General features: G+C 33.1%; 52 protein-coding genes (2 of these 52 running past the window's edge). 18 read left to right on the forward strand and 34 right to left on the reverse strand.

Annotated features, from left to right (window positions below; genetic code table 11):
• The 3 genes from ABD940_RS08175 to ABD940_RS08185 form a co-directional block, all read right to left on the reverse strand.
• Positions 1-174, reverse strand: partial view of a DEAD/DEAH box helicase gene (locus ABD940_RS08175; RefSeq protein WP_345202160.1) — the 5' end (the start) only. 1,179 nt of this gene lie to the left of the window's left edge; only the first 174 of its 1,353 coding nucleotides appear in the window; its start codon is at positions 172-174; the stop codon falls past the left edge of the window.
• A 209-nt stretch (positions 175-383) separates the two neighbouring features.
• A complete protein-coding gene (locus ABD940_RS08180; RefSeq protein ID WP_345202162.1) occupies positions 384-893 on the reverse strand; it encodes a hypothetical protein in 510 nt (169 codons plus the stop codon).
• A gap of 138 nt (positions 894-1,031) precedes the next feature.
• Positions 1,032-2,681: an ABC1 kinase family protein gene (locus tag ABD940_RS08185; protein WP_345202165.1), complete on the reverse strand. Its 1,650-nt coding sequence runs from the start codon at positions 2,679-2,681 to the stop codon at positions 1,032-1,034.
• Positions 2,682-2,836: 155 nt separating this feature from the next.
• Here ABD940_RS08185 and ABD940_RS08190 point away from each other — a divergent pair, with 155 nt between their 5' ends.
• Positions 2,837-2,992: a bacteriocin-like protein gene (locus ABD940_RS08190; RefSeq protein WP_345202168.1), complete on the forward strand. Its 156-nt coding sequence runs from the start codon at positions 2,837-2,839 to the stop codon at positions 2,990-2,992.
• Positions 2,993-3,044: 52 nt separating this feature from the next.
• Here the strand turns inward: ABD940_RS08190 and ABD940_RS08195 are convergent, their stop codons facing one another.
• Positions 3,045-4,547 carry a carbon-nitrogen hydrolase family protein gene (locus ABD940_RS08195; protein ID WP_345202171.1) on the reverse strand — a complete coding sequence of 501 codons (1,503 nt, stop codon included), beginning with the start codon at positions 4,545-4,547 and terminating at the stop codon, positions 3,045-3,047.
• A 405-nt stretch (positions 4,548-4,952) separates the two neighbouring features.
• Here ABD940_RS08195 and ABD940_RS08200 point away from each other — a divergent pair, with 405 nt between their 5' ends.
• The gene (locus ABD940_RS08200) at positions 4,953-5,327 is read left to right on the forward strand and encodes a hypothetical protein (RefSeq protein WP_345202174.1); all 375 of its coding nucleotides are present in this window, start codon (positions 4,953-4,955) and stop codon (positions 5,325-5,327) included.
• Between the two features lie 42 nt (positions 5,328-5,369).
• Here ABD940_RS08200 and ABD940_RS08205 read toward each other — a convergent pair whose 3' ends face one another.
• From ABD940_RS08205 to ABD940_RS08300, 20 genes are all read right to left on the reverse strand, one after another.
• Positions 5,370-5,888, reverse strand: coding sequence for a hypothetical protein (locus ABD940_RS08205; protein ID WP_345202178.1), 519 nt, complete (start codon positions 5,886-5,888; stop codon positions 5,370-5,372).
• Positions 5,889-5,978: 90 nt separating this feature from the next.
• Positions 5,979-7,508 carry a glutamine-hydrolyzing GMP synthase gene (gene guaA, locus ABD940_RS08210; protein ID WP_345202182.1) on the reverse strand — a complete coding sequence of 510 codons (1,530 nt, stop codon included), beginning with the start codon at positions 7,506-7,508 and terminating at the stop codon, positions 5,979-5,981.
• Between the two features lie 155 nt (positions 7,509-7,663).
• The gene (purD, locus tag ABD940_RS08215) at positions 7,664-8,902 is read right to left on the reverse strand and encodes a phosphoribosylamine--glycine ligase (protein WP_345202185.1); all 1,239 of its coding nucleotides are present in this window, start codon (positions 8,900-8,902) and stop codon (positions 7,664-7,666) included.
• Between the two features lie 127 nt (positions 8,903-9,029).
• Positions 9,030-10,547, reverse strand: a complete 1,518-nt coding sequence (gene purH, locus ABD940_RS08220) for a bifunctional phosphoribosylaminoimidazolecarboxamide formyltransferase/IMP cyclohydrolase (RefSeq protein ID WP_345202633.1) — start codon at positions 10,545-10,547, stop codon at positions 9,030-9,032.
• A 295-nt stretch (positions 10,548-10,842) separates the two neighbouring features.
• A complete protein-coding gene (purN, locus tag ABD940_RS08225; protein WP_345202190.1) occupies positions 10,843-11,406 on the reverse strand; it encodes a phosphoribosylglycinamide formyltransferase in 564 nt (187 codons plus the stop codon).
• 77 nt (positions 11,407-11,483) lie between these two features.
• The gene (purM, locus tag ABD940_RS08230) at positions 11,484-12,476 is read right to left on the reverse strand and encodes a phosphoribosylformylglycinamidine cyclo-ligase (RefSeq protein ID WP_345202193.1); all 993 of its coding nucleotides are present in this window, start codon (positions 12,474-12,476) and stop codon (positions 11,484-11,486) included.
• A gap of 208 nt (positions 12,477-12,684) precedes the next feature.
• Entirely contained in the window at positions 12,685-13,236 is a 552-nt protein-coding gene (locus ABD940_RS08235; protein WP_345202196.1) for an NADPH-dependent FMN reductase, read from the reverse strand.
• A 258-nt stretch (positions 13,237-13,494) separates the two neighbouring features.
• On the reverse strand, positions 13,495-14,223 hold the full coding sequence (locus tag ABD940_RS08240; RefSeq protein ID WP_345202199.1) for a pirin family protein: 729 nt from the start codon (positions 14,221-14,223) through the stop codon (positions 13,495-13,497).
• 84 nt (positions 14,224-14,307) lie between these two features.
• Positions 14,308-15,474: an MFS transporter gene (locus ABD940_RS08245; protein ID WP_345202203.1), complete on the reverse strand. Its 1,167-nt coding sequence runs from the start codon at positions 15,472-15,474 to the stop codon at positions 14,308-14,310.
• Positions 15,471-17,003, reverse strand: coding sequence for a GMC oxidoreductase (locus tag ABD940_RS08250; RefSeq protein ID WP_345202207.1), 1,533 nt, complete (start codon positions 17,001-17,003; stop codon positions 15,471-15,473). The genes ABD940_RS08245 and ABD940_RS08250 overlap by 4 nt, the downstream gene beginning before the upstream one ends.
• Positions 17,004-17,249: 246 nt before the next feature.
• On the reverse strand, positions 17,250-17,720 hold the full coding sequence (locus ABD940_RS08255; protein WP_345202210.1) for a hypothetical protein: 471 nt from the start codon (positions 17,718-17,720) through the stop codon (positions 17,250-17,252).
• 16 nt (positions 17,721-17,736) lie between these two features.
• Positions 17,737-18,303 (reverse strand): GNAT family N-acetyltransferase, encoded by a 567-nt coding sequence (locus tag ABD940_RS08260; RefSeq protein WP_345202213.1) that lies wholly within the window; start codon positions 18,301-18,303, stop codon positions 17,737-17,739.
• Positions 18,304-18,344: 41 nt separating this feature from the next.
• Positions 18,345-18,812: a hypothetical protein gene (locus ABD940_RS08265; protein ID WP_345202216.1), complete on the reverse strand. Its 468-nt coding sequence runs from the start codon at positions 18,810-18,812 to the stop codon at positions 18,345-18,347.
• A gap of 166 nt (positions 18,813-18,978) precedes the next feature.
• Entirely contained in the window at positions 18,979-20,397 is a 1,419-nt protein-coding gene (locus ABD940_RS08270; protein ID WP_345202218.1) for an MFS transporter, read from the reverse strand.
• Positions 20,397-20,909: a nuclear transport factor 2 family protein gene (locus tag ABD940_RS08275; protein ID WP_345202221.1), complete on the reverse strand. Its 513-nt coding sequence runs from the start codon at positions 20,907-20,909 to the stop codon at positions 20,397-20,399. Before ABD940_RS08275 ends, ABD940_RS08270 begins: the two co-directional genes overlap by 1 nt.
• 18 nt (positions 20,910-20,927) lie before the next feature.
• On the reverse strand, positions 20,928-22,787 hold the full coding sequence (locus ABD940_RS08280; RefSeq protein WP_345202223.1) for a glycoside hydrolase family 13 protein: 1,860 nt from the start codon (positions 22,785-22,787) through the stop codon (positions 20,928-20,930).
• Positions 22,788-22,860: 73 nt separating this feature from the next.
• Positions 22,861-25,020, reverse strand: a complete 2,160-nt coding sequence (locus ABD940_RS08285) for a glycoside hydrolase family 97 protein (protein WP_345202226.1) — start codon at positions 25,018-25,020, stop codon at positions 22,861-22,863.
• 104 nt (positions 25,021-25,124) lie between these two features.
• Complete coding sequence (locus tag ABD940_RS08290; RefSeq protein WP_345202231.1) at positions 25,125-26,201, reverse strand: SusE domain-containing protein; 1,077 nt, start codon at positions 26,199-26,201, stop codon at positions 25,125-25,127.
• Positions 26,202-26,219: 18 nt separating this feature from the next.
• Entirely contained in the window at positions 26,220-27,818 is a 1,599-nt protein-coding gene (locus ABD940_RS08295; protein WP_345202234.1) for a RagB/SusD family nutrient uptake outer membrane protein, read from the reverse strand.
• 5 nt (positions 27,819-27,823) lie between these two features.
• On the reverse strand, positions 27,824-30,562 hold the full coding sequence (locus tag ABD940_RS08300; RefSeq protein ID WP_345202237.1) for a SusC/RagA family TonB-linked outer membrane protein: 2,739 nt from the start codon (positions 30,560-30,562) through the stop codon (positions 27,824-27,826).
• 335 nt (positions 30,563-30,897) lie between these two features.
• Between ABD940_RS08300 and metG the strand changes: the two genes are divergently transcribed.
• Positions 30,898-32,934 carry a methionine--tRNA ligase gene (gene metG / locus ABD940_RS08305; RefSeq protein ID WP_345202240.1) on the forward strand — a complete coding sequence of 679 codons (2,037 nt, stop codon included), beginning with the start codon at positions 30,898-30,900 and terminating at the stop codon, positions 32,932-32,934.
• A gap of 161 nt (positions 32,935-33,095) precedes the next feature.
• Here metG and ABD940_RS08310 read toward each other — a convergent pair whose 3' ends face one another.
• Entirely contained in the window at positions 33,096-33,800 is a 705-nt protein-coding gene (locus tag ABD940_RS08310; protein ID WP_345202243.1) for a class I SAM-dependent methyltransferase, read from the reverse strand.
• 230 nt (positions 33,801-34,030) lie between these two features.
• Between ABD940_RS08310 and ABD940_RS08315 the strand changes: the two genes are divergently transcribed.
• On the forward strand, positions 34,031-35,098 hold the full coding sequence (locus tag ABD940_RS08315; protein ID WP_345202247.1) for a DUF2891 domain-containing protein: 1,068 nt from the start codon (positions 34,031-34,033) through the stop codon (positions 35,096-35,098).
• A 1-nt stretch (position 35,099) separates the two neighbouring features.
• On the opposite strand, the gene ABD940_RS08320 is transcribed toward ABD940_RS08315, so the two are convergent.
• Positions 35,100-35,573, reverse strand: a complete 474-nt coding sequence (locus ABD940_RS08320; RefSeq protein ID WP_345202251.1) for an Mpo1 family 2-hydroxy fatty acid dioxygenase — start codon at positions 35,571-35,573, stop codon at positions 35,100-35,102.
• Between the two features lie 70 nt (positions 35,574-35,643).
• Here ABD940_RS08320 and ABD940_RS08325 point away from each other — a divergent pair, with 70 nt between their 5' ends.
• From ABD940_RS08325 to ABD940_RS08340, 4 genes are all read left to right on the forward strand, one after another.
• The gene (locus ABD940_RS08325; protein WP_345202254.1) at positions 35,644-36,489 is read left to right on the forward strand and encodes a helix-turn-helix domain-containing protein; all 846 of its coding nucleotides are present in this window, start codon (positions 35,644-35,646) and stop codon (positions 36,487-36,489) included.
• Between the two features lie 89 nt (positions 36,490-36,578).
• Positions 36,579-37,889, forward strand: coding sequence for a TolC family protein (locus ABD940_RS08330; RefSeq protein WP_345202259.1), 1,311 nt, complete (start codon positions 36,579-36,581; stop codon positions 37,887-37,889).
• Between the two features lie 20 nt (positions 37,890-37,909).
• On the forward strand, positions 37,910-39,016 hold the full coding sequence (locus ABD940_RS08335) for an HlyD family secretion protein (RefSeq protein WP_345202264.1): 1,107 nt from the start codon (positions 37,910-37,912) through the stop codon (positions 39,014-39,016).
• A 42-nt stretch (positions 39,017-39,058) separates the two neighbouring features.
• Positions 39,059-40,651: an MFS transporter gene (locus ABD940_RS08340; RefSeq protein WP_345202266.1), complete on the forward strand. Its 1,593-nt coding sequence runs from the start codon at positions 39,059-39,061 to the stop codon at positions 40,649-40,651.
• 231 nt (positions 40,652-40,882) lie between these two features.
• Here the strand turns inward: ABD940_RS08340 and ABD940_RS08345 are convergent, their stop codons facing one another.
• From ABD940_RS08345 to dnaA, 4 genes are all read right to left on the reverse strand, one after another.
• Positions 40,883-41,581, reverse strand: coding sequence for an SAM-dependent methyltransferase (locus ABD940_RS08345; RefSeq protein ID WP_345202270.1), 699 nt, complete (start codon positions 41,579-41,581; stop codon positions 40,883-40,885).
• Positions 41,582-41,585: 4 nt separating this feature from the next.
• Positions 41,586-42,086: a Cif family virulence factor gene (locus ABD940_RS08350; RefSeq protein WP_345202273.1), complete on the reverse strand. Its 501-nt coding sequence runs from the start codon at positions 42,084-42,086 to the stop codon at positions 41,586-41,588.
• A 1-nt stretch (position 42,087) separates the two neighbouring features.
• The gene (locus tag ABD940_RS08355) at positions 42,088-42,537 is read right to left on the reverse strand and encodes a low molecular weight protein-tyrosine-phosphatase (protein ID WP_345202276.1); all 450 of its coding nucleotides are present in this window, start codon (positions 42,535-42,537) and stop codon (positions 42,088-42,090) included.
• 119 nt (positions 42,538-42,656) lie between these two features.
• Positions 42,657-44,111: a chromosomal replication initiator protein DnaA gene (gene dnaA / locus ABD940_RS08360; protein WP_345202279.1), complete on the reverse strand. Its 1,455-nt coding sequence runs from the start codon at positions 44,109-44,111 to the stop codon at positions 42,657-42,659.
• 137 nt (positions 44,112-44,248) lie between these two features.
• Here dnaA and ABD940_RS08365 point away from each other — a divergent pair, with 137 nt between their 5' ends.
• The 5 genes from ABD940_RS08365 to ABD940_RS08385 all read left to right on the forward strand — a co-directional run bounded on the left by ABD940_RS08365 (position 44,249) and on the right by ABD940_RS08385 (position 49,677).
• Positions 44,249-44,659 (forward strand): acyl-CoA thioesterase, encoded by a 411-nt coding sequence (locus tag ABD940_RS08365; RefSeq protein ID WP_345202281.1) that lies wholly within the window; start codon positions 44,249-44,251, stop codon positions 44,657-44,659.
• Positions 44,660-44,833: 174 nt separating this feature from the next.
• Positions 44,834-45,682 carry a prephenate dehydratase gene (gene pheA, locus ABD940_RS08370; protein WP_345202284.1) on the forward strand — a complete coding sequence of 283 codons (849 nt, stop codon included), beginning with the start codon at positions 44,834-44,836 and terminating at the stop codon, positions 45,680-45,682.
• 360 nt (positions 45,683-46,042) lie between these two features.
• Positions 46,043-46,792, forward strand: a complete 750-nt coding sequence (locus ABD940_RS08375) for a hypothetical protein (protein ID WP_345202289.1) — start codon at positions 46,043-46,045, stop codon at positions 46,790-46,792.
• A gap of 119 nt (positions 46,793-46,911) precedes the next feature.
• Positions 46,912-49,128: a DUF2339 domain-containing protein gene (locus ABD940_RS08380; RefSeq protein ID WP_345202292.1), complete on the forward strand. Its 2,217-nt coding sequence runs from the start codon at positions 46,912-46,914 to the stop codon at positions 49,126-49,128.
• 117 nt (positions 49,129-49,245) lie between these two features.
• A complete protein-coding gene (locus ABD940_RS08385) occupies positions 49,246-49,677 on the forward strand; it encodes a hypothetical protein (RefSeq protein ID WP_345202295.1) in 432 nt (143 codons plus the stop codon).
• Between the two features lie 58 nt (positions 49,678-49,735).
• Here the strand turns inward: ABD940_RS08385 and ABD940_RS08390 are convergent, their stop codons facing one another.
• Positions 49,736-51,013 carry a replication-associated recombination protein A gene (locus ABD940_RS08390; protein WP_345202298.1) on the reverse strand — a complete coding sequence of 426 codons (1,278 nt, stop codon included), beginning with the start codon at positions 51,011-51,013 and terminating at the stop codon, positions 49,736-49,738.
• Between the two features lie 217 nt (positions 51,014-51,230).
• Between ABD940_RS08390 and yidD the strand changes: the two genes are divergently transcribed.
• Positions 51,231-51,437 (forward strand): membrane protein insertion efficiency factor YidD, encoded by a 207-nt coding sequence (yidD, locus tag ABD940_RS08395; RefSeq protein ID WP_425550357.1) that lies wholly within the window; start codon positions 51,231-51,233, stop codon positions 51,435-51,437.
• 436 nt (positions 51,438-51,873) lie between these two features.
• Positions 51,874-52,740 carry a prolipoprotein diacylglyceryl transferase gene (lgt, locus tag ABD940_RS08400; RefSeq protein ID WP_425550360.1) on the forward strand — a complete coding sequence of 289 codons (867 nt, stop codon included), beginning with the start codon at positions 51,874-51,876 and terminating at the stop codon, positions 52,738-52,740.
• A gap of 147 nt (positions 52,741-52,887) precedes the next feature.
• Here lgt and ABD940_RS08405 read toward each other — a convergent pair whose 3' ends face one another.
• Positions 52,888-54,399 carry an NAD(P)H-hydrate dehydratase gene (locus ABD940_RS08405; protein ID WP_345202306.1) on the reverse strand — a complete coding sequence of 504 codons (1,512 nt, stop codon included), beginning with the start codon at positions 54,397-54,399 and terminating at the stop codon, positions 52,888-52,890.
• 208 nt (positions 54,400-54,607) lie between these two features.
• Here ABD940_RS08405 and mscL point away from each other — a divergent pair, with 208 nt between their 5' ends.
• Positions 54,608-55,045, forward strand: a complete 438-nt coding sequence (gene mscL / locus ABD940_RS08410) for a large conductance mechanosensitive channel protein MscL (RefSeq protein ID WP_345202308.1) — start codon at positions 54,608-54,610, stop codon at positions 55,043-55,045.
• Positions 55,046-55,114: 69 nt separating this feature from the next.
• Here the strand turns inward: mscL and ABD940_RS08415 are convergent, their stop codons facing one another.
• Together ABD940_RS08415 and ABD940_RS08420 are read right to left on the reverse strand one after the other, a co-directional pair.
• Positions 55,115-56,074: a D-2-hydroxyacid dehydrogenase gene (locus tag ABD940_RS08415; protein ID WP_345202311.1), complete on the reverse strand. Its 960-nt coding sequence runs from the start codon at positions 56,072-56,074 to the stop codon at positions 55,115-55,117.
• Between the two features lie 92 nt (positions 56,075-56,166).
• Positions 56,167-56,574 carry an LNS2 domain-containing protein gene (locus ABD940_RS08420; RefSeq protein ID WP_345202638.1) on the reverse strand — a complete coding sequence of 136 codons (408 nt, stop codon included), beginning with the start codon at positions 56,572-56,574 and terminating at the stop codon, positions 56,167-56,169.
• A 255-nt stretch (positions 56,575-56,829) separates the two neighbouring features.
• Here ABD940_RS08420 and ABD940_RS08425 point away from each other — a divergent pair, with 255 nt between their 5' ends.
• Positions 56,830-57,429, forward strand: coding sequence for a Pr6Pr family membrane protein (locus ABD940_RS08425; RefSeq protein WP_345202313.1), 600 nt, complete (start codon positions 56,830-56,832; stop codon positions 57,427-57,429).
• Between the two features lie 107 nt (positions 57,430-57,536).
• Positions 57,537-57,671 carry the 5' end (the start) of an isopentenyl-diphosphate Delta-isomerase gene (idi, locus tag ABD940_RS08430; RefSeq protein ID WP_345202316.1) on the forward strand. Its footprint extends 375 nt past the window's final position, so the window shows 135 of its 510 coding nt (coding positions 1-135); the start codon lies at positions 57,537-57,539; the stop codon falls past the right edge of the window.

The raw sequence follows: 57,671 nt of genomic DNA on the forward strand, positions 1-57,671 counted from the left end.
ATAAGCTAATGTTTTCCCAGTTCCGGTCTGTGCAATTCCCATTACATCTCTTCCAGAAAGAATCGGTCCAATACTCTTTTCCTGAATCGGTGTAGGTTCGAACAATTCCAAATCCGCTAAAACATCAAGAACTTTAACCGGAAGGTCAAAATCTGCAAAAGTGAGTTTTTCCATTTTGCAAAGATAGGCATTAATTTATTTATAAAATTTATGTTAAAAACACATTGGAATGAATGTTTTTTAGGTTCAAACTTTATAAAGAATGCTTCGACAGGCTCAGAATGACACCGCTACAAATAAGCTGGTATAATTAGCAAGTTAGTATTAGAAATGTTATGCTGAGCCTGTCGAAGCATCTTAACTTTATACAAATTATATTTAAGTTAATTGACTTTCAAACTTTTACTGATAATTTTAATATCATCATCTTTCCAGACACTTGTTGTGATAATAACGTAGCCTTTCTTTTTCGGATCTTTTTTAATCGGAAATTTTTCATCTTCCCATTGTGTACAATGCGTAGAAATCGGCGAAACCAATGGTTCCCAACTGTTCTTTTTATAAGTATAAACGTAAAGCGGATGCCAACAACTTGTACACCAATTTGGATAAAAACCGATATCGTCTTTTCTGTCGTTGTTTAGATCTTTCAGATTGTATAAGGTTCCGTTATTTGCTGGAGAAATCGTAAATGACTTGATGTTTTTGTCACTAAAATAAATGACAGATTCACACTTCCCGTCACAATCATCGCTACAATCGTTGACTTTTACGTAAGCATATTCTTTTTTTCCGTCACCGTTGAAATCTCCTAAAATTCCTCCTTCTTTTTCAGTTTGAGCAGATAATAATGAACTGCAAAACGTTAACAATGACAAGATTAATATTTTCATTAGGTTATTTTTTTATTAGTATTTTTTTGTTCAGTTTTTAATTCCATAAAATCCAAACAAAGGTTCTAAAATAATCATATTTAGATTCCTACAGAATGACAGCCAGGTATTTTTATTTTTAATTTTAATTTTAACGAATTATTTCCTCGTAATTCTTAACAAGATAATAATCATCAACAAAATCGAAAAAATAAAACCTAACACGGCAATCAAAGACATTTCTCCAATTCTTGGTCCTGATTCTGAAACAAAAACAATTGCCGTCGCAATAATATTAGCTCCTAAAATCATTGCTAAAATCAAATTAATAATACTCGATTTTATCAATTGATTGGTCTTATCAATATTTTTAATTTCGCTGGAAACAGTGAATTTATTTTCATCTAATTTTTGTAAAACAGAACGCAATTCTTTGGGAATTTCATCGACATTATCTGTGAAAGTCAACATTCTGTCCATTCCTGTTTTTAAAAGATTTTTCGGGTTGATCTTTCTAGTGAAAATCTTTTTTGTGTATGGATTAAGACTTTTTACAATATCCAAATCCGGGTTTATAGTTCGTCCAACTCCTTCTATCAAACCGATTCCTTTAAATAAAAGATAAAAATAATCCGGCATATAGAGACGGTTATCCTTCAAAACATCTTTCATTTTATTGATAATCATATGAGGATCAATATTTTTCAGAGAAGAACTGTGCACGAAATTCAGGATATCTTCTACATCATTTTCAAATCTTCTTTCATCCGGAATTTGATAGCTAATTGCCATTTTCTTCAAATATCTTACAATCTTATGAGGATTTTTAGCAACAAAACTTATAATTAAATTTTCAAGGATTTCCTTATCATTCGGCGGAATTTTTCCTACCGCTCCAAAGTCAATAAAAACAACTTTTCCGTCTTTTTTAACCAAAATATTTCCCGCATGAGGATCTGCATGAAAAAAACCATAATCTAAGATCTGAGAAACGAAAAGTCGTAAACCTTCTTCCGAAATCTTTACAGGATCAATATCATAAGCTAAAAGACTAGTCTTATCAGTAACCTTTATCCCGTCAATAAATTCCATACAAAGAACATTATTGTTGGAAAACTCTTCATAGATTTTCGGCACATATGTTTCTTTGTTATTTTTAAAATTTCTTCTGAATTGCAGAATATTTTCCTTTTCATTAATCAATGAAACTTCCTCCAGTAAAGATTTTTCAAAAGTAGAAATTGCTTGTTTCAGATTCAACTTTTCTCCTATTTCAGAATAAGAGGAAACTAATTTTTCCAAGTCTTTAATTAACAACAAATCATCCTCAATAACCGTCTGAACATCGGCTTTTTTTATTTTTAAAATAACTTCTGATCCATCAATTAAAGTTGCTTTATAAACCTGTGCGATCGAAGCTGTTGCCAATGGATCTTTCTGAATATCAGTAAAATGATCTTTAATCGAAATATTGAATTCATTTTCAAGAATTTCCTCAACATTCATTTCAACCATATCTACTTTATCCTGAAGCTTTTGCAGCTCCTGAATAAGTTCCGGCGGAAGAAGATCTTCCCTGCTGCTGAATGTCTGACCAAGCTTTACAAAAGTAGGTCCCAATTCTTCCAAAACCAAACGGATTCTTTCATAAACTGTTCCTTTTGAAACAATTTCATCAGAATTTTGAGGAATTTCTATTGGTTTATTTCCGCTGTTCATTCTTGCCAGCATGTCTTTAAAACCGTATTTGCTCAACACGGAAATCAGTTTGGCGGATCTTTTCAGTTTTCTCTGCTGTTTGTCAAACATATCTTGAAATGTAAGTGCAATTTAATTCAAAAATTATTCCTATTAATGTTGAAATTAATTTATCTCAAAACTTTTTAAGGTCAAATTTTATTATCAGGATTTTTTTAACTTTACAATTACTAAACATCAAAACTAACCTCTAAAAAATTATTAAAATGAAAAATTTAAAAAAAATCTCAAGAGAGCAGATGAAAACTATTTCAGGAGCAGGAATTATCAGAAATTGTTCAAACAAATGCTGTCCGGATGACGGAAGACCAAGATGTCCGGGATTAATCTGTCCTGCTGTTGTTTGCCCACAATTAGCTTAATATTTTAAGTTAAAACAAAATAAAACGGAATGCAAAAATGCATTCCGTTTTTCTATTTTAAATAAGTTTCATACAAATCTTTTCTTCGGTCTTTCATCACCTGAACCGAGCCGTTGTGATGGAGATCTTTCAATAAATTTAAATCTACATCGACAATTAAAGTCATTTCTGTGTTTGGTGTAGCTTCACCCTTCACGGCATTTGATGGAAAGGCAAAATCCGAAGGTGTGAAAACCGCAGCCTGACCAAATTGGATATCCATATTATTAACTCCCGGAAGATTCCCCACACAACCTGCAATAGCAACATAACATTCGTTTTCAATCGCTCTTGCAGCCGCACAATGACGAACACGCATGTAAGCATTTTGAGTATCTGTAAGATATGGCACAAAAAGAATTTTCATTCCCTGATCTGCCAAGATTCTTGGAAGTTCCGGAAATTCTACGTCATAGCAAATCACCAATCCTATTTTTCCGCAATCTGTATCGAAAGCTTTAATTTCGCTTCCACCTTTCATACCGTAGTATTTTTTCTCGTTGGGAGTGATATGGATTTTTCTGTATTCATCGACTCTTCCGTCTCTGTGAAGAAGATAACTCGCGTTATATAAATCATTATTCTCAAAAACAGGCATACTTCCGGAAATGATATTGACATTATAACTGATCGCCAAATCGGAAATTTTCATTTTAATTTCTTCCGTTAATTTTGCCAATTCTATCATGCTGTCTCTTTCGGAAAGTTTATTGAAAGGCGCTAATAAAGGTGTATTAAATAATTCCGGAAACAGTACAAAATCTGCCTTATAATCTCCCATTACGTCCACAAAGAACTCAACCTGTTCATAGAAAGCATCAATATTTTTGAAATGTCGCATCTGCCATTGAACCAATCCCAAACGGATAATGCTGTCTTGCATCGTATTTGGCTTGCTGCTATAATAAATATTGTTCCATTGCAGTAGAACAGCGTTTTCTCTTGAAGATTCGTCTTCGGGAAGATATTTTTTAAGAACTCTTATCGGCAAAAAGTTATTAGAAAGCTGAAACGATAAAACCGGATCATAAATTTCCTTATCACGCACTCTTCGAATATATTCTCGCGCAGAAAATTCGTGGCTGTGTTTATGATAATTCGGGATTCTTCCACCCAAAACGATAGATCTTAAGTTTAATAATTCACACAGTTCTTTTCTAGCATCGTATAATCTTCGTCCCAATCTCAGTTCACGAAATTCGGGATCAACAAAAACTTCGATGCCGTAAAGAACATTTCCTGTGGAAATATGTGTATTGAAGGTATAATTTCCTGTTATATCACTGTATGTGTGTTCATCTCCAAACTCGTCATAATTAACAATAATGGAAAGCGCAACCGCAGCCAATTTTCCGTCAACCGTGATGCAGATCTGTCCTTTTGGAAATATCGTCGTTAATTTTTCGATACTTTTTTTAGACCATATTGATTCTGACATTTGAGGATAGGCACGCTTCATTGTGATTACCAATTCATCATAATCCTGAACGGTCAGTGGTCTTGTTTCTATTTGCATTTGATGTAATTTGACTTAAATTTAGGGAAAAATTAAATAAATAGAATTAAAAATCCTAGTAAAAACTTCTTAAGACAAATGAAAATATATGCATTAACTCTGACTCTAAGCACTCTAATTATTTTTCTTTTAAGAATTTTTTATATTGATTCATCAAATAATATTTCTCATAATCTAAATTTGCTATTTGACTCTAATATTAATGGTCGTGATGCAAAAAGTTTTATTTATTTTTATTTAATGTTATCAATGATATTAAACTATCTTGTTTTTCATAAGCTTTGGATGTTTAAAGCTATTTATTGTTTATTAATTTGTATAAATATTTTATTGATTGTATTTTCACTAAATCAATTTTAATTTTTTTAAGGACAAAATTGATAATTTAAATATAATTAATAACGCATGAAATTTAATTTGCCTTTTATTATAATTCTATTTAGTCTAAGTTGTAACAATCCCAATCAACAAAAAATAAAAATATCAAATGATAATTCAGCTTGGATTCAGGATTCTTTGGGATGCCTGAATAAAAGAAATATGGATCTTGCTGAAAAGATGATTCATGAAGGTAGCTTAGAAAACTCTTCTATTTCAGAATTTAAAAAGCTTTTCGGAAAATCAAATGAAACAAAATACGATGGGAGTCTTGTTACTTTTATTTATTATTGGGGTTCTGTTTGTCATAATAATTCTATTCAAAAAAATTCGGATAAATGTTATGCAAAATTTGTTTTTGATAAAGGGAGATTAATAGACCGAGGTTATCCCTGCGAATAGAATTCAATAAAAAAATCCCACCAAAAAAGCAGGATTTATATTTTATCTTGAATAATCAGGCAAAGATAACTCAGAAATATTACTCAATTCAATAGAATCTTTTGCCTCATTATATCTTACATACATCGTTCGCCACTTTTTTTTCATCGCTTCCTCTTTTGTAAAAGAATGTTCTCTTACAGTAAAATGTTCTTTCATATGGTCAAAATCTTCATATTTAAGTTTAAAAATACTTTCAAGCTTCTGACTTACAAGAAACTCGTAATCTTTATATTTAAAATAACCATATTTCTGACTTTTAATTTCATCATTTACTCTGGGTGAATTATCATTAATGATGGTAGGCTTTTGATTCGTGAACAGTAAATCCAAATGCTTTTTTTCCGAATTTTCAAATCCTGACACAATTATAAATTTCACTTTTTTCTTGGCATTGGAATCTTCAATAAATTTATCAATCTCAGTAATTATTTTCTTCTGGCTAATAACTTCACTGATTTCGGGATTCTTACTACAGGCAGACAATATCAGTAAAACAGCTGCAATTAAAATATTTTTCATGATAACACTTTAAAAATTTAAATGACAAAAATACTAAAACAAAAAATCCCGCCTACAAAAGACAGGATTATATTTTAAATTAAATCAAGATTATTCCCACTCAATCGTTGCAGGTGGTTTGCTTGAAATATCATACGCTACTCTATTAATTCCTCTTACCTCGTTGATGATTCTGCTGGAAACAGTATCTAAAAACTCGTAAGGAAGTCTGCTCCAAGTTGCTGTCATAAAGTCAATTGTATTTGCAGAACGAACTACTGCAGTATATTCGTAAGTTCTTTCGTCACCCATCACTCCCACAGATTTTACCGGAAGAAGAACAACGAAAGCCTGAGAAACTTTCTCATACAAATCATTTTTATACAATTCTTCGATGAAAATATCATCAGCTTCCTGTAAGATTCTCACTTTATCAGCATCAACAGCTCCTAAAATTCTGATTCCCAAACCTGGACCTGGGAAAGGATGTCTGTGTACCAAATGATGAGGAATTCCCAATTCTTCTCCAACTTTTCTTACCTCGTCTTTGAATAATTCTCTTAAAGGTTCCAACAATTCAAATTCCATTTCTTCAGGAAGTCCGCCAACATTGTGGTGAGATTTGATTACCGCAGAAGGTCCGTTTACTGACTGACTTTCAATCACATCAGGATAAATTGTTCCTTGTGCTAAGAATTTTGCCCCTTCAATTTTATGTGATTCTTCATCAAAAACGTGAATAAACTCGTTTCCGATGATTTTTCTTTTGGCTTCGGGATCGTCAACTCCTGCTAATTTTGATAAAAATCTTTCAGAAGCATCAACCAATTTAATGTTCATATGAAAATGCTCTCCATAATTGTCCATTACTTTTTTGCCCTCTTCTTTTCTCAACAAACCTGTGTCTACAAAAATACAAGTCAATTGATCACCGATTGCTCTGTGAATCAAAACCGCTGCTACAGAAGAATCTACTCCTCCTGAAAGTCCAAGGATCACTTTTTGGTCACCTACCTTTTCACGGATTTCTGCAATTGTTTTATCGATATAGTTCGTTAGTTTCCAGTTTTTCTCAGCGTCACAAATTCCAAAAACGAAATTCTCCAGCATTTTTCCACCTTCTTCCGTATGTGAAACCTCCGGGTGAAACTGTACGCAATAGATTTTTTTATCTTCATTTGAAATCGATGCAATTACACCCGATTTTGCATTTAGTTCAAAACCTGCAGGCAACTCTCCAACTTCATCAAAATGGCTCATCCAAACAATAGAATTGTCTGTAACCCCTTTTAATAAAGAACTTTCTTTTACAATTTCCAAGTGAGCTTTTCCGTACTCTCCTTTCACTCCTTTATGAACTTTTCCGCCTAAAAGGTGTGCTGTCAATTGCATTCCGTAGCAAATTCCTAAAACCGGAATTCCTTGTTCATATAATTCTTTTTCAACTAAGTGAGCATTTTCTGCATTTACAGAGCTTGGTCCACCTGAAAGGATAATTCCTCTCGGCTGCTTTTCTAAAATAGTTTCTAATGGTGTATTGAAAGGTAAAATTTCAGAATATACACCCATCTCACGGATTCTTCTTCCGATAAGCTGGTTGTACTGTGATCCGAAATCTAATATGATAATACCGTTGTTCATTTTTAAATTTTATTAATGCTTTAGGCTATAGGCAATATGCAGTAGGCTATTTTATGAATGTTAAAGCTTATTGCCTATAGCTTAAAGCTTACTGCTAATTAATTCCTTTACAAAAAAAGACCTGGATTTCTCCAAATCTTTTTTCGTGATTTATTTTAAAACTTTCCGATGTCTTCTCTGTAGAAGCCGTAATCGAAATGTACATGACTTGCATCTTCGTAAACTTTCTTGCGGGCATCTTCGTAAGTTGCTCCCGTAGCTACGATGTTCAAAACTCTACCACCGTTGGAAACTACTTTATCTCCTTTTGAAATTGCACCTGCGTATAAAAGTTTGCTATGTTTTACTTTATCTTCACCAACGATTTCAAAACCAGTTTCGATGTTTCTTGGATAACCTCCCGAACACATTACAAGACAAACTGCTTTTTCATCTTTAAACTTAAGTTCGATTTCTTTTCCTTCCATACAATCGTTGATTACGTCAAGAAGGTTATTTTCCATTAAAGCCATCAATACCTGAGTTTCAGGATCTCCGAATCTCATGTTGTATTCAAGAAGGTAAGTTCCGTTTTTAGTTACCATTAATCCGAAGAAAATGATTCCTTTAAAACTAAAACCTTCACCTTTAAGACCTGCAACAGTAGGTTCTAAGATATGCTTTTCGAAATCTGCGTAATGCTCTGAAGTAAATTCCGGACTTGGAGCAACTGAACCCATACCTCCTGTATTTGGTCCTGTATCACCGTTTCCAGCTTTTTTATAATCTTTCGCTGCAACACATGGGAACAGTTTTTCACCGTTTGAGAAAGCAATGATTGAAGCCTCAAAACCTTGTAAAAATTCTTCGATAACTAAACGAATTCCGGCATCTCCATAAATTCTTCTGATCATGAAATCATGGATCGTAGCTTCAGCCTCTTCCAAAGTATCGCAGATAACAACACCTTTTCCACCAGCCAAACCACTAGCTTTCACCACTAAAGGAAACTGCTGTGTTTTAACATATTCCTTAGCTTCGTTATATGAATCAAATACCACAGCTTTTGCTGTTTTGATATCATAGGTCTGCATAAATTTCTTAGAGAAAGCCTTGCTTCCTTCCAAGCTGGCTACTTTTTGATTAGGACCAAAAACTTTAAGGTCGTGCTTCTTAAATTCATCCTTCAAACCAGCTACAAGCGGTGCTTCAGGACCTACGATAGTTAAATCTACCTTTTCTTTGATAGCAAAATCTCTAAGTTCTTTAATCTCTGATAAATGAACATTTTTTCCTATTACATCAGTAGTAGCGTTTCCATTAGCGAAAAACATTTTAGAAATTCTTGGGTCATTCTGAAGTTTTGCTGCCAAAGCGGATTCTCTTCCACCTTCACCTATGATTAATATTCTCATATTTTATTTAATTAACAAGTCTATTTTACAAATATATAATTTAAAATTAAAAAATTGAGAGATTAAGGAATTAAGAAATTTGCATCTGCAGTCTCTTAATCACTAAGTTTCTGAATCTCTTAATCTTTTAGTGGAAAAAATGTCTGATTCCAGTAAACATCATCGGAATTTTGTGCTCATTAGCTGCCTCGATGCTGTCCTGATCTTTTACACTTCCTCCCGGCTGAATAATAGCCGTAATTCCTTCCTGAGCGCAGAAATCTACCACGTCACGGAAAGGGAAAAATGCGTCAGAAGCCAATACTAAGTCTCCTGTGAATTTTTCTTTTGCTCTTTCGATTGCCTGTTGAGTCGCCCAGATTCTGTTTACCTGACCGCCACCGATTCCGAAAGCCTGAATACCGTTTGAAACAACAATAGCGTTAGATTTTACATATTTTACCACTCTCTGAGAGAATAATAATGCTTTTTTCTGCTCTTCTGTCGGTTGAGTTTCTGTTACAACTTTGATATCATCTGAGAAGATACTGTCGTTGTCCTGAACTAAAATTCCGCCATCAACCTTCACCCAAGTCTGTTTGTCAGAAACAGGGTTTACGATTTTTATAATTCTTAAATTTTTCTTTTTTCTTAAAACTTCCAAAGCTTCTTCATCAAATTCAGGAGCCATTACGATTTCAAGGAAAGTTTTGTTTAATTCTTCTGCTGTTGCTGCGTCGATTTTGTAGTTCATTGCAACAATTCCGCCAAAGATTGATACAGGATCACACTCGAAAGTTTTTTGGTAAGTTTCCAACGCTGAAGTTCCGATCGCAACTCCACAAGGTGTAGAGTGCTTTACAGCACAACAAGCCATTTCTTCTTTGAATTCAGTAACTACTTTCCAGCAAAGATCCATATCACGAAGGTTATTGAATGACAACTCTTTACCTCCTAACTGTTCGAAATCTTTCATTGCTCCGTTTTCGAAAGTAGAAACGTAGTAAGCTGCTGTTTGATGTGGATTTTCACCATATCTCAAATCAGAAACTTTTTTGTAAGATGCATTCAAATAAGTTGGATAATCTTCTTCCAAAAGCATTCTTGAGATAGCTGCATCATAAGCAGAAGTAAGGTTGAATACTTTTCCTGCCAGTTTTTTACGGGTTTCGATGTACGTGTCACCGTTTTGTTCCATTTCGATTTTCACTGTTGTGTAATCTTCAACATCAGTAATTACCGTTACAGAATCAAAGTTTTTAGCTGCAGAACGAAGCATTGAAGGACCTCCGATGTCGATGAATTCTACCTTTTCGTGAAGAGAAATGTCTTTGTTCACATTCTCAAAGAAAGGATAAAGATTTACAATCACCATGTCAATCAGACCAATTCCATGCTCCTGAACCGTTTTCATGTGTTCTTCGTTTGAACGAACCGCCAACAATCCACCGTGAACTTTAGGGTGCAAAGTTTTCACTCTTCCGTCCAACATCTCAGGGAAATTGGTAACCTCATCAATCTGAATTGGATTTAAACCAGCGTCTTTCAAATGTTTGAATGTCCCTCCCGTAGAAATCAATTCATAGTTCTGGGCTTCCAAAAACTGTGCGAATTCGATCAATCCGCTCTTGTCAGAAACACTGATTAAAACTCTTTTTTTGCTCATTTTACTTTCGATTTTTTCCATAGGATTTTTCCTATGCCTGTTTAAATCCCCATTAGGACTTTTCACTTTCAATTTTAACTTTTTACAGCTATTTCAAACTGTTAACCGGTTCTTTCACCTCCGATTATTTTATTTTACTTAGATTTTTCCTTGGTTTTCGAAATATTTTTGATCAATCTAAGTGTGTCTTTTTTATTAAGGTCAATTTTAAACCACCCCGTCAAAAATTCTTTCCGAATTTTTGCCACCCCTCCAAAGGAGGGGAATTTTAGGATTTCTAATAAAATAACTTTTATTAGTTTCCTAATATTTTGTTTATAGCTATTGGGAAAATTTCATATTCAACTAAATGAACTTTTTCTGCTATAGTTTCGGGAGTATCATCTTCTGTAACTTCGAACGATTTTTGAAGAATGGATTCTCCTTCGTCTATTCCTGAGGTTACGAAATGTACTGTCGCTCCACTTTCTTTTTCTTTCGCTTCAATAACAGCATTGTGAACATGATGTCCCCACATTCCTTTTCCTCCATATTTTGGAAGTAAAGCGGGATGGATATTGATTATTTTCCCGTTCCAATTTTCACAAAACTCAGGTTTTAGAATGGATAAAAATCCTGCCAATACGATTAAATCTGTATTTTCAGGGATTATTTTACTCAATTCGCTGCTGAAATTTTTTCCTCTCGGAATCAGAACGTTGTTTATGTTATGATTTTTTGCTCTTTCAAGTCCGAAACATTCTCTGTCGGCAACAACTAAAGATACTTTTGCATTCTGGATTTCTCCGTTATCAATGGTATCAATAATTCTCTGAAGATTGGTTCCTGAACCTGAAACGAGTACAACGATGTTTTTCATTAATTTAGATGTTAGATATCAGATACTAGATTTTAGACTAAAAGTCTTGCGTCTGATATCTTAAATCTGATGTCTTTTTAGAATTTCAAATCTATTTTTTCGCTTCCTTCTGTGATTTCTCCGATTTCGTAAGCGTCATCAAGAAGATGTAATACTTTTTCAGCGTGTTCTGCATCTACAACTACGATCATTCCAACACCCATATTGAATGTTCCGAACATTTCTTCACGAGCTACACCACCTCTTTTTTCCAACTCCAACATAATGCTTGGAATCTGGATTTTTGAAGCATCGATGGAAGCACATAATCCGTCACCGATAATTCTTGGAATATTTTCGTACAATCCACCACCTGTAATGTGAGCGATTCCGGCAACCTGTACCTCTTCAATCACTTTGTGAATATCTTTATAATATAATCTAGTTGGAACTAAAAGCGTTTCGTATAAAGGTTTTCCTTCAAATTCTTCTTCAAAATTCGGGAATACTTTTCTTACTAAAGAGAATCCGTTTGAATGGAAACCTGAACTTGGAAGAGCTATAATTTTATCTCCCGGTTTGATTTTTGAACCGTCAATAATCTGGTCTTTTTCAACAATTCCTACACAAAATCCTGCAACATCGTAATCTCCAGGTTGGTACATTCCCGGCATTTCAGCGGTTTCTCCACCGATTAATGCACAGTTGTTGTCTTTACAAGCTTCCACCATTCCTAAAACGATTTCTGCAGCAATTTCAGAATCTAATTTTCCACAAGCTAAATAATCAAGGAAAAATAAAGGTTTTGCACCGTGACAAAGAATGTCATTGGCACACATCGCGAAACAATCTACACCAATAGAGTCGTATTTTTTTGAATCTAAAGCTACTTTAAGCTTCGTTCCAACTCCATCCGTTCCTGAAACCAAAACAGGATTTTTGTACCCTCCGATCTCATAGAAAGCCCCAAAACTTCCCAAATGATTCAATACATTGGAATTGTGAGTTTCCCCAACCGCTTTCTTGATTTTGTCAACGGTTTTGTATCCTTCTTCCTTGTCTACTCCTGCTGATTTGTACGTGTTGCTCATGTTTACTTTAGAAATTTATTTCAAACTTTTTATTCAAATTAAGAAAACAAAAAAGCCGACAATCTTGGTAGATTATCGGCCGTTATATTATTTCAGAATTTCAGAGTCCACAATATTCCCTTTCTCGGAGAAACATTCTTTAAAAGTGGTCTGAATTTTCATCTTTTTTCTTTTTGCAAAGATATTAATTTTATGTTAATATTCAAATCTATTTTTCAAGGATAGATTCGATAGCCGAAATTTTCTGAATTTTCTCTTTTAATTCACTGTCTTTCTCATCATTAGAAATTTTCTTCAATTCTTTATCAAAATTATCATTGAAGAAAGGAAGCGTAAAAGTATCTACAATATTTCCTCCGTGCAATGGAAAACGTTTTGTTGCTGCTTCTAAAACGCCTAAACCTCCTCTTCCACCTGGAGCTGTAGCCATTAACAACATGGGAACTTCATTCCACACTGCTCTGTTTTTAATTCTTGAAGTCCAGTCGAAAACATTTTTAAATGCTGTAGAATATGTTCCGTTATGCTCAGACAAAGAAACTAAAAGTAAATCTGCAGCGTCTATTTTTGCTGCAAAATCTATAGCTTGTTGCGGAACTCCGCTTTCTACTTCTCTTTGGTGCTTGTAGATCGGCATTTCAAAATCGTTCATGTCAACGATTTCAACTTCTGCATTTTCTATTAATGAAGCTGCATAAGAAACTAATAATTTATTGATTGATGTTTCGGAATTACTTCCTGCTACTGCTAAAATTTTCATTGTTTTCTATCTATTTTAAGGTAAAGTTATTTTTTATTGTTGATGCAAAGGTCGGGAAGATTTTTATAATTTTTGAACAAATTATTTTTTAAACCACAAAAGTCACAAAAGATTTCAACACTTTAGTTATTTTAAGTTTAATTTAAAACTGTAAACTAAGAACACATAAGTTTAAAAAATCTTTGATTTTTGCTCTTTTACGAACTTTTGATTCACTTTTAAATTATTTTAGAGCTTTTGTGACTTTTGTGGTTAAGTTTATCTTAAATATGATGGTAATTCCATTGGAACTTCCATTAAAAGGATTTCTGTGTCTTCGACAGCTTCGATATTGAAACTTTGAGTATCCCAAATTCCTAATCCGTCTCTTTCGTTCAAAACTCTGACGCCAACTTTTACACTTCCTTTTAATACAAAAGCGTAAACACCGTTTCCTTTTTTGTTAAGTGTATAATTTTTGCCGTTTCCTTTCGTGAAATTGGCTAAATTAAACCATGCATCTTGATGAATCCAAACTCCATCGTCGTTTTTGTTTGGAGATAAAATCTGTTGGAATCCGTTGATTTTTTCACCTTCTTTAATGCTTTTTTGGTCGTATCTAGGTTCTACATTTTCTTCTCTTGGGAAAACCCAGATTTGTAAGAATTTTACGGCTTCATCTTTATTTTTGTTGTATTCGCTGTGCATTACACCAGTTCCCGCACTCATTACCTGAATTTCTCCTTTCTTGATAACGGCAGTTGTTCCCATCGAGTCTTTATGTTCCAAATCTCCTTCCAACGGAATTGAAATGATCTCCATGTTTTTGTGCGGATGCGTTCCGAAACCCATTCCCTGAGAAACTGTGTCGTCATTCAATACCCTCAAAACTCCGAAATGTGTTCTTTCCTGACTTTGGTAATTTGCAAAACTAAAAGTATGGTAAGAATTTAACCAACCGTGATTGGCGTGACCTCTTGTATCTGCTTTATGATATACTGTTTTCATATTGTGATTATTTATGGTACAAATGTACGGAGTGTGGATCGGGAAAATGTTGATGTAAGGTAAGAAAGGAATCTACCTTTTGACCTAAAAAGCTTCTTTTATTTTAGAATTTTTCTTTAAATAAAAAAGTAAAACGCAAATGAGAATCATACAACCGATAAGAAATTCGAAAATAATATTGGTCTGATTGGAGAAGTTTCCTAAAACATTCGTGATAATGCCTGTTCCTATTTGATTTGCTGCCATTAAAAATCCGGAAACTAAAACCGACAGAGTTGGAAATTCCACCGTTCCCCAACCAATCGATCCCGGAAATATACTTCCCATGAAAAAACCGATCATAAACATCATTAATATGATGAGACTTACATTTGGATATAGTAATAAAATCAAAAGTAATCCTGCGACAATTAAAGGAGAGAACAGAAACACATAAGACAGATCATTATTTTTTGAAAAAATTCCGAAAAGTAAACGGTTTAAGGCAATTCCTCCCCAGAATAATGACAATCCTAAACTCGCTTTATTGTTATCCAATCCTTGATTTTTAAGAATTATCGCTCCAAAACTTCCGAAAGTACCTTCAATAAAGCCGTACAAAACTATTGCTATAAAAAAAATCCACAGTTTTGCAGGAATTTTAAAATATTTGGGAAGTTCGAAAAATGTTCCTTTTTCCAGTTTTAAAAGTAGAAACAAAGCGAAAATTATGGACACTAAAATAAAAATACTTGCCGGAACGTACATCCAGTTATTAACATTTCCAATAAGATTCATCATTAATGGTGAACTTGAAGTTCCTAATCCTACTAAAAAATTCAATATCAGAATTGCAGAAGATTTTTGTTTTTCAAATAAACTTGCAGCTAAAGGATTTAAAGTTGTGATGGAAAGTCCAAAACCTGAACCCGTAAATGCTACCAAAACCATTAATACAGGAAAAAGCAAAGATTTATAATTCATGAAAAACTGAAGCACCCATAAAATTCCTGTTGAAGTAATCATTAATAATAATCCAGCAATCAAAACTTTTTTCGGTCCGAATTTATTCACCAGAAACGGAGCTCCCAAACATGAAATGATAATGCAAATTACCTGCGGAATAAATAAATTTCCAAACTGTGATGATGAAAGTCCAAAAAGTGAAGAATCCGTGAAAGCCGTTCCTAAAGCCGGAAACACGACAAAATTAACTCCCGTAAAGAAAGCTAATAAGAAAATGATAACAATTTGGACTATTCTGGAATTCATGAGGTCAAAACATTATTTTTAAGATAATCTCCAACTCTTAAAGCCATTGCGATAATCGTCAACGCCGGATTTACTGCACCACTTGAAACGAAAAATCCGCCATCAACAATATAAAGATTATCTAAATCGTGCGCTTTGCAGTTTGTATCTACAACAGAAGTTTTAGGATCCTGTCCCATTTTTGTAGTTCCGTTCTGATGAGCGGGAGAAGCGATATCCATTCCTTTGCTGAAATAAATTCCTTTAAATAAAAACGATTCAAATTTGCCGGAAGCTTTCAAAGCTTTTATTAATTCTGCTTTCAAAAATTCATGTCCTTTTTGATTATTGGAACTATAACTGATTTTAATTTGTCCGTTTTCTACCGTCACTCTATTTTCAGGATCGGGCAAATCTTCGGAAGTCAGCCAAAAATCTACGGCGTGTTCTGCCATTAATTCAAAAGTAAAACCAGGAGCAGGAATCGGACTGTCGGCTTTGATCTGATATTCATCCGATTTTCCCAACATCTGAATATGTCCCAAAGGAAATTCGTACCCTTTATTGGCATGGTAAAAATCATTAATTCCGAATGTCTTTCCAAATTTCGTGTGATTGGGTTCCGTGTACAGCGCCACTAAAGCTGTATTTTGGTGAAACATATAATTTCTTCCCACCTGATCTGACGAATTGGCAAGTCCATTCGGGAATTTTTCATTTTTACTTTCCAGAAGAATCGCTGCAGAGTTGATTGCTCCTGCGGAAAGAATAACTACATCAGAAGTCAGAGTTTTCGTTTCTCCGTTTTGCTCGACCAAAATTTCAGTGATCTTAGTTCCTTCTTCATTTGTATTTAATCTCAACACTTTTGTATTCACCATCAATTCAACATTCGGATATTCCAACGCTTTTGACAAAGAACAAAGATGGGCGTCACCTTTTCTTTCCGCAGCATCGGGAAAACCATCAAATCTGTCTAATGTGTAAGGTGCATTTGCGTTTTCGTGAGGTTTAAAATTAACCCCGATTGGTAAATTAAACGGATGCCATCCATAATTTTCCAACTCATCTACAACCTCCTGAATTCTTGGTTCATGCGGTAACGGCGGATTTGAATAAGGCTCGGAATCAAAAGGTTCTGTAGGATCTGATCCTCTTTTTCCATGAACGTGAAACAATTTTTCTGCTTCGAGATAATAATCTTTCAAATCTTCATATTGAATCGGCCAAGCCGGTGAAGTTCCGCCATAATGCTGTATTTCCTTAAAATCTTCCTCTCTTAAACGAAATAAAGCTGCTCCATAAAATTTGGTATTTCCGCCTACGTTATAATGCATTCCCGGACGGAAAGGTTTGTCGTGTTTATCCAACCAAAGTTCGGTTGTAGTATATCTGTTTTTCTGAAAAACTTCTACAGAATCCCAATTTTCTTTTTCTACAGGAACAAAATCTCCACGTTCAATCACGAGAATTTTTTTCCCGCTGTCTGCCAATCGATAAGCCATTGTTGCACCTCCTGCTCCGCTTCCTATAATGATAATGTCGTACATTCTTTTTATTTAATCTATCTAAATTAGAAATTATAAACTACGGTTAGCTTAATAAAATATTAAAATCTCATAGATTGTATGAATGGAAATTGAAAAACTGTATTATAAATAATGTGAAATTTAACATCGATAAGTTTTGGCTAAAGGCTTAGTTTGGATCATAAAAAAGCGGACTCTATTGAATCCGTTTTTTTGAATATTTCAAATAAAGTCTAACTAGTTCTAAATAATTGAAAGTTAAAAAAATTAACGGACAAGGGAATAAATCGCAACACCAATACCGGCATACGCAACAATCGTAATAATATCAGCGATGGGTTGTGAAAAGCGTTTTTCAGCAATTTTCTCAGCATTGATCTGGTTCTTATGGAATTTCAGAATTTTTTTAGCATTATGAACCGGATGCGCAACCAAGCTGTCACTTTCCCACTTGTCAACGATTACTTTATAATTCTTGCCATCAACATTAATTCTAACATTCTTATTAGGTGTAAGTTTCTCCTGAACATTGATAGGAACAGGCGCTTGTTGTGAATTTGAGCCTTGAGATTCAGCTACAGCACTTTTAGCCTGCATAGCTGCATTATTAGCAACAACTGCACTGTTTTTAGATCCCGGCTTATTGTCGATTGCTGTGTCCGCTGGCTTTTTAACCTGATAAGTATAGCAACTTACAAGAGAAAATGATATAAGGATAAGATAAAGTTTCTTTTGCATTAGCCAAATTTAAGAATTAAATGGAATATTCAGTATTTTTTGAAAGATCATATTTATAAAGTACACAAATTTTTAGTCGTTCATCATTTATCAATAAAGGATGTTCAAATTCATATTGCTTTCTCAGTCCTATTTTTGTCATAATGTGTTCCGATTTTGTATTAATTTTTGGTGCAATTGAATATATTTCTTTAATTTTTAAATCGTTTAAAGCATAATCAAGACATCTTTTCGCGCCTTCTGTAGCGAAACCTTTATTCCATTCATTTCTTTTTATTCTCCATCCGATGTCAATACAAGGTGTAAACTCAGCTTCATAGGTTTGTTCGGAAAGTCCTATAAATCCAATAAATTCTCCGTTTTCAAGTTTGTCAACAGCGAAATAACAAAATCCTTTATAAACGAACTGACTTTTCATTCTTTCAATAAAATCAATTATCTGTTCTTTTGTAGCTATGCCCGGAAAAAATTCCATTACTTCTTCGTCAGTATTTATTTGGAACATTTCTTCAATATCTGTCGATTCCCAATTTCTAAAACCAAGTCTTTGAGAGGTAAAAATATATTTCTTTTTATTCTTCATTTTAGTTTTTAAAATAATATCAAGGTTTACTTATTTCAGATTTAAAAAATTCTTGAATAGTTACCAAATTCTGTATTTTTCAAATTATCTTCTATCACTTTCTTGGCGATATCAGGATCAACGACCATACAACCCACTTCCATTGTTCCGCTTCCTATACTTCCACCATCGCATTGTCCAAGTCCCGTGTGACCTAAAATCTCATCAAGGTATTCTTCAAGCCTGTGTCGTTTGTCGAGATCTTCGTCTGTTCCAAATCCATCAATTGTGTATTCAATTTCCAAAAAAACGATTTTCTCTTCATCAAATTCTGTGTAATCTTCTTTCAATTTATTGTAAATCTCTTTTTGAATTATTTTGCGAAAATTTGAAAAAAGTTTGTTTTTAACCTCTTTATATTGTCCGTGTTGCCCAACAATTCCCCAATGAACTATTGCTGTTTTTTCATCTTTATTCCAAGTTTCCCAATAATTGAGTTGATTGTCAATTGATTTATAAAGTTTAAGCATATTTCTATTATCAGTTCTTTATATTTGATAAATTAAATCATTAATGAACTAAATATTTTCATTTTAATAATCCTTTACATAATAAATATATAATAAAATATTACAACCAATAAAAAAACGAGCCGAAGCTCGTTTCTATTATATTTAAATATAAAAAATTTATAAATTAAAAATGTACCTGTTGGATTTCCTCTTCAATTTCTTTTGGAGTATCATGTTCTGATTTCACAAAGAACAATGTCAAAATTGCTCCCAATAACATACAAACACCACCGACAACAATATAATCGATTGCCTGTTTTCCGAAAAAACCACTTACAATAGGACCTCCGAAAACACCATTGATAATCTGAGGAATTACAATAAAGAAGTTAAAAATCCCCATATAAACTCCCATTTTCTTTTGCGGAATCGAGTCGATCAACATTGCATAAGGCATTGCTAAAATACTTGCCCATGCAAATCCTAATCCCACCATTGAGATCCAAAGATTATTAACATCTTTTATAAAATACATGGAAATTAAACCTAATCCTCCACAAGCCAAAGCTAATGCATGCGTCTGTTTCTTACCGATAAATTTAGCAATCGGAGTCAGGGCAAAAGCAAAGAAAATTGCATAGAAATTATAACTTCCAAACAAGCTTCCCGTTAAATCTCCTGCTTTATTAAATTCCGCAGAATGCGTATCATCCGGTGAAAGTCCAAAATGATGAGTCGCCAAAGCGCTCGTTGTGAAAACCCACATCGTAAATAATGCAAACCAAGAAAAGAACTGAACAATTCCCAGTTTTTTCATTTGAGAAGGAGCATTTTTGAAATCTTTAAAAATATCAGAGAATTTCGATTCATCTTTTACTATCGACTTTCCTCCTTCAAATGATGCAAATTCCTCCGGTGAATATTCTTTCGTTGTGACAATTGTATATAAAATCGACAGAATTAAAACTGCTGCACCAATATAGAATGCATAGATCACATTATCTGCAACAAAACCTTTTGGAGCTTCATTCGACACTCCCCATTTTGTAAGCCAGTTGGGTAAATCCGATCCGATCACCGCACCGATTCCGATCAAAATCGTCTGAACAGAAAAACCTATCGTTGCCTGATGTTTCGGAAGCATATCTCCTACCAAAGCACGGAAAGGTTCCATCGCTACATTTATTGAAGCATCCATCATGGCAAGAAAAATCACTGCCATCAATAACACATTTGCAGCCATCATTTGCGTTGCAGAAGCTGCATTGGGAAGCATAACCAAACCAATTGCACAAAGAATTGCGCCAATTAAAAAGTAAGGTTTTCGTCTGCCAAGAGGACTCCAAGTGTTATCTCCCATGTGACCGATAATCGGTTGAACAATCAATCCTGTAATCGGTGCAACCAGCCAAAACCATGATAATTCATGAACATCGGCTCCGAAATTGGCTAAAATTCTACTTGCATTCCCGTTTTGTAAACCGAAAGCCATTTGAATTCCCAAAAACCCCATACTCATGTTGATGATCTGAAGCATGGATAAATTCGGCTTTTTCACTTTTCCAAACTTACCTTCATCGATTTTTCCTACCATCTCTGCCATTATTGTTTTAGTTTTTGGATTAATACATCTTCAATTGGAGTTTTTTCCACAACCACTTTATCTACAACCTCATTCGGAACAGTTACAGAGAGAACATATTGTTTCACTTTCCAAATCCCGTTCATTTTTTCTACAACACCAGAACCACGGCAGATCTTCATTTGAGTATCCAATAATTCATCAAACCAAGCCAGTTTTCCGTCTTTGCTGAAATAGATATTTCTTTTTAATGAAGTGAAATTCCAGGTTTTCTTTTTATCGAAATATGGTTTTGCCCAAACCATGAATGCTTTTTTATCCCAAACTTCCGTTGCATCGGTTCCTATAAAAGTAGATTCATCGGCAAAATAATTAAAATAAGTGTTGAAATCCGCTTTTGCAGCAGCGACATTGAAGCCGTCGAGCATTGTACCGATTTCTGTTTTTTCCTTTTCAAATTTTGACTGAGCGGAAACTTCTGTAAAGCCGATCAGAAAAAGAATTAATGTAAAAACAATTGATATTTTTTTCATATTTATAATTACGTTTTTTTATTTCTGCAATTCAATAATCATTGACGATTTTGCTGGGATTATCAATCCGTTTTGTAAAGAAATTTCTTTTTCTGAAATCACTTCTTTTCCTTTTGAAAATCCGTTTAAAGATTCTGCAAAGTGTTTTAAATCTAACTTTTGCTCCTGATCATTATTATTTAAGACAACCATTACACTTTCCTTTTCATTATATCTAAAATACACAAAAACATTATTCTGAGGAACGAAATTTTTAGTTTTTCCGGTATGGATCACTTCTTTTCCTTTTCTCCAATTCAATAATTTTTGAGTAAACTGATAAAATTCCTTTTGTTCAGAAGTTTGACTTGATGGATTGAAAGCATTTACCTTATCTGATTTCCAGCCACCCGGAAAATCTCTTCGGATATCTGCATCTCCGCCTTTATTTTTATCCCCTCTCATTGCTATTTCGGAACCGTAATAAATCTGTGGAATTCCGCGAACGGTTGAAATTAAAGTTAAACCCAATTTATATGCTTTCGGATCATCATTAAAAATCTCATTCCATCTTTCAGTATCGTGATTTTCGAAAAAAACCATCACATTATTGATGTCCGGATAAAGAAAATCGCTTGCTAAACTGTTGTAAATACGATTCATTCCACTGTCCCAACCTTCTTTTTCTTTTAAAGCTTTCGACATATCTCCATACAACATAAAATCCATCACAGAAGGAAGATTCGAATTATAATTTGCAGCTTCTCCCGTTTTTGAATTTTTTTGCCAAGCTGAAATATAGGCAGCTGAATTCAACCAAGTTTCACCAACAATATTAAATTTCGGATATTCATCAATGATCGCTTTTGCCCATCTTGCCATCGCTTCCTTGTCGTTGTAAGGATAAGTGTCTACACGAAACCCGCCCAGTTCAGCATATTCGATCCACCAAATAGCATTTTGTGTTAAATATTTTAAAACTAAAGGATTTTTTTGATTAATATCGGGCATTGTCGTATCAAACCAACCATCTAACGCTACTCTTTTATCAACTTCAGAAGCGTTTGTATCAAACTGCGTCGTCGTTTTGTAATTGGAACGTTTGAAACCTTTTTCTTCATCACTAAATAAATGGATCCAATCTTTTGTTGGTAAATCTTTGATCATCCAATGCGAAACTCCCCAATGATTGGTAACATAATCCATCACCAGTTTCATATTTCTTTTATTCAGCTTTTGGGAAAGTTCTTTATATTCTTCATTCGTTCCGTAACGCTCATCAATTTTATATAAGTCTGTCTGAGCATATCCATGATAAGAATATACTTTTTCGTTATCTTCATTCACCGGAGTTAACCAGACAGAAGTTGCTCCGAGGTTTTGGATATAATCAAGATTATTGATAATTCCGCGTAAATCTCCTCCGTGACGTCCGTTCGGAAGTGTTCTGTTCGCTTTCTCAGTTAAATTCGGACTTGAATCATTTTTTTCATCGCCATTTGCAAAACGATCGGGCATTATTAAATACATCACATCTTTTGATGTATAGGATTCTCTGTTTGCAGAATTCGGTTCTCTTTGTTTTAATTCATAAGTGTAATAACCTATATTTTTTTTGCCGTTTTTAATATTAATCTTAAACTTAGGAACGTTGATTTCGTTGGTATTAACCGTTACAAAAACATAGTTCGGATTTTCAACTTTCTGAATATCTTTAATCTGAACACCGCCTGAAAGTTCAATTTCATTTTTGGCAATATCTTTTCCATATACCAAAATCTGTAGTTCCGGATTTTTCATTCCTTTCCACCAGAAAGCAGGCTCTACTTTGTCTAAAGGTTTCTGAGAAAATGCAACAGAAGCCACTGACAGTAAAATGATCGTGTATATTTTTTTCATTTTGTAATTTGATTAAAAAAACCTTACAGAATTATTCAACTGTAAGGTTTACATTTTTAATTTAATCTTAAAATTATTTTACAGGCTTGATAGAGATCGCAAAACCTCCACTTCTTACCATCTTGAAATTAATTTTGGATTTGCTTGTAATTTCCTTTTTGTAAATATTATAGCTTTGAGGATTGTTGATATAATCTGCATCTTTTCCATCTTCATAAATCGTTGCCTCATATTTTTTACTCTTATCCAGGAAAGAGAAATCTACAGTATAATCACGCTTATTTTCGTCTGTAATTCCGCCGACAAACCAATTTTCCGTCCCTTTTGCTTTTCTTGCAGTGATGATATAATCTCCCGGTTCAGCCGATAAGATTTTTGTATCATCCCAATCTGCTGCAACATCTTTAATAAACTGGAAAGCATCCATATGTTTTTTGTAGTTTTCAGGTAAATCTGCAGCCATCTGAAGCGGCATATACATTACTACGTAAAGAGCCAATTGTTTTACCAAGGTTGTCTTCACAAAACGTTTATCTCCAGGAAAATAATAATCTAATTTTGTCTGGAAAATTCCCGGAGTGTAATCCATAGAACCTCCCATCCATCTTGTAAACGGAAGAATTGTCTGGTGATCAGGATTATTTCCTCCGAAAGCTTCGTATTCTGTTCCACGCGCGGCTTCTGCAGAAATATAATTCGGATAAGTACGGCTTTCTCCTGTCGGACGAACAGATTCGTGAGAGTTTACCATAATCTTATATTCATTTGCTTTCTCTGCAATTCTGTAAAAATGGTTGATTGTCCATTGAGAATAATGATGTTCTCCTCTTGGAATCATATCTCCTACATATCCTGTTTTTACGGCATCATAACCGTATTTGTTCATCAATTGGTAAGCTTTATCCGCCCATCTTTCATAGTTCGTTGCAGAACCTGAAGTTTCATGGTGCATGATTAGCTTAATTCCTTTCGAATGAGCATATTCATTCAACATTTTGATGTCAAAATCAGGATAAGGTGTGATAAAATCGAAAACATATTCTTTTGAATGACCGAACCAGTCTTCCCAACCAACATTCCAACCTTCAATTAACAGACCTTGAAAACCATTTTCTGATGCGAAATCGATATATTCTTTAACCTTTGTATTGTTTGCAGCATGTTTTCCGTTTGGAGTCAGTTTAGAGAAATCTGTTACACCAAGACGTACATTCGATTCCGGCTGTCCATAAGCCCACTGGGATTTTCCGATGATCATTTCCCACCAAACTCCCATATATTTTGTCGGGTGGATGTAAGAGGTATCTTTGTATTTTGTAGGCTCATTAAGATTAAAAATCATCTTAGAATCCATTACCTCCTCTGCTTTTGGAGCAACAATAATCGTTCTCCAAGGTGTTACAGAAGGAGTTTGGATATAGCCTTTTGCTCCCTGTCTGTCTGCTGTAAGGTGAGTTTTAAGCCTAAAGTTCTGAGCATCCACTTCAAGGTGAGAAGCCGCATAATCTAGAACTGCAGCTTCTGCAACATTAACATATAAAGGCTCTTTACCTTCCTTTTTAAGCATTAATGGAGATTGAACTGCATTTTTAATCAAAGTCTGAGAAGCATTTGCATCAAAAGCTTTATCCCATCTTGCAGGAATTTCTGAAAGTTTTGTTTCCTGATATTGATATTCCTGAGAATCATAATCCGCAACAATCCACCAAGCTTTCATATCGGTTGGAAAATCGATTTCAGAATCTTCCTCACGAATCGTGAAGTAATTCAAATTTTTCTGTTGAGGAAATTCATATCTGAATCCCAATCCATCATTAAACAATCTGAATTTAACGATAATATTTCTCTCTGTAGAAGCCTGGTTTAACGTTACAGCTAATTCGTTATAATTATTAATATAGTTTTTCTTTTCACCAAGAACCGGTTGCCAAGTTTCGTTTTTAGAATCTCTTTTTTCGTCTGTTTTTGTGAAACCGTTGTTTAAATCAAATTTTACATCTTCCGGCTTCGCAATTTCAGAAGCGAATTTTATAGAAGTATCTTTAAATAATCTCAACCCTAATTTGGAATCTTCCACGACAACATTTCCATTGTATTTCAGGTTATAGTAAGGCACCCCTTGTTTCAACTGAAAATTCATTTCAAATTTTCCGTCCGGCGATTTCAAAGATTGTGCACTAACACCCGCAAACATCATTGAGAACAATAAAGCTCCAACTGTAATTTTCTTCATAATGACTATTTATATAAACTTTAAAAATAAAGAAAGTGTTGCCGAAAAGCAACACTTTGCTATGTAAATTCAACTTAAATTAATATTAATTGTTTATTTTTTTACTAAGGATAATAAGGAATAGCAGAATAACCACCCGTTATATCATTAAAATAAACATCGTAGTGAAAAGAAGTTGTTAAAGGAATATTACCTCCACTTGTAGTTGCAATTCCGAAAAATTCTTCTGCAACTCCCCAGCTTGTAGCCCATGCATGATTTGCTCTGAATTTAAATTCTCCTGAGTTTAATAATACATTTTTCTTAACCCAAACATGCGGATCAAAAGTTGATTGCTGCATATCTACATCTGTACTCCAGTCACCCGAAGCAGTACCTATCATTGAAATTGAGGTATAAGTAGTGGTTGGAGATGTAACCGGAACAAATGTATATGTTAATGATGTTGTATTTACTGTTAATTTATAATAACCAGCAGTTGCTACGGCAATATTTCCAGAGCTTCCAGCAGTACTTAAAATTCCGGCAGAAGATCCTAATCCATATTGAACTGTCCATTCTCCTGGCTTTCCTATCATTTTAAAACCTCCCTGCGCAAAATAACCCGTATAAGAATATACACCTGCAGTACTTGATTTTTGTAATGGATAAATCTTTACATTCGAAGCAACATTATCCCAGGCTCCTGCTGTAGCATCACCAATAAGATATAAATCTGTATAATTATAAACAGGACCTAAAAGATAAGGTGTAACTTTTAAAGTTGTAACATTAGAATAGAAAGGAGCTGCTCCAATTAAAGTTTTTAATCTTACTTCAATTTCAATAACAGTATTTGGGCTTCCTCCTAAGCTTAAAGCCATCGCATTCAGTTGTTTATTTGTAAAAGAAATAGGAGAATTTATAGCATCTGTAGCAGTTGCTCCTACGAAATTCATGCCTTTTACCCCAAATTGTAATTGTTGTGTTGAAACCACAGCCAGATTAAAAATCGATTTATTCCAAGTAACATTTAGCGCAACATTATCCTGATTATTTTTATCTAAAACAAGAGTTGTTTTATCTGCTGAAATATTACTTTTGGTAGTTTCTGTAATTACTGCCTGATCTTCATCCTTTTCACACGACATAACAAAAAGACCTATAAATGCAATAGCCAATATTTTAAATAAATGTTTCATTTTAAAGTGTTTTTAAGATTAATAACCAGGGTTTTGAATTAAATTAGGATTTGCAACAATATCATTAGCCGGAATTGGGAATAGATTTCTATAATCTTCAACTGCTTTACCATCTTTCACACCTCCTTTCCAAGGCCATAAATACGAACCTGAAGTAAATTTCCCATAGCGAATCAAATCTGTTCTTCTAGTAGCCTCCCAAGACATTTCCCTTGCTCTTTCGTCTAAGAAGAAATCTGTATTTATTGAAGCAACTGCATTTCCTCCGGCTCTTGTTCTCAAAGCATTTACATAGCCTAATGCTGTGGCAGCATTTCCACCACTTCCACCTCTTGTTACCGCTTCACCATACATCAAATAAATATCAGCTAAACGATACAAAGGAATATCTGCATCTACAAAATTACCAGATGCATCTGATCCAGGAGCACCATTAGCATATTTAATATTTTTATATTTAATGAATCCATAACCATCTGTAAAAGTTGCTATGTTATTTATTTCCAAGCTCTGACCAGCTGTATAAAAATTTCCTCTTTGATCATTTGGCGAACCTGCAAATAAATTAACTAGAGATTTTGTAGTTCTTAAGCCACCCCAACCTCCGTTGACACCAAATTGTGAAGCAGGCATTGATCCTCCAATAGCAGCATGTACCATGAAAGTTGACCCCCCATAAGTTTTTGTGCTTGTGCCATCATAATTTACAGATAAAATAACTTCCGGATTGTTTACGTTATTATCTGCCATAAATAATGATCCATAATTAGGCTTTAATGAATATCCTGCTGTAATAATTTTATTACAATATGTAATACAATCTGTATATCTTCCAGTTCCTGTATATATTTGAGCATTTAAATATAGCCTTGCAAGTAAAGACCATGCTGCAGCTTTATCTGCTCTACCATATTCATTGGTTTTTGCATCTTTAAGGTCATTAGCACAAGCTAAAAGCTCAGACTCAACATATTTGAATAATTCTGCTCTTGCAATTCTCGGTGGAGGATTATTAATAATATCTGTTGTTTCAGTTACATTAGGAACATTTCCAAACAAATCTAATGCGTGATAATATGATTGAGCTCTTAAGAAACGAGCTTCGGCACGCATATATTTTGCTTCAGTAAGATTATTTCCTGTAATTCCGTTTGTAGAAAGTTTTTCATCTGTTGTATTTTTGATAAACTCATTACTTACAGCTATTACATTAAATATTCTATAATAAATTGCCGCAACAAATGGATTAGAAGCATTCCAAGTCATGTTATGCATTTCAGGAAGACCTGCGTCTGCCCATGCAATAACAGCTTCATCCGTAGTTAAAACCTGCATGCTATACATTTGACGAAGATAGTTTGAGAAACCACCATCGATTCCACCAATATCTGTATTTCCATCAGCATTATTTTGATCTCCCTGACCTCCAATTGCAAGCCCAGCATAAATTTTAGCTAAAGCCGGTTTGTAGTTATTAAAATCTTTGTACAATACAGAAGAAGTTAGTCCTAAACTAGGTTCTCTTTCCAGATCTTGTGTACAAGAACCTGCAAAAAACAAAGTTCCTAAAGTAATAGATCCAAGAATTATTTTTTTATATAAATATTTATTTTTCATGTTAATTAAAATTGAAAGTTAAAGCCTACTGAATACACTTTAGGTCTTTGATAGAATCCATTATCAATTCCACCAAAAACTTCAGGATCTATACCTTTGTATTTTGTAATTACAAATACATTTTGTGCCATTGCATTCACTCTTAGGTTAGTTCCTTTACCCATAAATTCTCCTACATTGTAAGCTACCGAAAGATTATCCATTCTTAAGAATGATGCATCTTCAATAAACATATCAGAGAATAATTGTGTTGCCGCAAACTGAGTTGTTAATACGCTCGAATTGGTATTACTCAAGAAATTATTTGCTTGAATGTTTGCAATTGAGCTATTAGAAGCTGAATTATTATAAACATAATTTCCTAATACCGCTCTAAGTGATGTACTAAATTCCCATTTCTTCACACTTACTTTTGTGGAAAATCCTAAAATTACATCTGGATTTGGAGATTTGTAGAAATACTTATCATCTTCTGTAATTTTCCCATCTCCATTTCTGTCTATGTAAGCACCTTCAAGTGGCTTACCGTTGTTATCATAAATTTGTTGATAAACATAAAATGCGTTAAGTGGCTGACCAACAGTAATTGCCTGAATATAATTATTAATACCCGTAAGCGTACCTACTGCAATTTTATACGATGAGTCTACATATTGTGATAAACTTGTAACCTTTGGATTAAATCGGGTTGCGTTAAAATTCACGTCCCAAGTTACATTCTGGTTTTTTATAGGGACTAAATTCAAATTAGCTTCAAAACCTTTATTAGCGATAACTCCAACATTTTTAACATTGAAATTACTTAAATCACCTGCCCAAGTAGGCACTTTTGCAATAAGATTTTCAGATTTTTTATCAAAATAATCTACTGAACCACTAATTCTATTATTAAGAATTGCAAAATCTAAACCTAAATTTTTCGTTGTTGTGGTTTCCCATACTAAGTTTGGATTGTAAACATCAGGTCGAAGTAAGGTATAAAAACTATTTCCAAACTGATATTGTGCAGTACTGCTATTACTGTAAGAATAAGAACCAAAAGCAGGATAAAAACTTCCTGTTTCTTGTTGACCAGTTTTACCCCAACCTGCTCTTAACTTTAATGAATTAATTGAAGAAATACTCTTTAAAAAGCTTTCTTCATTGATCTTCCATGCAACTGATACTGCTGGAAAATTACCCCATAATTGATTTTTATCATATCCATTCCAAAAAGTTGAAGAACCATCTCTTCTGATTGATCCATTGATTACATATTTATCTGCAATTGTAAAGATACCTCTTGCGTAAAAAGATAATAATGTCCTTTGGGTATCACCTGCGGTTGAAAAATCCGTTTTTTGACCATTCCCATAATAAGTAGGTGCTTCAGGAGTAATTGAACGCGTATCCTGATAAGAATAACCTCCAATAATATCTACATTAGTACTAATTACATCTATCTTTTTTACATAATTTAAATAAGATTCAAACAACTTACTTTTAATTTCCTGAGAATATGAACGATAAGAGCCTAAAGTTCCAATTCCTTGAGCATAATCTTTAGATATATTTACTGATCCGTCACTTTTTGCATAATCATATGATCCAGTAATATTCAATCTTAAATCTGGCAAAAAATGAAATTTATAATCTAATTGTAAACTTGGAATAATTCTAAAAACAGATGAAATATCTCTTTTACTGTATAATAAACCTAAAGGGTTTCTTGTTCCATTTACGTTTAATCCTGTAGCTGTATTAGCCGGATCTAGCCATTCATAATATCCTCCATAATTAGAATTTCCCGAATATATAGGTTGTGTAGGATCAAAATAAATTGAAGCTCCAATTGCACCCCCATCAGGAAATCTATTTTCAGAGAAAGTTCCTTTAAAATTTCCATTAACAGTTAAATGATTATCAAAGAATTTAGGTGAAAAATTCAATCCTAAAGATGTTCTTCTAAATTCATTTGTTCTTACAATTCCATTTTGCTCATTATATCCTAAAGATACTCTGTAAGGTAATCCTTTAACACCGCCTGAAAAAGCAACATTATTATCTGTTCCCCATGCTTGCTGATAGATTTGGTCTTGCCAATTTGTATCTGCCTTACCCAAATATGATTTTTGAGCAGTAGTTCCATAGGTATTTACAAAATTTCTAAATTGATCCGCATCCAAAACATCAACATTTCCCATTTTTGTTGATACAGAGAAATTAGTATTAAAATTTACTCTAAATTTTCCGGTAGTTCCTTTTTTAGTAGTAATTAAAATAACCCCATTGGAAGCTCTGTTTCCATAAATAGCCGCCGAAGAAGCATCCTTCAAGATATCAAATGTTTCAATATCATTTGGATTAATTAATGACAATGGATTGGTAGCACCGCTTAAACTATTAAAGTCAATTGGTACACCATCAATAACGATTAAAGGATCATTATTAATAAATGAAGAGCCTCCCCTTACCCTTATTGTAGAACCCGATCCTGGAGCACCACTATTTCCTGTAATTTGTACTCCTGGAGTCTTACCTACAATTAATTGATCTGCAGTAGATGCCCCTCCGTTAAAATCCTTGGATGTGATTGACGAAATAGACCCCGTCAAATCAGTCTTCTTCTGTTTACCATACCCAATCAAAACAACCTCTTCTATTTTTTTCTCTTTCGTAGCAGAGTCTTTTGTTTGCGCATGAATCATTGTACTTGCCAATAAAAATGCAGGCGCAATTTTTAATACCGTTGTAAAATTTTTCACAATATTATTTTTTTTATATAGTTTCGTTTTTATCACATTTGGCATACAGCCTGTCTGCAATTTAAAAAAAAATTAGAATTATCGTAATTTTATTAAAAATTTAGATAAAATTATGTAAATTAAACGAAATTTTAAAGCAAAACAACTGTATCTCAAATACTTAAATTAAAATATGCACTACATAACATTGTTTTAAATTTAACAAAAAGTTAAACTTCCGTTTAACTAAATGTAACATTTCACCTACCACAACTACCTAAAATCCTTTAAAAATACCAAGCTTCTTAAGTTTCAAGGATTATCCTTATCTTTGCAGTTCAAAAACTTTACTATAAATGTCAAACAGAAAGATGATTACGGCAGCTTTGCCTTATGCAAACGGGCCGGTTCATATAGGACATTTGGCAGGTGTATATATTCCTGCGGATGTTTACGCAAGATTTCAGAGAAGATTAGGAAAAGATGTAGCGTTTATCTGTGGTTCGGATGAGCATGGAATTCCTATTACCATCAGAGCAAAAAAAGAAGGAGTTACACCTCAGGATATCGTTGATAAATACCATGAAATCATCAAAAAATCTTTTTCAGATTTGGGGATTTCGTTTGATGAATATTCGAGAACAACTTCTAAAAATCACTATGAGACAAGTCAGGATTTCTTTAAAGTTCTTTATGAAAAAGGAAAGTTCACTGAAGAAATGTCTGAGCAGTATTTCGACGAACAGGCTAATGAATTTTTAGCAGACAGATACATCGTTGGAACCTGCCCGAATTGTGGAAACGAAAATGCTTACGGAGATCAGTGTGAAAGATGTGGTACTACTCTTTCGCCCTCTGAACTGATCAATCCGAAATCGATGTTGAGCGGAAATGTTCCTATTTTAAAAGAAACAAAAAACTGGTACTTACCATTAAATGAATACGAAGATTTCCTGAATGAATGGATTATCGAAGGTCACAAAGACGACTGGAAACCAAATGTTTACGGACAGGTTAAATCTTGGTTAAACGATGGATTAAAACCTCGTGCCATGACCAGAGACCTGAATTGGGGAGTTCCTGTTCCGCTGCCGAATGCAGAAGGAAAAGTACTTTATGTCTGGTTTGATGCACCGATCGGATATATTTCTTTTACGAAAGAATGGGCTGCGAAAAACGGAAAAGACTGGAAAGATTATTGGCAAAGCAAAAGCAGTGATTTGGTTCATTTCATTGGAAAAGATAATATCGTATTCCACTGTATTATTTTTCCTGCGATGATGAAGGCTCACGGAGATTACATCATGCCAAAAAATGTTCCTGCTTTTGAATTCCTGAATCTTGAAAACGATAAAATTTCAACGTCAAGAAACTGGGCGGTTTGGGCACACGAATATGTTGAGGATTTCCCTGGACAAGAGGATGTTTTGAGATATGCTCTTCTTTCATCTGCTCCGGAAACAAAAGATAATAATTTTACCTGGAAGGATTTTCAGACGAAAAATAATTCTGAATTAGTAGGAATCTTTGGAAATTTCATTAATAGAGTTGCTGTTTTAATTCATAAATATTATGATGGAATTGTTCCTCAAGGTGATGTAAATGCTCCTGAATTAGCCGAAATTAACAAAGCAGCAAAAGAAATCTCAGGTTTCTTAGAAAATTATGAATTCAGAAATTCTTTAACAGCTTTAATGAATTTGGCACGTTTCGGAAACCAATATCTTCAGGCTGAAGAACCTTGGAAAACGATTAAAGACAATCCTGAAAAAGCAGCTCAATCATTATTTGTAGGAGCTCAGATTGCTGTAGCTTTAGCTCAGTTATGTGAACCGTTCTTGCCTTTTAGTTCTGAAAAATTATTGAATATGTTTAATGTTCAAAAATCAGATTGGAACGATGTTGAAACTAAATCTGTTTTAATTGAAACAGGTCATAAAATCAATGAATCATCTCTTCTTTTCTCAAAAATAGAAGACGACGTAATCGAAGCTCAAATCCAAAAACTGGAAGACACAAAACAAAACAATAAAAAAACAAACCCTAACGCAAACCCTATGAAAGACGAAATCACTTTTGATGATTTTACGAAAATCGACTTGAGAACAGCAACAATTACAGAGGCTGAAAAAGTTGAAAAAGCCGATAAATTATTAAAACTTACTGTTGACACTGGTGTTGACGTGAGAACTGTTGTTTCAGGGATCGCAGAAAGTTTCACTCCAGAAGAAGTGATTGGAAAACAGGTAATGATTTTATTAAACTTGGCTCCAAGAAAAATCAGAGGAATTGAATCTCAGGGAATGCTGCTATTAACTACGAAATCGGACGGAAAATTATCTTTCGTAACTCCGGATGACAGCAATGTTGAAAATGGTATTGAGATTGGATAATTTTTAATATTTCAGATATATAAAAAGCCACATGAATTTCATGTGGCTTTTTAATTTTATAGATGCTTCGACAGGCTCAGCATGACATCTCTAATACTAACGATTTTATTAGCGATTCATTTGTAGCGTTGTCATGCTGAGCTTGTCGAAGCATCTCTATTTTATATTTTAATCAATCTCGCCAAATAAGCATCCTCATCCTGCATCACTTTCTCAACTTTAAAACCATTATTTTCCGCTGCATTTTTTAAGGTATTAAAATCAAGATACAGCCATTTTATCGGGTCTTCTGATTCACCTTTGTAATGAACAATATAATCCAGTTCACCATAATATCCTTCCGCCGGAATGTAAACTCCGCCATCTTCATCTTTGTCGAACATATATAAAATATCCGTACTGTCGATTAAAATCTGACCTTTTTCATTTAGTAACGAGTGAAGTTTTTTCATGTAAATATCGATTACTTTAAGACTTTGGAAAATTCCTGTTCCGTTCATCAATAGTAAAATCGTATCAAAATTTTCTCCTGAAAAATGAAGCATATTTTCAGCAACAGCATTTTTAATTCCTCTAAATTTGCAAACTTCAATAGATTTTGGAGAAATATCTAAGGCCGTAATATCTAAATTTCTTTCATTCTGAAGATATAAAGAATGTGAACCCGCTCCTGCCCCAATATCTAAGGTTTTTCCATGAGATAATTTCAAAGCTTTTTGTTCAATATCATTCATTTCTTCGAAATCGCGGAAAAGATACTCTACCGGAAGTTCATCCAGTTCGGAAATTGAAGTTTCAGTCTGCAGATCTTCAGGATTTTCATTATGAAAATAATCCCAGATCGCCTTACCCATTAAATCTTTCATAGCTGTAATTATGAATGCAAAGATAAAGGTTTTGGACTGACAATTCAAAAGATGACCGGTTTCCTAGCCCAGATAGAAACGGCATCCTTTTTTGTTGCGGGCGAAGCGAAGCGGAGCCCGTAACAAAAAAGATATAGTGGATAGCTGGAAATAGCTCCTGGAAAATATATTATTCAGCATAATCAAACCGCATATAGTGAAAAACTCAAATTATTTTATATTTTTATTGAATGAAAAAGAGTCTTTTAGCAATCATATTCTCTCCGTTTTTGATGTACGCTCAGGAAATTCCGAAACTCACGGACGAAATGGCGATAAAACTATCGGAAAAACCGCTGTACTGCATCAATCAGGAATATCCGAATAAAACGGCACATATCATCAATAATGCAAACGAGGCTCCTCTTACTCCCAAAGATCTGCATCCCAGTTTTTATGGCTGTTTCGACTGGCATAGTTCTGTTCACGGACATTGGATGCTTGTTCGATTATTAAAAACAAAACCGAATTTGTCGATTGCGAAAGACATTGAAAACATCCTGGACAACTCATTTAAAAAAGAAAATCTCCAGGTTGAAGCCGATTATTTTACAAAATATCAACTCACGGGAACTTTTGAAAGAACCTACGGTTGGGCTTGGTTGCTAAAATTGGATGAAGAATTGGTGACTTGGGACAATCCAAAAGCGAAAATCTGGCATCAGAATTTGAAACCTTTGACGGATAAAATTCTAGCTTCATGGAAAACATATTTGCCTAAACAAACCTATCCAAACAGAACAGGAGTTCATCCAAATACTGCCTTTGCAATGGTTTTCGCATTAGATTGGGCAAGAGCAACAGGTGATAAAAATTTTGAAAATCAATTAATTGAAAAGGCTAAATATTTTTATCTCAATAACACAAAAACTCCCGCTTATCTTGAACCAGATGGTTCGGATTTCTTTTCTCCAAGTCTGGAAATTGCAGATTTGATGCGCAGAGTTTTACCACAAAAAGAATTTATTTCTTGGTTAAATAATTTCTACGAAAAACGAAGTGTAGAGAATATTGAAAAAATTCCTGTTGTAAGTGATTTATCTGATTATCAAACGGTTCATTTGGTTGGTTTGTCCTTCACAAAAGCTTGGTGTATGAAAGGAATTGCAAAATCTCTTCCCAATAATCATCCATTGAAAAAAGAATTTCAAAGAACAGCAAATATATTTTTGAATAATGGACTTCCTCTATTATTTCAGGGAAATTATGGAGGTGATCATTGGTTGGCGAGTTTTGCGGTCTATGCTTTGGAAGACTAAACTAATATCTGATTCCCAATTTTTTAAGGATAAAACTTAATAGCCAGATCGGTCCGATTAAAAGAAATTGCAAATCTTTTAGAAAAGATGGTTTCTTACCTTCAATTTTGTGTCCTACAAATTGTAAAATCCATGTTATAACGAAAACAGCAAGATAAAATATCCATGAATTTCTTCCGAAAGTAACATTCGCCAATGAAACAAAATGTTCCATTAAAAGCATTACAAAAATCATAATTAATGCAATTCTCCATGATAATCGAAAGTAAAAAATCGTGACTAAAACTAAGGCAACAAAACTTGCAACACTCAGAAATCCAAAGTATTTCAAATAAATATTCGGAGTCGGAATATATGAGATAAAACCTAAAATCGTCCAAAAAATCAAAGGAACACAAATCGAATGGATCAGTTTATTGGTTCCGTTTCTATGACTTTCGCCGTATTCTGCAAGAAGTAAATCAATCTTTCTCATAATAGGAATTTGGAAAATACTAAAATAATAAATTTTTGTAATCGCCCAAGAGTTTGCTTACATTTGTGTTATGTCTGTCCTAGAAAAATTCGGAGTTGAGATTTTTACGCAACATAATATTTTCGAGAGAATTGCTGTCGACAAACCTTTCCGTCCCGAAACTCCGGCATTTATTTTCATTAAAACCGGAACAATAAAACTCAAACAACATTTTCGTGATCTAGAGCTTTCTACCAATATGTTTATGGTGACAGATCCGCAAACTGTTTATGAAATGATTTCTGTGAGTGACGATTTCCAATCCAGAATGGTTTCTTACAAAAGGGAATTTATCTCTGCTTTATCACTGAAATTCAACAGATTAATCACTTATCGTTATTTCAGACAACAAATGAACATCGGTGTTCCTTTTGAGCCGGATGAGATGGAAGTGGTTTGGAAAAGTGTAAATTTCCTTAAATATATTTTGGATTCTCAAACCGAAATGACCTATAAAAAAGAAATTGTAGAGCATTTATTTTCAGTCTTCTGTTATCAAATGGCAGGAATTATTTCGAATGAAGACAACAACTCGATGAATCAGATGTCGAGACAGGAAGAAATCGTATTTATTTTCATGAATGATCTCGCTACAAACCATAACACAGAACGGACAGTAGAATTCTACGCAGAACGACAATTCATTACAACCAGACATCTATCGTCCGTTATAAAAACGATTACAGGAATGTCCGCAAGTCAAATGATTGCTTTGGTAGTAATGAATGAAGCAAAAGTACTTCTGAATTCATCCAGTAAGCCTGTTTCAGAGGTTTCTGAAATACTTGGCTTCAGCGATCAATACTCTTTTTCGCACTTTTTCAAGAAACATTTAAAGGTAAGTCCGTCGCAATACCGAAATCAGTTCGAAAGCTAAAATCTTACATTTGAACATCTTTTTCCAAATCTCAAACATTTGTTTGAGTTTCCTTACACCATAACTTTGTATCCGTAAAACAAGGTAAAATGGTAAAGAACATAAAAACAGCTCTATCACTAGTGATAGCTCTATTTCCTGCGCTGTTTTTTTCACAAGAACTTAAACAGATGACAGCAAATGAGGTTGCAGAATTAGCTGTGCAAAATCATCAGCAACTGAAAGTTTCAGCACAGAATATCGACATTGCAAAACAAAATACAAACGTTACAAAACTTCAGAAACTACCGGTTATCACAGCTTCTATGAGTCAATTTTATTTGGGAGATGTGGTTGTGATCGATAAAGATTTTTCAAATTCTACGAATATTCCTATGCCTCACTACGGAAGTTCTTACGGAGTTCAGGCTACTCAGTTGATCTTCAAAGGAGGTTTAGTGAATAAATCTATCGAAATGGCAGGACTCCGTGAACAACTTTCTGTATTGGATCTGGAAAAAAATAAACAAGATGTGAAATTTTTAGTTATATCAAATTATTTGGATGTTTATAAGATTATTAATCAGCAGGATGTTTTTCAAAACAATAAAAAACTGGCTCAGGAAAGATTAAAAAATATTCAAAAATTCTATCAGCAAGGAATGGTTACCCGAAATGAGGTTATTCGTGGTGAACTGGCAATAAAAAACTTAGATCAGGGAATTTTAACGTTAAAAAATAATAAGAAAATTCTTAATTATAATTTAAGCATTGCTTTAGGCTTATCAATTGATACAGAGATAATTCCGGTTGAAGAATTAACTAATAAAGAATCAGGAATAGGCATGGATTATTATCTAAATCTCGCGCACGACAGCAACCCTTTGATGAAATCAGCCAAAACAAATATAGATGTTGCCGATAAGAATATAGAAATTATAAAAACCGATAAAATGCCTACTGTAGCAGGTTTCGGAGGATATAGCTTACAAAGACCGATTACCAATAGAAATCCTGTTTTGGATATGTATGCAGGAGGTTGGCAAACGGGCATTTCTTTGAGTTATAATATTGATAATCTGTATAAAACGAAAGAAAGAGTAAAGTTAGGAGAGTTACAAAAAAATCAGGCAAATGATGCAATGACTTTAACTCAGCAAAATATCGATATGACTGTGAATGCAGCTTATGTAAAATATCAGGAATCAATTCAACAGGCAGATATTTTAAATGATGCTAAAAAATTAGCTGAAGAAAACTACAAGATTACAGAAGCTAAATACCTGAATCAATTGGCAGTACAGGCAGAAATGATTGATGCACAGAATCAAAAACTGCAATCGGAATTAGATTATTCTAATGCGGAGATCAATGTCTTATATCAATATTATAATCTCCTGAAATCTACAGGAACTCTTTAATTTTTAAAAACTCAAAAACAATGGAAAACAAGGAACAAAATACATCTTCAACATCTGTACAATCTAATGCTGAAGCAAAAAAGAAAGAAAATAAAAAGAATAAAATAAGAGCCATTATTTCAAACATTATTGTGTTTTTAGTGATCGGTTTGGGATTATTCTGGCTTATTCGTGAATATTTTCACGTTGGTGATAAAAGTTACACGGAAGCAGCACAGGTTGAGGAATTTATCAATCCAATCAACACCAGAGTTTCAGCTTATATCAAAGAAATAAAATTCATTGAACATCAACACGTAAAAAAAGGTGACACATTGGTCATTCTGGATGATCGTGAACTTTTAACACAGCTAGGTCAAGCTGAAGCCGCTTATCAAAACGCGTTGGCTCAAAAAAATGCGACAAGCTCTTCCGTAAATACGGTTTCCAATAATGTAAGCGTAATGGAATCCAATATTGCAGGTGCAAAAGCAAGACTTTGGAATGCTGAACAGAATTTAAACAGATACAAAAATCTTTTAGCGGCTGAAGCGGTTACAAGACAACAATATGATCAGGTAAAAACTGAATACGACGCACAGAAAGCAGCTTATCAGGCTTTGGCAAATCAAAAGCAATCTGCAAATCTTTCTACAACAGAAGTAAAAAGCAAATTAGGGATCAATAACGCAGAAATCAAAAGAACAAAATCTGCTTTGGATATGGCAAAAATTAATTTATCATATACTGTAATTACAGCACCTTATGATGGTGTAATGGGAAGAAGAACGATTTCCGAGGGACAATTAATTCAACCTGGGCAGCAAGTTGCCACGATAGTTTTAAACGGACAAAAATGGGTCACTGCCAATTTTCTGGAAAGCCAGATGCCAAATATTAAAATCGGACAAAAAATGGTGATGACTGCAGATGCTTTGGGCGGACAAAAATTTGAAGGAAGCGTTACTGCAATTTCAGCGGCAACAGGTTCAAAATACTCAAACGTTCCTACTGATAATTCGACAGGAAATTTCATTAAAGTTCAGCAAAGAATTCCTGTAAGAATCGAATTTACAGCTTCTAACAAAAGAGAAGATATTGAAAAACTTAGCGCAGGAATGAATCTGAATGTAAATATTTATAAATAATTGGTGATGAATTGATAATTCACAATTGAAAATTATACAATCATGTACAACAAAGGATTATATCACGATTGGGTTCCAAAACCTGTACAGCTTTTATTAATTGTATTATTAATGACAGTTGTGATGCCGCTTGGCGGAGTTTATACAGGAAACATCAGCTATATGGTTGGTGGAACCGGAGCGCTTTCAGAAAACTATATATTTGCAAATTATGCGACAACTATTGGGATGGGAGCTGCAATGCCGATTGTTTTAAGGCTCAAAATGAGATTCAAAATACGTGATAAAATTACGCTTGCTTTGGTTCTTTTAGGAATATTAAATTATATCAATGCAACCACTTTACAACCAACCGTTATCATTGGAAGTTCTTTAATGGTAGGCTTTTTAAAAATGATTGTAGCAATAGAATTATTTTTACCTGTGATGGCAATGATCGGTAATCGCGGAATGTTTTACGGAGTATTTTACACATTCATTTTAATGATGAATCAGGTTGTGGGATATTATGCGGTTCAGGTTTCTATATTGAATAATTGGCAGCATTTTTTTGTGATTATTTCGATTTTATGTTTTATTCTGGCTTTAATACAATGGATTTTTATGCATAATAAATATTTTGCCTTAAAAGTTCCTTTATATTATATAGATTGGCTGAGTATTATATTTTTCGTGTTAACATTCATGTTTTCGGCTTATGTTTTATCATTTGGAAAACAACAGGATTGGCTGAATTCGAAAAAAATTATTAATGCGAGTATAGTTTCTTTTGTGAGTTTTGCACTTCTAGTTACTCGTCAGTTGATGTTGAAAAGACCTTATATTTCCTTTAAAACCTTTTCAAAAAATAATGTTATGCATGGTCTGTTCATGCTGTTATGTCTTGGGATGTATTTGGGAACTACCTCTATTCAAAATATTTATGCAGTCGGAGTTTTGGGATATGATCAACTGACCAATGCAAAACTTAATATCCTTATGATTCCAGGAATTATTCTGGCGGGAATCATTGCAGTTATTTGGTTTAAAAAAGATATTGAACTGAAAAATTATATATTCATCGGATTTTCTTCAATGTTGGGATATGCAATCGTTATGTACTTTTCAATGGTTTTGGAGTTCAATTATGAAAGTTGGTATTTACCCATGTTCTTGAAAGGTTATGGAATGACCGCTTTATTTATTTCCGTTTGGTATTACACACTGGATAAATTAGAATTAAACGAAATGCTCGCTGCAATCGGTATGGCTTTAGTTTGGAGAACATTTTTAACTGTAGGAATCTTTTCAGCAATATTCTCATGGTTTCAATATCAGTTTCAGATTGAGAGTATAGGAGACCTTGCCGTTTATATGGATGGTTTGACTGTAAATTCTCAAAATGTAATGTCGAATATGAAAACAATTCAGCTTAATGCTATAATTGCCTCTAATAAAAAGATCTTCGGATATATTATTTTAGCCGGATTTGGAATCTTAATATATGTCATGACTCATCATTTTGGAAAAGAAAGATTTCAATATGTGAGATTTATAAGAGTTTTACGTGGAAAATCTGTTATTGCAAAAAGAAGATTAATAGAAAACAAGCAGCTTGCAGAAGAAATAAAAGATGCTGCAGGATCTGCAATGTAAAGAAACCTTGTTTTTTCATTTACTAGTTAAAGTCTCATTTTATCAATTTAAAATGGGGCTTTACGTTTATTTTAAGAAAAAATAAGTTCCATTAAAATACATACTTCGAGAGCCTTTCTCTAATACTAACTGTTTATTTTACAACTAGTTTCTAGTAATTCTGAAGCTCTCGAAGTATTCAATAAAATTTGTTTGCGAGGATAAATTCATAACTTCTGTTTCCTCGATCAATTATTTTCCCAAAACAAAAACCGCAGGAATTTTATGAAGTTCCGGTTTAGCTTTTTGCCATTCTTTTATTGTTTTTGTTTTAATAAATTCATGTTCAGGATCATTGATATTTGCAGCAATGCACAACTTTGTATTTGGAGATAAAAACTTAGTCAGATCTTCAAAAAGCTGATTATTTCGATAAGGTGTTTCCATAAATATTTGCGAATAACCTGTCTTTTGAACCAAACTTTCCAACTGCAAAATCTGTTTTTTCTTCTCTCCCCTTTCAATCAGCAAATAGCCGTTGAATGTAAATTCCTGACCATTAAAACCGCTTGAAATTAAAGCCAAAATAATAGAAGAAGGTCCTGAAATTGGGATAACACGAATATTTTTTTCATGACACCATTTTACAATCAAATTCCCAGGATCTGCAATACAAGGAAGCCCAGCCTCGGAAAGCAATCCAAAATCCTGACCTTTTATCATCAATTCCTGAGCTTCTTTAATATCTACATTTTCAGTATATTTATCTAACAGAAAAAGTTTCAGATCCGACTGTTTTTTTTCCGGAGCAAAGAATTTGACTACTTTTCTGGCAGTTTTTTCATTTTCTACAAAGAAATAGTCTGTTTGCATGATGTAATCTTTGATTACAGGCGAAAAGTGTGTTATAGAAGTATTTTCTGAAAGATAAGCGGGAAGTAAAAAAAGCATTGTATTATTTTTTTGTTCTTTCTTGTAAAGAAGGTTGTTGATAATATTTCGTTAAATCCATTGAAAATGAAACTGATGTAATTTTCCAGACTCCGTTAATCTTCATTAAAGTCCAGATTTCTTTGCCCCAGTTTTCCATTTTTCCGTCATACCAGAAGCTGTAATCAAAATTAGCCGAAGCGATAGATCCATCTTCAATAATTTTTATATTGTCGAATTTTTCTTCAGATTTATCATCTTTAAAACTTTTAATAAAAGCTTTGTAATCATCAGTAAAAAAGCTTGTTGCTTTTGGATTTTTTTCTAAACGCCTTGCCTGAGTACGTTCCGTAAACATTCCCGTCCAAAGTACAGGTTCCTGAAACAAGGACATAAATATTACATCATTTCTTGTTTTAATGCTGCCCATAAAATCATCCATTACTTTTCTGATAGCAACTTCATCTTTAGTTTGTGCCAATACAAAACTGCAGCTTAATAAAAATAAAACTATTAATTTTTTCATATTAATTTAAAATTTGATTGCAAATTGCATCACAACCTTTATCCAGCAATTGAAACACACTTTCAAAATCATCCATTCCGCCCCAGTATGGATCGGGAACTTCAGCGTTCTTGTGATCGCCTAAAACTTCCAGAAATAAAGAAACTTTTTGTCTTTGATCCTCATTTTTTGTTTTTGAAACAACATCTGCCAAAACATCAATATCCATACAGTAGATTTTATCAAAATTCTCAAAATCTGCTTTTGTGATGGGTCTCGATCTTTGCTTTGAGATGTCAATATTATGATTTGCAGCTGTTTTTATCGCTCTTTTATCAGGATGTTTACCTTCATGCATAGAAATTGTTCCGGCAGAATCAACAAAAAAACCTTCAGGAACTTTTGTTTTCATAATTCCTTCAGCTAAAGGACTTCTGCAAATGTTACCTAAACAAACCATTAATATTTTCATATTTTCCTGATTTAATTATTAAATAATAGAATATATCCGAATTTAAATTTTAACAAAACTAAACAAAAAATGAAGAATAAAATTATTCTCCATTTTTGATATTTAAATTAAATTATTTCTTATTGTTTGATTCTTTCCGATAAATCTTTAACGTATTTTTTTACTTCTTTATCGATTTTGGAAACATCTTTAATCGTATCACAAGCGTACATTACAGTTGAGTGGTCTTTTCCGCCCATTTCCTCACCAATTTTAGTAAATGTAGCATTGGTCAGCTCTTTAGAGAAATACATTGCCAATTGTCTTGGAAGAGCGATTTCTCTTTTTCTTGTTTTAGATAAAAGCTGTTCTTTTTTAATTCCAAAATAATCACATACAACTTCCTGGATATAAGGAATATTGATGATTTTTTTCTGGTTTGCAGCAATCTTATTGATTGTATCTTTTAACAATTCAAGACTCAAATCCTGCTTATATATTGTAGAATAAGCAATTACAGAATTGATAACTCCGATAAGTTCTCTAACGTTTGTTTTTGCCTCAGAAGCTAAGAAATCCAGCATATCTTCCGGCAAAACAATTCCGTCTCTGCTTAGCTTATCAATGATAATCTGCTTACGGGTATGAATATCCGGAGATTTAATTTCAGCAGAAAGTCCCCATTTGAAACGAGAAACAATTCTGTCCTGAATATCCATAATATCTGCAGGAGCCTTATCAGAAGTAAGGATGATCTGTTTTCCGTTTTGGTGCAAATGATCGAAAATATGGAAGAAACTATCCTGAGTTGCTGATTTTCCAGACAAGAACTGAATATCATCAATGATCAAAACATCTACCATTTGATAGAAATTCGCAAATTCTGTCTGTTTATGCGCTTTTGCAGCTGAAATAAACTGTTGAATGAATTTTTCAGAAGACAAATATAAAACTACTTTATCTGGAAACTGGCTTTTTACTTCCAAACCAACCGCCTGTCCAAGGTGAGTTTTACCAACTCCGTAACCTCCAAATAAAAATAACGGGTTAAAAGCTGTTGCTCCCGGTCTTTTTGCTATAGATCTTGCTACTGTTGCAGCAAATTTATTACTCTCTCCTTCTACATAATTATCGAAAGAAAAATCTGATTTAAGATTAGAATCAATATTTACTTTTCTGATTCCAGGAACCACAAACGGATTTACAATATTTGATGAAAAACCTTGCGGCATTGTTTCCTGTACTTTCGGAGTCGGAACACTTTTCCCTTTCATATTCATTGTAACGGGTTTTTCTAAACCAGCAGGCTTATTTTCCATTACAGAATACCACAATTTCACACCTTTTCCGATATTTTTCTTCAGGGCAGCAGAAAGTAAGGACAAGTAATTATCCTCAATATATTCCTTGTAAAAATCACTCGGTACCATAAGCGTAAGGTTGTTGTTCGCCAATGAAATTGGCTGCACCTTATCGAACAGTAAATCGAAAGATTTTTCAAGTTTTTTCAAATCAGAATTATCTTCAGCTGCGTTCAAATTATCACGCATGAACTGAAGGCAGTTCTGCCATATCAACATTAAATTTCCATCCATAATTGACCCCGATTGATTCTTTTGTTTGTATTGTTTTTTAGAAGGAGGACAAAGGTCTCATTTTTTTATTTTAAAAAAAAATATTGTGCTTATTGATTATTTAAAAATATATTTGTATGTATAATTAAGCGTTAAAAATGATACATACAACACACTCATTAAGAGTACGTTACGGAGAAACAGACCCTATGAAATATGTTTATTACGGCAACTATGCAGAGTACTTTGAAATTAGTCGGGTTGAACTCTTCCGAAGTATAGGAATGTCATATAATGAGATTGAAAATCAAGGAATTTGGCTGCCTGTTTCGGACTATAAAATTAAATATTTACGTCCTGCTTTTTATGATGAAAAATTAGAAATCCACACTTATGTAAAAAAAATTCCCGGGGTAAGAATAGAGTTCGAATATGAAATTTTTAATGAAGAAAATATTAAAATAACGGAAGCTTCCACTACCCTGTTTTTTTTAGATGCAAAAACAAAAAAGGTGATAAAATGTCCCGATTATCTTATGAAATTAATTAAAGAAAATTGGATAGAATAATTGATTTTAAAAGTTAATATTCTGAACGGAAGGCTGTTTGATTGTTTATTTAATGGTTTTTGAATTAACAATTCCGTACTTTACTTTCTGAATATTGAACTCAAGAATTTGAAGAATTTATAAGCTTTCAAATTTTTTTAATTAAATTGAAAATTCAAAAAAAATATAGATATAATGAAGATTGCATTTTTGGGTCCGCATGCTAGTTTCACGCAACTTGCTGCAGACCAGCTTTTTCCAAATGAAGAACTTTTACCTCAAGCTAATATTTTAGACTGCTTTATTGCTGTAGAAAACGGAGAAGTAGATAAAGCCGTTGTTCCATTGGAAAATTCAATTGAAGGAACGGTTTCTATGACATTGGATTATTTATACAAAACTCCGGAAATTAAAATTGAAGCTGAAGCCGTTATGCCGATTGCCCATCATTTAATGGTTCATCCCGATTGCGATGTTGAAAATATTGAGAAAATTTACTCGCATCCTCAAGCTTTAGCACAAAGTTTTTACTTTTTAGACAAAAATTTTAAAGAAATTCAAAAGCAGGATTTTTCTTCCACCGCAGCAGCAGCAAAACATGTTTCCGAAAATCCGGACAGAAATTTAGCAGCTGTTGCCAATCAATTTGCAGCAAATTTGTATGGTTTAAAGATCATTGATAGAAATATTCAGGATTTTGAACAAAATCATACAAGATTTATCATCATTTCTAAACTACAAAATAGTTATGATAATAAAGATTTAGATGTTTTAGGTGAAAAATCAGGTCTTTTGATAACGCTTCCTGAAGATCATGCAGGAGGGCTCCATCAGGTTTTATCGGTTTTTGCATGGAGAAATATGAACCTCAGCAAAATAGAATCGAGAACATTAAAAACCGGATTGGGAAATTATTTCTTCTTTATCAACGTTGTTGGAAAATGGGAATCTGTATTACAGCAAAATGCATTAGAGGAGTTAAAAGCGTTAAATATTGATGTCGATTTTCTAGGAAATTATAAAGAATTTCTGTTGGAAGGCTAAATAAATACCATAGAGTTTAATGACTTTCCTATCAACTGTTTTAATATTTTTAAAATTTAATTCACAAAACTTTGGTTTATATCAGAAAAAAGATTAACTTTATCATAAGATACTATTCATCAAATAGTTAATCTCATTTATCTTGAATCCTTGCTGTACAAATGCTCACAAAAGCCTCTATAATAGCAGGCTTTAACATATATTATTCAATATAATAACATTACAATTATAATATTAGCACTGATTTTCATTTAAAGTTAAAAATTATTTAAATATAAAATTTTATTTTGCATGATATTTGATGTATCTTTACGGAAAACTAACTGAGAATAAACCATTAACTAATTAAATTTTTTAAACATGAAAACTAAAATTTGTAGCGCATTTTTAGCCCTTTTAGCAATCCCGGTCGTAGCTCAAAGTGGTTGGGTTGGGATAAACACGACCAATCCTCTAGCAAACTTAGATGTAAACGGGACTATGAAAATCAGGCAGACTCCCGTTGCTCCTGCACTTCCCGGATATCAGATTTTGGCGGTAAACCAAAATACAGGTGGTGATTTTCAGGTAGCACAAGTAACACCTCAGCTTATTGCAGATTTTGTAATAAGTCAGGTAAATGCTAATGGCACAACTAATGCCAGTATTTATAGTGCAAAAAAAACAGCAAGTATCAGTTTAATTGATTTGGGAGTATTACCAAGTGGCTTCAGACCTGTAAACTTTTTAGTAGCAGAGAAAACCGTTGGTTCTTCTGCTTTATTTTCTGATACTGATCATACCTACACAGTTCCAACAAGCGGAACATACGCGATTGGCTTTACTTTTCGTTATGGAACTGGATTACAGGCTGCCCTATTATCAAATTCTCCAGGAGTTGGTATTTTAAGAAACAGAGCCGGAGTTTCTACTCTAATAGATTCTCGTGAATTCAGTGGGGCAAACCTAATATTATTGAGTTTAACAGTATCAGAAACTAGTGTAAATTCTCTTTACACTTTACAAGCTGGAGACAAAATTTCATTTGGACTTACAGGAGCTTCTGTACTTACCGTAGGATTATTAGGTTCAAGTACAGGTTCTTTCTATATTTATAAAGTATCGAATTAAGAATTTTTATATAGTTTAATCACTTCATTGCATTAATCCATCGTACGTCGTATGATGGATTAATCTTTTTATAAGGTAATAAAAACTTTGATTATATTTGATTTACCAAAAGATAAAAAATGATTTATCCTCTGATCATTATAGCAATAGTTTTTATAATAATTCTTTTTAATAATCTAAATAACAAAATCAAAAGATTAGAAAGAGAACTTTATGAGCTTCATAAAAAAATTAATGATACACCTATAAAAAAAGAACAGCCAATAATACAAACTATTGTTCCGACTTTAGAAATTAAAGAAGAACAAAAAATTTCTATTCATCCTGAAATTCACGAAAATGATGTTCCAAGAAAAGAACAAAAAGACTGGATCTCTCCTGTTTTTGAGTTTTTAAAACAAAATGCTTTAACCATTATTGGGATTTTTACTTTGGTTTTAGGAATTGGTTATTTTGTAAAATATGCCATCGATAAAAACTGGATCGGGGAAACTCCAAGAGTTGGAATCGGATTTTTAGCAGGCGGAATTATTATAGCTGTTGGACATGTTTTAAGGAAGAATTATTCTGTTTTTGCATCAATTATTACAGGAGGTGGAATTGCCGTTTTATATTTTACGATTACAATTGCTTTTCGGGAATATCAACTATTTTCTCAGAATATTTCTTTTTCTATTACATGCCTTATTACATTACTATCGATATCGCTCTCCTACTATTATAAAAGTGAAATCTTAATTATATTTTCTTTATTTGGAGGTTTTCTCGCTCCGTTAATGATCAGTACAGGTGAAAGTAATTATCTTTTCCTATTTACTTACCTTACTGTTTTAAACATCGGAATGCTTGCTGTAGTCTTTCTAAAAAACTGGAAAAGTGTAGGTTGGATTTCCTTTATTTTTACAGGCATTTATCTTTCTTCCTGGACAATCGAAAAAACTGAAATTTTAAGTGTATACTTTTATATAATTACTTACATCATTTTCTATTTGTTTGCTTTACAGAATTATTTCAAAAAAAATATTTTAGTTTCTTCTGATATTTTAATGCTTGTTTTAATAAATTTCACAAGCATTATCGGCTTGGTTTATATTTTTGACGAGCTTCAATATGGACCTGTTATTATTTTTCCGATTGTTTTTGCTTTGGTCAATTTAGGTTTACTTTACAGGGAATATTCCAGAAAGAATTTTGGTATAAATTACTCCGTTTTTGCAGGAATTACCGTAAGTCTTTTCACTGTTGCAATTGCTTTACAGTTTAAAACACATTTAATTACAAGTGTTTGGGCGATTGAAGCTACTTTACTTTTATTCATATGGAAAAAAACAAATCTCGATATTTTCAAAATATGTTTTTACATTTTGTTTCCTTTAGTTATTATCGCACAGATTATTACATGGACAGAATATATTGATGCAATAAATCTTGCCATTGTTTTCAATCCTGTATTTCTTACGAGTTCCGTGACGGTAATTACAACTTTTGTCAATTTAATTTTATTGAGAAAATTGTCTGAAAATGCAGAAAGTGAGAACACAAATTTCTTTGAAAATGTTTTTACTATTGTAAGTTATGCTGTCATTTATGGTGCTCTTTTATTCGAAATTATGTATCATATTTCTGAAAAACCTTGGATCATGATTTTCAGCGTTGCAATGCTTTACAGTTTGTATTTTATTTTTATTATATTATTATTCAGAAGAAAGCTTGAAATCAATAAAATTCTGGAAACAGCACTTCTTTATGTATTCTTTTCATTAATTATTTTCGATACATTAATTTCCGGCTCTGGAATTATTTCAAATTATTTACTGAAAAAAATTCAGTTCAGTTTTTATGGTTTATACATTTTATATTGGATACCTTTTATTTACATCTTATTAAATATATTACCAAAATCAGAATTCTTCAAAATAAAGCTTTCATATTGGTTTGTTTCTATAGCTTTCGTTACGGCTGTAAGTTGTGAATTGTACGATCTGTACTTATTAATGAATGCCGAGAAAATTTCAGATATTGCAGGAATCGGCAAACATTTCAGTGTATTATATTTACCGATTATCTGGGCAATTCTTGCAAGTCTTTTCATTTATAAAGGATTAAAAAGCGACGTTTCGGAATATAATAAGGTTGGTTTTGCACTAATTGCTGTAATGATTTTAAAATTATACGCTTATGATGTCTGGAAAATGGACAATGTTTCCAGAATTATTGCCTTTATTATATTGGGAATCATCTTATTATTAAGCTCTTTTTTATTCCAGAGAGTAAAAAAGCTTATTAAAAACATGGTTAAAAATAAAGAAGAAAATCCAGAATCTCAGAATGCATAAACCTAAAAAATCAATTTATTTATAATTAATATTTAAATTATTGTAAAATTTCATTCACATTTTATAAAAAATAACTATATTTATCAAGTTTTTAACAGTTACTTATTCCTAAACATTATGAAAAAATTACTCTACTCTTTTTTACTATTGTCTTCAGCTACTCTATTTGCTCAGAAGAATACAACTACAAGATTTGCAGTTGCCAATGATATTGTTGGAACAGTAGATATGTTTAATGCTTATAAAGACAGAATTCAAGGTACAAAAAATTACAAAGCGGCAAGCCTTCCTCAAAATCTTAAAAAATTCAGCTATCTTGCTGAAAACGGATTGGTGGAATATAAATTAAAAAGCGAAAAAGGTATTTTAGACAGACTTCCTCTTTCTGAGCTTAACGCACAATACGGATTGGCAAAAAACACGCCTGTTTTTATCGATGGATACGAGTTTACTAATACCGATACTTTAGTATTTGGAGATCTTTTAGGAAACCTTCAAGTTATTGATAATAATGGTAGTAAAGCTGTATCAGTTACCACGAAAAAGTAATTTCTCAGATCATATTTAAATGAAAAGGATACTCACTTGAGTATCCTTTTTTACTATTTTAATATCTGTCATTCCATTTTTTCTTCAGCTCTTCAGAGATCTTTTTTTCTGTAGCATTATTTCCCGGCTCGTATAATTTCACATTTTTAATTTCTTCCGGCAGAAAATCCTGATCTACAAAATTACCTTCATAGGAATGAGCATATTTGTATTCTTTCCCATAATCCAGATCTTTCATCAGCTTGGTCGGAGCATTTCTTAAATGTAACGGAACAGGCAGATTTCCCGTTTTTTTCACCAAAGCCAAAGCATCATTAATTGCCATATACGTCGAATTACTTTTTGGAGAAACAGCCAAATAGACCGCCGTTTCACTCAAAATAATTCTAGATTCCGGGTTCCCGATCACATTCACTGCCTGAAAACAATTATTAGCAATCACCAAAGCATTCGGATTTGCCAAACCGATGTCTTCGGAAGCTAAGATCAACATCCTCCGTGCTATGAATTTAATATCTTCACCTCCGGCAATCATTCTCGCAAGCCAATAAACCGCTCCATTAGGATCGCCACCACGCATAGATTTGATGAAAGCGGAGATAATATCGTAATGTTGTTCCCCGTTCTTATCATAAAGCGCCATTGTTTCCTGCAAAACATCAAGCACATCTTCATTTTTTATTTCGGATATTACTGAATTCTTATATTGATTTAAAACCAATTCCACAGAATTAATCAACTTTCTAGCATCACCTCCAGAATATTGAATAAACGCTTCTTTTTCAACAATTTTAAAATCCGTTTTTTCATCCTGATTGAATTTTTCCAGCGAAATATCAATTAATTCTTCCAGTTTTTCATAGCTCAAAGCTTTTAAAACATACACCTGACTTCTCGAAAGCAAAGCTGAAACCACTTCAAAACTTGGATTTTCAGTCGTTGCACCAATTAAAACAATCCAGCCTTTTTCTACGGCATGAAGCAAAGAATCCTGCTGAGATTTATTAAAACGGTGAATTTCATCAATAAATAAAATCGGCGATTTTCCTGAAAAAAGATTCTGTTTTTTGGCATCTTCTATAACATCGCGAACATCTTTTACCCCTGAAGAAACCGCAGACAGCTTATAAAACTTTCTTCCCGACTGTTCGGAAATAATCTCTGCTAATGTTGTTTTACCAGTTCCCGGAGGTCCCCAGAAAATTAAAGAATTCAAAGAATTATTTTCCAGCATTTTCCTGATCGTACCCTTTTCTCCGGTGAGATGCTCCTGACCAAGGACTTCGCCCAAGGTCTTCGGTCTTAATTTTTCAGCTAAAGGAATATTTTGATTCAAAATTTTAGATTTAATGTAAATATAAAACGCTCAGAACAGTAACAATTTTCATGATTTTAAAACTGTAAAATCGGCAAATCGACAAACATTGTATTTTATCCGACGAACGCGCTTTTACTGTCCTTAAACTTCTAACAAATTTAAACTAATTTTCAATTTTTTACCCTATTTTTGCATTGTTTTGAAACTTACACTCAACAAAATAGTCACTTTTCCTTTGGTAATACTCATCAGATTTTACCAATGGTTTATCTCGCCTTTACTTCCAAAAAACTGCCGATACGAACCAACCTGTTCGCATTATATGGTAAAAGCATTGCAGGTTCACGGTGTTTTTAAAGGGTTTTGGCTGGGTGTGAAGAGAATTTCAAGATGCCATCCTTGGGGAGGAAGCGGATATGATCCGGTGCCACCAAAAAAGTAAAATTTAAATAAAACAAACTACTAAAAAAATAGAAATGAGTAATATTTTTTTCAGAATGTATCTCGTAATTTTTGCGTTCATTACACAATGCCTTTTTGCGCAAAATTATCCGGGCGGATTGTCTGACGGAACTTTAAAAGTTAATTCAACAGATGTTCCTGTGAAGATTTATGCTACCACAGAAGTTCAGGATCTGAATGAGTTTGCTGACAAACCTATCAAAGAAAACGTTCTGATCATCCTTAATGAGTCTAATTTCGAACCTGTATATGTAAATTACAGCATTGCAACTTTAGCAAAATATAAGCTTTTACATTATCAGTTATTAGATAAAAACTTTAAATTAATCGATACTCCTGCCACAAAGGAAAATATTGAAAATTTTAAATATGTTGTTAAAACCTCAAAACCAATTACAACAGTTGATAATGTAAGTCTGGAAACTCCTTTTAAAATCTGGGATCCTTCCAAAGGAATCCAATTAGGACCTATCACACTGCATTTTTATAGCTTAATGTTCATTTTTGCGTTCGGTTTTGGATATATTTTAATGACAAAAATTTTCAAAACTGATAATGTTAATCAAAAATATCTGGAACCACTTTTCACTTGGACGTTGATCGGGACGATTCTTGGAGCAAGAATGGGACATGTTATTTTCTATCAGCCAGAGCTTTTCAAAGAAGATTTCTGGAGTGTATTTCTACCAATAAGTACTAAAAACGGTTTAAAATTCACTGGATTTTCAGGATTGGCAAGTCATGGTGCTACGATTGCATTGATCTTTACAACTTTATATTATTCTTTCAAAATTATCAAAAAGAATCCTTTTTGGGTGTATGACAGATTAGGAATTGTTGTGGCTTTAGGAGGTGCTTTTGTAAGAATGGGTAACTTTTTCAACTCTGAGATCATCGGAAAACCAGTGGATCCGAATTCTCCTTTTGCATTGCTTTTCCCTCAACAAAGCAGTGAATACGGTGTAACTGTTCCGCGTTATCCATCGCAGTTATTTGAAGCTTTCGGATACGTTTGTTTATTCGTATTATTATGGATCTTGTATAAGAAAACCGACAAAAAATATCAGCAAGGATCGTTGTTCGGATTATTTTTCATTATTCTTTGGGCAATCAGATTCTTTGTAGAATTCCTTAAAATGCCTCAAGGCGAAGAGTTTATTCATATCGGAGGATTAAACACAGGACAAGTTCTTTCTATCCCTTTCATGATTGCAGGGGTTATAATTATGATTATTTCCAAAAAGTTTAAAATTACTCAGGCTGAGAACGAAAAACCTGAATAATTAAATAAGTAAACTTATAAAACAGAGTTTTAAAATATAAAAAGGCAAGTTTGTGATTACAGACTTGCCTTTCTTTTTTATAGAAACAGATGCTTTTTAAATTAATTTTTAATTGATTATCAATTAGCTTTCTTTGTTAAAAAATAATTATAGTGCTCTTTCCACTTTTGTATTTAATTCTGTGAAAACACTTCCGAATTCATTAATAACATCTGTCGGAAGCATAGATTCTTTAGAATATTTTTCGGCTGCAAATTCTGCCGCTCTTCCATGAAACCAAACTCCTAAGATTGCACTTTCTTCTTCTGTATAATGCTGCGCTAAAAATGATGTCAAAATTCCGGTCAGCACATCTCCACTTCCCCCTTTTGCCAATCCGGAATTGCCAGTAATATTATAAAAGACATTTCCTTCAGGAGTTATAATCTGTGTATGATGATCTTTTAAAACAATGTAAATTTCAAGTTCTTTTGATTGTTTTTTTGCTAATTCAAGTCTTTCGAAAGAGTTTTTTGTTGTTCCGAATAGTCTTTCAAATTCTTTCGGATGTGGCGTTATGATTGATTTTTTAGGAATTAATTTTAAATTCTTTTTATCTTGAGAAATAATGTTCAGCGCATCTGCATCTAAAATCAATGATTTGGAATAATCTTTTAAAAACTTCAGAAAATTATTCACTGTTTCATCATTTGTTCCTAAACCAGGTCCAATTCCATATACTGTACCTTCCTCAACTTTAAAATCATTCACAAAATCCTTTCCGCCTTCTATGAACATTGCTTCAGGATTGGAGGTCTGCAAAATTTCATAACCACATTTCGGAGCAAGCGTGAAAGTCAATCCTGCTCCTGTTTTGAGCGCAGATTTTGTTGCAAGAGCTGCAGCACCTATTTTACCATAACTTCCGCCAACAATCATTACTTTTCCGTAAGTGCCTTTATGTGAAAAATCATCTCTTAATTTAAAAATATTTTTAACTCTGTCATTAATAACGAAATTTTTAGTTTCTGTTTCGTCAATGTATTCTCTGCTTAAGTTTATATCTAAAATCTGAACTTTTCCTGTATATTTTCCTGTTTCCGTATGAAGAAAAGTTTTTTTCCAAAATTGAAAACTCAAGGTAAAATCTGCTTTAAAAATTGTAGATTCTTCAGAAGAAATCGCATCGGCAAAAAGTCCGGAAGGAAGATCTATTGAAACCTTAATATTCGTTTTTAAATTTAAAAATTCGACCAGTTCTTTAAATTCACCTTCCAAATTTCTCGATAATCCCGTTCCAAAAAGTGCATCAATAATCACCGTTCTGCTGTCAAAACGATAATCTTTAGCTTCCTTAAATTCTCTGACAGTTATTCCTGAAATCTCCTTAAGATCTCTAAAATTATTATTCGCATCTGTAGAAAATTTCGCTTTGGAATTGGTAAAGACATCTATATCAAAACCTTTTAAATACAACATTCTAGCAATAGCAAAACCGTCTCCTCCATTATTTCCGTTACCACAGAAAACAGCAAAATTTCTATGATTTTTACAGTTTTCTGAAATCCAGTCAACACAGGCTTGTGCAGCTCTTTCCATTAACTGAATTGAAGGAATATGTTCATTCTTTATTGTATACTCATCACAATTGCGAATCTGTTCTGCTGTGAAAATTTTCATATATGTAGCTGTTTTTTTTGTATCAGAAGCAATTTACAAAAAGTATATTTAAAATACTTTAAATATAGATAACCAGATTTGTTAAATTTAAAATATTCTTATTTTATAATAATTCACTTATATTTAATCATAAAAAAGTGAAAATTATATTTTTTTTCGTACCTTAAACCTTACTTTTGTGATAATAATACTTAAAAAAATATAAATTATGGGATTTGTTAAAGAATTTAAAGAATTTGCCATTAAAGGTAATGCGTTTGACTTGGCAGTCGGTGTAATCATCGGTGGAGCTTTCGGGAAAATTGTTACAAGTGTTATCGATGATTTGATCATGCCGATTGTAGCTGCAATTGTAGGAAAACCGGATTTCAGCAGCATTTATTTTGCAATGGGTAAAGGCTCAGAAAATATTCCAGCAGGAGCAACGCTTGCAAAAGCTAAAGAAATTGCACCCGATGCAGCTATTTTTGCATACGGTAATTTTATTACAGTAGCTATTAATTTCCTTTTACTTGCGTTTGTAGTTTTCCTAATGGTAAAAGCTATCAACAGAATGAAAAAAGCTGAAGTTGCAGCTCCAACAGCACCTTCAGCAACAGAACAACTGCTTGCTGAAATTCGTGACGAACTGAAGAAAAAGAACTAAGAAATAAAATTATAAATAAAATTCCGGCACAACTTCGTTGCGCCGGAATTTTTATATTTCAACAAAAAATTATTGAATCTGTAAAATACTTGAAATTTGTTCAGCCAAAGAAAGCCCGATTCTATCCTGCGCTTCCAAAGTTGATGCTCCTGTGTGTGGAGTTAAAGAAATTTTTGAATGATTCAGAATTTCTTTTGAAGGCGTTGGTTCGTTGATGAAAACATCTAATCCTGCAAACTTTACTTTTCCTGAATCTAAAGCCTCAATTAAAGCAGTTTCGTCGATCACTCCTCCTCTAGAACAATTCACAATCGCAACTCCATCTTTCATCATATCAAATTCATTTTTACTGATCATGTAGCCGTCTTTTTGAGCCGGAACGTGAAGTGTAATAAAATCTGAATGTTTTAAAACATCCTGAAGCGGTTCTGTTTCAATATCAACATTAATGAATTGATTATTGTAAAAAGTTACTTTAATGCTTGCTTTTCCAATATTATTATCTGCAGCAATCACTCTCATTCCAAGACCTAAAGCGATTTTTGCCACTTCCTGCCCGATTCTTCCCATTCCAACAATACCGATGGTTTTTCCTTTCAGTTCGATACCTGCAGCGTAAGCTTTTTTCAAACTTCCAAACTCAGTATCACCTACTAAAGGCATTTTTCTATTCGAATCCTGCAAAAATCTTGCTCCTGAAAATAAATGTGCAAAAACCAGCTCAGCAACCGATTCCGAAGAAGCCGAAGGTGTATTGATTACATGAATTCCTTTTTCTCTTGCATAATCTACATCGATATTATCCATTCCTACTCCACCTCTTCCGATGATCTCAATAGACGGACAGCTATCAATAATATCTTTTCTCACCTGCGTCGCACTGCGTACCAAAATTGTACGGATCTTGTGCTCATTAATGTAATCTACCAAAAACTCCTGTGGAACTTTTGTAGTAATCACCTCAAAACCTTTCTCTGTCAAGGCATCAATACCAGATTGATCCAAGCCATCGTTTGCTAAAACTTTCATAAAACTTTTTATAGATTTAATAATTGAAAAAATTAAAAGATTTAAAATTATTTATCATAATATTTAATCGTTTAATCTTTGCGCCAAATTTTTTATTCTTCTTCTTTGAAAACTTCGATAGTAACCTGTTTTTCCACAAGATCCGTGAATCTACCTTTGTATCTCGTAGCTCTCACTAAGTGATTATCGATCCAATGGTAATTTCCACCTCTTGGTTTTCCACACAAAACACTGTGATATTTGAATCCGTGTTTGTCTAGCCAATCGATTGTAACTTGCTTAAGATTTTCAGTTCTTGAAGTGAAAAAACAAATTTGATGACCTTCATCATACCATTTATTAATCGTTTCCAAAGCATCAGGAAAAGGCTCACAAGTGACCATTCTTTCCGGTTCTTCGTTGGGAACGTCCTCCGTGATCGTTCCGTCAATATCAATAAGATAGTTTTTTACGCCGTCCTTAAGAATCGGACTAATGTGCTCTATATACTCTAATTCCATCATAAAAAATTGAATTGCAAAGTTACGGTTTTTAGCCCAAATGAACCCGTTAAACTTAGTTTATATTAAATTTTTCCAGATAAATTGCTATTTAAGGAATAAAATCAATTGATAATTTATATTTTCTACAATTACAGTTAAAATTTTTATTTATATAATAATATGAGTCATCGCATCCTTTTAGATCATTAAATATTTACAAAATATAAAATCATTTTTTTATTTTATATTTGATAATCACAACATTATTAAACCATGAAAAAAACATTAGCATTACTTTTTTGTCTGATAGGATGGTTTGCTTTAATTGGTCAATATTATTTAACGATAGAAAATAGAACCACTTCTATTTTGGAAGCTAATTTTCGATTTTTTACCTATTTTACTATTCTTACTAATATAATTGTCAGTGTTTATTTCACCGTTTTGGCTTTTAAAAAGAATCCAAATCAAAAATCAGGAATTTTGACGGCGATTACAGTTTATATTACTGTTGTAGGTTTTATTTATCAAATTATTCTTCGTGGAACTTGGCATCCAACAGGTTTCCAGAGACTTATTGATGAATTACTTCATAGCGTAATGCCTGTTCTTGCTATTATTTTTTGGTATTTATTTGAAAATAAGGCTAATTTGAAATACAGTCAAGTTCCAAAATGGACGATATTTCCTATCCTTTATCTCATTATCATATTGATCCGTGGAAGTTTGTCTGGATTTTATCCTTATCCATTTGTTGATGTAACTAATTTAGGATTTACAAAAGTTCTGACAAATTCTCTTTGGATTTCAGTTTTCTTCATCGGTTTATCTATGCTTTATATTAAAATCGGGAAATTGATAGCCAAAAGTTAGGATCAAAGGCTCAATTTTATCTTAAATTTTTACAATTTAATCCTTGAAAAGTATGATGTTTTACCAAAAATTTCCAAAATACATTTATTAAACTTACATTTGTAGAAATGGAAGAATTCGTAGTTTTAGTAAATTCTCAAGACGAAGTTTTAGGTTTAATGGAGAAGCAGCAAGCCCACATCAACGGCTTATTGCATCGCGCTTTTTCTGTGTTTTTATTTAATAGTAAAGGTGAAATGCTT

Origin of the sequence: Chryseobacterium ginsengisoli, from assembly GCF_039542325.1 — a bacterium.
Taxonomy (GTDB): Bacteria; Bacteroidota; Bacteroidia; order Flavobacteriales; family Weeksellaceae; genus Chryseobacterium; species Chryseobacterium ginsengisoli.

Coding starts and splice junctions, on each gene's coding strand:
- ABD940_RS08415 (WP_345202311.1), bottom strand. CDS start 56,074: ATGAAAGTTTTAGCAAACGATGGCTTGGATCAATCTGGTATTGATGCC.
- dnaA (WP_345202279.1), bottom strand. CDS start 44,111: ATGGATGGAAATTTAATGTTGATATGGCAGAACTGCCTTCAGTTCATG.
- ABD940_RS08290 (WP_345202231.1), bottom strand. CDS start 26,201: ATGAAACATTTATTTAAAATATTGGCTATTGCATTTATAGGTCTTTTT.
- ABD940_RS08285 (WP_345202226.1), bottom strand. CDS start 25,020: ATGAAGAAAATTACAGTTGGAGCTTTATTGTTCTCAATGATGTTTGCG.
- ABD940_RS08365 (WP_345202281.1), top strand. CDS start 44,249: ATGATACATACAACACACTCATTAAGAGTACGTTACGGAGAAACAGAC.
- ABD940_RS08335 (WP_345202264.1), top strand. CDS start 37,910: ATGGAAAACAAGGAACAAAATACATCTTCAACATCTGTACAATCTAAT.
- purN (WP_345202190.1), bottom strand. CDS start 11,406: ATGAAAAACATCGTTGTACTCGTTTCAGGTTCAGGAACCAATCTTCAG.
- ABD940_RS08340 (WP_345202266.1), top strand. CDS start 39,059: ATGTACAACAAAGGATTATATCACGATTGGGTTCCAAAACCTGTACAG.
- ABD940_RS08280 (WP_345202223.1), bottom strand. CDS start 22,787: ATGAAAAAAATATACACGATCATTTTACTGTCAGTGGCTTCTGTTGCA.
- ABD940_RS08235 (WP_345202196.1), bottom strand. CDS start 13,236: ATGAAAATTTTAGCAGTAGCAGGAAGTAATTCCGAAACATCAATCAAT.
- ABD940_RS08270 (WP_345202218.1), bottom strand. CDS start 20,397: ATGGCAGAGATGGTAGGAAAAATCGATGAAGGTAAGTTTGGAAAAGTG.
- ABD940_RS08265 (WP_345202216.1), bottom strand. CDS start 18,812: ATGCTTAAACTTTATAAATCAATTGACAATCAACTCAATTATTGGGAA.
- ABD940_RS08345 (WP_345202270.1), bottom strand. CDS start 41,581: ATGCTTTTTTTACTTCCCGCTTATCTTTCAGAAAATACTTCTATAACA.
- ABD940_RS08350 (WP_345202273.1), bottom strand. CDS start 42,086: ATGAAAAAATTAATAGTTTTATTTTTATTAAGCTGCAGTTTTGTATTG.
- ABD940_RS08420 (WP_345202638.1), bottom strand. CDS start 56,574: ATGGAATTAGAGTATATAGAGCACATTAGTCCGATTCTTAAGGACGGC.
- ABD940_RS08250 (WP_345202207.1), bottom strand. CDS start 17,003: ATGTACGACATTATCATTATAGGAAGCGGAGCAGGAGGTGCAACAATG.
- ABD940_RS08385 (WP_345202295.1), top strand. CDS start 49,246: ATGAAAAAATTACTCTACTCTTTTTTACTATTGTCTTCAGCTACTCTA.
- ABD940_RS08405 (WP_345202306.1), bottom strand. CDS start 54,399: ATGAAAATTTTCACAGCAGAACAGATTCGCAATTGTGATGAGTATACA.
- ABD940_RS08355 (WP_345202276.1), bottom strand. CDS start 42,537: ATGAAAATATTAATGGTTTGTTTAGGTAACATTTGCAGAAGTCCTTTA.
- ABD940_RS08195 (WP_345202171.1), bottom strand. CDS start 4,547: ATGCAAATAGAAACAAGACCACTGACCGTTCAGGATTATGATGAATTG.
- ABD940_RS08295 (WP_345202234.1), bottom strand. CDS start 27,818: ATGAAAAATAAATATTTATATAAAAAAATAATTCTTGGATCTATTACT.
- ABD940_RS08310 (WP_345202243.1), bottom strand. CDS start 33,800: ATGAAAGATTTAATGGGTAAGGCGATCTGGGATTATTTTCATAATGAA.
- purH (WP_345202633.1), bottom strand. CDS start 10,547: ATGAGCAAAAAAAGAGTTTTAATCAGTGTTTCTGACAAGAGCGGATTG.
- ABD940_RS08245 (WP_345202203.1), bottom strand. CDS start 15,474: ATGAATTCCAGAATAGTCCAAATTGTTATCATTTTCTTATTAGCTTTC.
- ABD940_RS08320 (WP_345202251.1), bottom strand. CDS start 35,573: ATGAGAAAGATTGATTTACTTCTTGCAGAATACGGCGAAAGTCATAGA.
- purD (WP_345202185.1), bottom strand. CDS start 8,902: ATGAGAATATTAATCATAGGTGAAGGTGGAAGAGAATCCGCTTTGGCA.
- ABD940_RS08240 (WP_345202199.1), bottom strand. CDS start 14,223: ATGAAAACAGTATATCATAAAGCAGATACAAGAGGTCACGCCAATCAC.
- purM (WP_345202193.1), bottom strand. CDS start 12,476: ATGAGCAACACGTACAAATCAGCAGGAGTAGACAAGGAAGAAGGATAC.
- ABD940_RS08200 (WP_345202174.1), top strand. CDS start 4,953: ATGAAATTTAATTTGCCTTTTATTATAATTCTATTTAGTCTAAGTTGT.
- ABD940_RS08380 (WP_345202292.1), top strand. CDS start 46,912: ATGATTTATCCTCTGATCATTATAGCAATAGTTTTTATAATAATTCTT.
- ABD940_RS08180 (WP_345202162.1), bottom strand. CDS start 893: ATGAAAATATTAATCTTGTCATTGTTAACGTTTTGCAGTTCATTATTA.
- ABD940_RS08255 (WP_345202210.1), bottom strand. CDS start 17,720: ATGCAAAAGAAACTTTATCTTATCCTTATATCATTTTCTCTTGTAAGT.
- ABD940_RS08185 (WP_345202165.1), bottom strand. CDS start 2,681: ATGTTTGACAAACAGCAGAGAAAACTGAAAAGATCCGCCAAACTGATT.
- ABD940_RS08325 (WP_345202254.1), top strand. CDS start 35,644: ATGTCTGTCCTAGAAAAATTCGGAGTTGAGATTTTTACGCAACATAAT.
- ABD940_RS08425 (WP_345202313.1), top strand. CDS start 56,830: ATGAAAAAAACATTAGCATTACTTTTTTGTCTGATAGGATGGTTTGCT.
- ABD940_RS08190 (WP_345202168.1), top strand. CDS start 2,837: ATGAAAAATTTAAAAAAAATCTCAAGAGAGCAGATGAAAACTATTTCA.
- guaA (WP_345202182.1), bottom strand. CDS start 7,508: ATGAACAACGGTATTATCATATTAGATTTCGGATCACAGTACAACCAG.
- ABD940_RS08260 (WP_345202213.1), bottom strand. CDS start 18,303: ATGAAGAATAAAAAGAAATATATTTTTACCTCTCAAAGACTTGGTTTT.
- ABD940_RS08275 (WP_345202221.1), bottom strand. CDS start 20,909: ATGAAAAAAATATCAATTGTTTTTACATTAATTCTTTTTCTGATCGGC.
- ABD940_RS08315 (WP_345202247.1), top strand. CDS start 34,031: ATGAAAAAGAGTCTTTTAGCAATCATATTCTCTCCGTTTTTGATGTAC.
- metG (WP_345202240.1), top strand. CDS start 30,898: ATGTCAAACAGAAAGATGATTACGGCAGCTTTGCCTTATGCAAACGGG.
- pheA (WP_345202284.1), top strand. CDS start 44,834: ATGAAGATTGCATTTTTGGGTCCGCATGCTAGTTTCACGCAACTTGCT.
- ABD940_RS08205 (WP_345202178.1), bottom strand. CDS start 5,888: ATGAAAAATATTTTAATTGCAGCTGTTTTACTGATATTGTCTGCCTGT.
- mscL (WP_345202308.1), top strand. CDS start 54,608: ATGGGATTTGTTAAAGAATTTAAAGAATTTGCCATTAAAGGTAATGCG.
- ABD940_RS08330 (WP_345202259.1), top strand. CDS start 36,579: ATGGTAAAGAACATAAAAACAGCTCTATCACTAGTGATAGCTCTATTT.
- ABD940_RS08375 (WP_345202289.1), top strand. CDS start 46,043: ATGAAAACTAAAATTTGTAGCGCATTTTTAGCCCTTTTAGCAATCCCG.